Raw genomic sequence first — 57,671 nt, 5'->3', positions numbered from 1 at the left:
CCGTCTCGCCCTGATAATCAAAATCGTTGATCAGCCATTCGATAAAATGGCAGGATTCTTTGATCGGCAGCTTGGCCATAAAGTAAAAGGCGCCCCGGGGTTCTTTGCAGATGACACCGGGAATTTCCTGGAGAGCCGCATAAACAATCTCCCGGCGACAAGTATACTCCTTTAATATCCCATCAAAAAAATGGTTATCCAGCCGCAGCAAGGAAACCGCCCCGATCTGATCCACGGTGGAAACCGACAGCCGCATCTGGACCAGCTTTTTGAGCTGATTCATCAAGGTTTTATTTTTGGACACAATAAAACCGATCCGGGCCCCGCAGGCGCTGTAACGTTTGGAAATACTGTCGATCAGGATAAAATGCTGAGCCAGTTCCCGATACTGAGCCGGACTTAAGTAATCCTGACTGTCGTAGACAAACTCCCGGTAGACTTCATCCGAAATCAGATAGAGATTATGTTTGATGGCCAGTTTCACCATCACCTCAATTTCTTCCCTGGAAAAGACCTTGCCGGTGGGATTCCCGGGATTGGTCATTAACAGGGCTCGGGTCCGCGGGGTAATGGCGGCTTCAATCACCGCCGCATCCGGCAGGGCAAAGCCATCTTCGGCATAGGTTTTAAAACCAACCAGATTCACATCAGTGGCTGCCGCCATTTCTTTGTAAATGCTATAAAGCGGTTCGGCCGTGAGGATTTCATCCCCGGCATTGCAGATCCCGATAAAGGTAAACAGCAGCGCTTCACTGCCGCCGTTGGTGACAAAGAGGTCGCTGATGTCATAATCCAGACCCAGCCGCCGGTAATAATCACAGGCTGCTTCGCGAAGTTCAACGATACCCTCCGGCGCCTGATAGGATAAAACTTCCTGGTCAATACAATTGACACTTTCTAAAAAACCGGGCGGGGTTTTGATATCCGGCTGGCCGATGTTTAAAAAATAAACCCTTTTCCCCTTTTTCTGAGCCTCGCTCACCAGAGGATAATATTTTAAAAGGGCGGGTTCCCCCATTTTTTGAATGCGCTGAGATGTTTCCATTTTTTCTCCTGTTTTTTTGTATTTCCCGTCATTGAGTTCGCTGGAATCGATTGTCAACTAGCTGGTTTGACTCACATTTTGGTTCTGTGAAAATTATAAACTTTATTGTCGTAAAATGCAAACCTTGCCCCCTTCAGGAAATAAAACAAAATAAAAACAGCAGGATCGATTCTGCTGTTTCCATTAAGCTATTTTTGTTCGCTATTTTTTTAGAACTCCATCGAGAAAAGCGAACACCTTGTCCAGATTATCGGCGGCTTCAAAGGCTGCGCCACCATGTCCGGCACCCTCCAAAATAGTCAGGGTCACCTTTTCGCTCCCCAGCACCACAGTCAGCTTTTCCGCCAGATTAATGCTTTGCTGAGTTGGCACATTTTGATCGGCGCTGCCATGCTGGATGAAAAAAGCCGGGTCGCCAGCCGTAATATAGTTTTCTGGATTGGCCTTCTCGGTCTGCTCAACATTTTGGGTAATATTGCCGCCGATGTACTGGCTTTCCGGCGAATTATCCGAACTGGTACTGCCCATTATCGGAGTAATCCCAGCCGCCGCAAACTGTTCATCCATCAATAGAAAATCAATCGGTCCAAACCAATCCACCACCGCATTAACGGCCGAACTGACATTTAAATTTTCGCTGTTATCGCCGTTTAAGCTGGCATCGTCGCCACTGGTGCCCGCCAGCGCTGCCAGGTTGCCCCCGGCACTGTCGCCCCAGGTGGCTATTTTATCGGGGTTCAGATTGTATTGTTGGGCATTCGCTTTAATAAAACGGATGGCCGCCTTGACATCACTGATGGCCGCTGGAAAAATCGCTTCATCGCTGAGCCGGTAATCCACGGTAACCACGGCATAACCATGGTTAACCCCCTCAAGCATGGGGGCCAGATCGCCGCCGGTTTTGCTGCCCATTTTAAAGGCACCGCCGTGGATGGCGATAATTACCGGATAGGGCTCGCTGCTGGCTTCGTTGGGATAGTAAATATCCAGCTTCTGGGTATCGCTGATAGTACCGTAGGGGATATCCAGCTCTTTTTGAGTAATAGCAGAAGTGTCCAGGGTTCCCCCATCCATGCCGCCCCCCATATCCCCTTTTGGGGGCTTTTGGTTACTGGTCGTTTCAGTTGGCGCCGCCGGTTCCGGTGCCGTCGCTTCTTTGGGAGCACAAGCAGTGACCGTTAAAAGCACCGCCACAATCAGCAGACCCGCCATCCCCCGGAATAACTTTAAATCGCTCCATTGTTTTTTCATCATTTCCTCCATCATTATTGATTGTAAAGATTATTTTCAAATCTATTCTAAGCATCAATTGTGGATCAAATGTGGCGTAAATTAGAAAAAAACCGATCATCTGCTTTTTTAACGGTGAAGGCGAACCGGGTGCCCTGGCTTGATTCGGAGGTAACCCAGATTCTTTCTTCCAGATTTTTGACCAGTTCCTGGGCGATGGCCAGGCCCAGACCACTGCCCTTTTTGTCCCAAACGGTCTCGCTACGGTAAAAACGGTCAAACACAAAAGGAATTTCTTCCGCTTGGATCACTGCCCCGCTGTTTTCAATAGCGATGGCAATCCACTTATCTTTAACTTGGGCATCGAGCTTAACATAACCTTCCTCGCCGCAGAATTTAAAAGCATTGTCCAGCAAGATATTGATGACCTGGCTGATCCGAGCCTCATTGGAATACAGATCTGGGAGGTTTCTGGCTGCTGGGGTCACTTCAAAGTTTATCCCCATATCCTCTGCCAGGGCAGTAAATTTATTTTCCAGCTCGTTAATCATCACAGCACCGCAAAACATTTTTCGTTCAAAGACGGTTTTTCCGCTTTGCAGTCCTGACAACTCCAGCATATCAGCAATCAGCGTCCCCAAGCGCCGACTTTCCCGGTAGATGGTGTGATAATATTGGCGCTTTTTATCGGCATCGTTAACCATTTCATCACAAAGGGTTTCTGACAATCCACTGATGGTGGTGATGGGGTTTCGCAATTCATGGCTGATATTGGCAATATAGTCTTTCCGGGTTTGCTCCAGGACTCTGGCTTCCCGGATATACAAGACCATTACCAGCAGAATAATCAGACTGCCCACCAGACTGGAAAGCAAATAAACCAGATAAAAGCCATCCTGCGCCGAGGCAAAATCGCTGGCCGGTTTCATCAAAAACAAACTGCCGATCACCTGGCCATCTTGGACTAGGGGCCGACCGACAATTATGGATTTAGAAGGTACTCCGGAAATTTTTCGAATTTCGGCCACCTCACCCCCGGCCAGCACCGGGGCAAAAAAGGGTTCCAAACCCCTTTTGATATCGACATCCGAAAAATTCATCAATAAATCGCAATTCTTTTCGATCGAGTCAATTTCATTGTCATTCAAATCATAAGCTTTAATAATAAAACTTTTCCTCTGGATGGGCTTATCACTACCGCTTTCCAGATCGCTGGCAATATGACTGAGCTGGGGGGCTAATTCAGCCATCTGCTCCTGCAGAAAAAAATATTCCAGCGCATGAGCACCTAAATACTGCCCTAGACCATAAATAAACAACAAAATCAGACTGATGGTCAAAAACGGATGACGAAACACTATCTTTTTCATGACTGCAACTCAAATTTATAACCCACCCCATAAACTGATTTGATCTCAAAAAGATGATCCCCCTGGCTCAGCTTTTTCCGCAGCCGTTTGATCTGGGTATCTACTGCCCGGGTGTCCCCAAAATAGTCATATCCCCAAATCTTGTCTAAAAGCTGCTCCCGGGAAAAAACCTGACCCTGATTTTCCACTAGAAAATATAATATTTCCAGCTCTTTGGGGGTAAGTTCAATTTTGTCACCGGCAATTTTTACCTCATAGCGGTCAAGGTCAATACTGAGGTTGTCCAAAACAATTTTTTTTGCTGTTGTCACCTTTTGGACTTCCAGCCGTTTGATGATTCGCTTAATGCGTACGACTACTTCTCGGGGCGAAAAGGGTTTCAATACATAATCGTCCGCCCCCAGCTCCAGGCCCAAAATTCGGTCGATTTCTTCGCCCTTGCCAGTGAGCATGATAATCGGCACCTCGGAAAATTTCCGGATTTCCCGGCACACCTCGGTGCCCGTCAGACCCGGCATCATCACATCCAAAACGATCAGATCGTAATTTTCACTCTCGGCTTTTTTCAAAGCGGTCTGGCCGTTAAACACCGAATAATGACGCATCCCTTCAGCTTCAAGATAAACTGATAAGATCTGGTGGGTTGCTTCATTGTCATCACATATCAATACTCTAGGTTTTTTCATGTTTTTCACCATTCCACGCCTTTAATTAATTTTGCCAATTCGACCTTTGATATGTTCCTTTTGGCAGTCATTTATTTTTTTGAAAATTGTCTGTCTTTTGACCATTTTTCGCCATAATTTCGAACATTTTTTTTGTTATAATGAACAATAATTCTATGTTCTTGATTCTTTATGACTCTACATTTAAGAAGGTTTCAAAAGAATCATTGTCTTAATCATAATTTTTTATTCTGATGGTCCCCGGCATCATCAACCTGTGAGGTTTATATATGAACGCGCTTTTTTTTAAAGATATTCTATCCCGACTGCCATCCTCCGATGCCCTTTTTAAACGCGCATCGGAGGATGATCAGCCCACCGGCTATACCTTTGTGGATGTCAACCCGGCCTTCGAAACCTTCACCGGCCTTTCCCGGTCCGACCTCCTGGGACGAAAAATCAGCCAGATCAGCCCCCAAGCCCTGACCTCCATCTTCAGCTGGCGCGACTTTTACGAAACCCTGGTTAATGGGTCTGGTCAAAAGGCTAAACAGATCTCGGATCTCAATTGTTTCTTTCTGGATGACTGCTATTTTGTCACCCTGTTTAATGCGACCAATCCCAGTGCCTCGGCTTTTGATCAGCGAAAACTGAAAAAATCTCTGGAACGCCACCAGATTCTGGTTGACTCTCTGCTTAAAACCTTCAAAGACCGCCAGGAACAGCTGGATCATAGCTTTCATGAAGCGCTGAAACTGACTGACAGCCAATACGGGTATATCTATCTATATGATGAAGCCCAGGAAGAGTTTACCCTCAATTCCTGGACCAACGGTGTCATGGCTAACTGCCAGATTGTCGAAAAACAGACTCGCTATCGCCTGAAAGAAACCGGTATCTGGGGGGAAGTTGTCCGCCAGCGGCAGCCCCTGATTGTCAATCATTTTGAGGATTACCATCCCCTGAAAAAGGGTTATCCCACAGGTCATGTTCATTTAAAAAACTTTATGTCAATCCCCATTTTCAGCGATGACCAGCTGGTCGCTGTGGTGGGGCTGGGGAACAAAAACACCGATTACGATGATATTGATGTTTATGAGCTGACCATGTTGATGAACGGGATCTGGGTTTCGATGGAAAAACGGGAAATCCAGACCCGCATCAACGAGCTGCTAGCCCGGAACCAAAGCATGTTTAACTAACACGAGGCGATTATGATGCTGATTGAACCCGAAAACGGCAGAATCGTCGATGCTAACCCGGCGGCGGTAAACTTTTATGGCTATACCAAAGCCGAACTGTTGGCCATGACGGTTTTTGACATAAATGCGGTTGACCCCAAAATGATTGAAGCCTTCCTTTTAGGAATCCTAGAGAAAAAGCAACAGTATTATACCGTGCCCAATCGGCTGAAGTCCGGGGCGACCCGAATCGTCGATGTTTATTCCTGTCCCATCTGCTATGAGGAAGGAACCCTGTTTTATTCGATTATTTTTGATGTCAGCGAAAGGGAACAGGCCCTTAACGAAATCAAATATTCAAGCTACCATGATCACTTGACCGATCTCTACAACCGCCGCTATTTTGATCAGGCCCTGATTCAATTAAACACCCCTGATCAGATGCCCCTAGCGGTGATTATGGCCGACATCAACGGCTTAAAACTGATCAATGATTCTCTGGGCCATCAGGCCGGTGATCAGGAAATCATCACGGTTGCACAAATCATCAAAAACGTCTGCACTGACAAAGCCATGGTGGCCCGAATCGGCGGCGACGAATTTGCCGTGGTGCTGCCCCAGGCCGATCATCCCGAAGCTCAGAAATTGATTAAGGAAATGCGACAGGCCGCCCGTACCGAGCAGCGGGACAAATTCACGGCCTCTGTAGCCTTTGGCTATGCTATTAAAAGCGATCCCAAAATCAGTTTTAACGAAGTTATTGCTGAAGCCGAAAACCAGATGTATCGCCGTAAAATGTATGAAGGCACCAGCAGCCGTAACCACTCAGTGAATATTATCATGAATGCCCTCTTTGAAAAAAGCGCCCGGGAAATGGATCATTCCCGACGGGTGGGTTCTATTTCCACCTTGATTGCCAAAACCATGAATGCCGATGCTGCCATTATCCAGCAGATTGAAACCGCCGGATTGTTGCACGATATCGGCAAAATCGGCATTGACGAACGCATCCTCAACAAACCGGGCAAACTTGACACCCTAGAACGCCAGGAAATCCAACGTCATCCGGAAATCGGCTGGCGTATTCTCGGCAATACCAGTGACTTCTCAGAATTGTCCAACATTATTTTAAACCACCATGAGCGTTGGGATGGTAGCGGCTATCCCCGGGGCATTGCCGGAGCGGCGATTCCCCTGCAATCCCGGATCATTGCCCTGGCTGATGCCTATGATGCCATGACCAATAACCGCACCTACCGCAAAGCCCTGTCTGAAAGTCAGGCCCTAGAGGAAATTAGACGTCATGCTGGGAGGCAGTTTGATCCCGATCTGGTAGCTATTTTTCTCAAAAATAACATTGCCAGCTACTGTGCTGAATAAACTGGCAAACACAAATTTTTTAATAAGCCCATCGAACTGACTGACATAAGTCAGTTCGATAATTATATTCATAAAAATTATAATTGTCCATCGATACTTTTCTTTCTTTTTCTGCCACCCATTTTTTTAACTACATTCAAATTTGGTGCCCACTGTTATTTCCTCTTTTAAGAGTCATTATTCACATGCCAATAATTTAATAAGCTAATGCTACAAAAAAAGAGCCTTAAGACTCTTTAAGCATATGAGCAAGCAGCCCAATTATTTAGTTGTTCAAGTCAAGAATATTTTTACTCCTTAGAGTCTTGATTGATGATACATTTCACCCCGGTCCAGAACATAAACCAGACATTTTCGGTATATATTTCCGTATCAAAAACATCCTGATATAACAGGATTCCGTCCAAGGTGCCGTGAAGCACTGTCATAAACGACTGGATAATCGGGATCGCGTATTCTTCCACCTTTTTTTCATCCTGCAGAAGATTGGCCACACAGCTTTGCAGCTCTTTTGAAATCTCGCTTTCATAATAATGAATACTGGCTTGAGTCCGTTCAAATAAATCTTTTGAATCAATCAAAAGCAGCCAGCGCCAGAACTTCAGTTTGGAAATATCACTGTAGTAATCAATAATCGAAAAGAAAATAGTTTTAAGCTGTTCTTCTGGGTCTCCGTCTTTTAATATGCGTATTTCGTCGAGCCGTTCATGAAAATAAACATCAACCTCCAGTTTTATCATTTCAAAAAAAAGCGCATCCTTGTTTTCAAAATAATTATAGATTGACTGTTTTTTAATTCCCGCTGCCACAGCAATTTCCGATAAGGGCGTGTTATAGCCTTTGATACTGAACTTTTCATAAGCAATTCGCAGTATTTTTTCTCTTCGCATTTAGCTTCTCCTTAAAACTGACATATGTAAGTTTTTTTACTACTAAAGTATAAATGCTAATGCTCAGGATGTCTACAGTAAATCTTTTTCTGATTTACTAATCATCTCAGAATAGTCCCAAAAGTAAAGAAAAATCTAATTACCTAAATTCCACGTCATTTTTCGAAATGCACTTAAATTTGAAATACTGCTTCATTTGCCCAAAATGATTTTAGCAGAAGGTGACCAACTGCGGCTGGACCACTTGGTACTCGAGTGAATCTCAGAGAACATAGCGGACTTTATCACCTTTTAATTTGCATTATAAACATCCCTATCTATTTGATTATTTTCGCCTGGCCAGACAGCTGTATTGTTATGATTTGCCATCACCTGGTTCACAAACACGGCGACGATTTCAGGGTCAAAGTGGGTGCCCGAACAGCGCTTCAGTTCATTAATTGCGTCCACTCTACTAAAAGCCTTTTTATACGATCTTTCGCTGGTCATCGCATCATAGGCGTCAGCGATGGCAATAATTCGCCCTTCTATCGGTATTTCTGCCCCTGTAAGTCCCTGGGGATAACCGCTACCATCCCATCGTTCATGATGCCGCAGCACGAATTCGGCAATTTTTGAAAACTCGTTGGAGGTACTAAGTATCCGCCAGCCGGCTTCGGGGTGTTTTTTTATTGCCGTCCATTCATTATTATCCAGACTGCCAGCCTTATTAAGAATTTGTTCGTTAATGCCGATTTTCCCGATATCATGAACTAGACCCGCGACTCTAATTTGATTGATTTCATCATTACTAAAATTCATTTTAGCCGCAATCGCTTCGCAAATGGCGCTGACTCGCTTTGAGTGTTGTGATTCCCGGTCACTTTTTTCAAATAACGTATTCATAATAAAATCGATCGTTTTACTTCGCATGCTTGTATGTTCATATATTTTCTGGGTGTACATATAATTTTCGGCGCTAACCACCGTTTCCAAAACCGATTGCTGTTCACTTGCTTTCGTCGCCAATCCAAATGAAACCGAAAGATCGATAGCCGCGAATTTTTTTTCTGTGATCATCGCCTTGATCTGTTCAATGATTTTGAGCGCTTCGGCAGCATCCACATTCGTTAATATCACCGCAAACTCACCCCCGCCCAGTCGGGCCACGATATCATCGGTGCGACAGGCTTTTTTGATAATCTCCGCCGTACTTTTAAGATATTCGTCCCCGATTGTATGACCAAACGAATCGTTGATTATTTTTAAGCCGTTGATATCGCCCATGATAACCGTTAACGGCAGGTTCGCTGTTGTATCCCGGCGATTGAGCTCTTCTTCAAAAAAGCGACGGTTATAAAGACCCGTTAACTGGTCATGATAACTCATATAAAGCAGTTTTTCCTGGTATTTCTTATGCTCGGTAATATCTGAGACCAATACTGCAAACTGACCCTTTTTCGGTGAATACGTGTAGGTCCCATAATATTTTCCGGTTGCTTCCAAATAATTTTCATAATAGATTGGCTCTCCGGTCAGCGCAACCTCACCAAAGTTGTCAATCCAGTATTTTTCAACCGTAGGCATCACTTCTGTGATCCGCTTGCCGATACACATTTCCCTGGTTACTCCTACTAATTTAGTATAGCTATCATTAATCTCCAGGAATACATAATCAACCGGTTGGCCGTCGGCATCTGTGATAATTTCATGCACAGCAAGCCCCTGGGTCATCTGCGTCATCAGCAACCGGTACTTCTCTTCACTCTGCTGCAACGATTTTTGTGCCATCATTCGATCGGTGATATCAATGATCGAAGTAATAAAGTATAACGGTTTTCCATCCGGATCCCTGCGTAATGATGTTTGCAAATCAGCCCATAAAATAGCGCCATCCTTTTTAATATACCGTTTGGTTAGTTGCAATGAATCGATCTTGCCGGAAATAATTTCGGCCGTTTGCTTTTCACTCAATTCAATATCATCGGGGTGCGTGATTTCCTGCCATTTTTTGTTTTTAAGTTCATTTTCGCTATAGCCAAGCATGGCACACATCGCCTTGTTTACTTGTAGCTCGCCTGAAGGCAGCGTCAGTGATTTCCCGATTAGCGAATTGTCAAAAATATATTTGAATTTTTCCTCACTTTCTTGCCGGGCTTGGTTTTCGATCGTCAGCTCTTGGGTTTTCTCTAAAACCAGTTCGGCCAGTCGTTTATTTTCGTCACGTCGGTATTTACTGGCATTGCGGATTTTAACCATTGCCTGGATCTGCGCCGTCAGTTCATAGCGATCAATCGGCTTGGCCAGAAAAGCCTCCGCACCGGATTCCAGGGCGCGAATGCGACTCTCTTTATCACCTTTTAAAGCGGTTACAAATACAACCGGTATTTCTCCTAAATCGTGGTCTTTTTTAAGCTTCTGGCAAACCTCAAAGCCGTCCATGCCGGGCATAACGATATCCAGAAAAATGACATCCGGACCTTCTTTTTGGGCCATTTCAAGACCTTGTAACCCATTAAGCGCAGGAAATATGGAAGTCTCTGGAAAAGCTTCCTCAATCAGTGCTTGTAAGGTAATTATATTATCCAAAATATCATCGATGATCAGAATTTTGATGTTTTTATTTTCCATACAGCACCTCATTTATTACATCCAGAAATTCTTTAATTATGATTGGTTTTGCGATAAACGCGTCAAATCCATGGGCTAATACGGCTTCACGATCATGATCCATGGCGCTGGCGGTCAGGGCGATAATTGGCACATACTCGAGCTTTGGCATCTTCCTGATCTCATGATAGGCCTCAATGCCGCTGATACCCGGCAAAGCAATATCCATCAGAATCAGATTGGGGATATGCGCCTTTGCCTTTTCGATGCCTTCGTAGCCATCAATTGCTTCAATCACGGTATAATGGTCAGAAAGCAGCGCCTTGATGGTAATCATGTTGTCAACGTTATCCTCAATAACCATGATCACCGGTTTGCCTTCAATTGATTGTGGGTGGTTTTGTGGCTTCTCTTTTTTAGGGGTTTCGGGGGACAACATGCCAGAAATTGCGTTTTGAAGTCGCTTGCGATCAACGTCACCTTTTTGGATAAGCTCATGGACATTATTTCTTTTTAAAAATTTCAATTCATCTTTGGTAACATGCTTTGCCGTCAGGATCAGAACCGGTATGTGGGCGGTGACTTGGGCATTACGCAGCAACTCCAGCACTCTGAACCCATCGATTCCGGGCATCATCAGATCGAGAATCATGGCATCAGGGATCTGCTTGTCAATAATCGCAAAGGCTTCACCGGCATCTTGGGCAACCACGATGCGATGCCCCATCTCTTCCACAAGGTTCCCAATCTGGATGACCGCCGATTCGTTATCTTCGACCTGCAATATGTTTTTATCAATTAATACGTCTGAAAATTCCGAAAACGGCTGTATAATTTCATAGTCGATTTTGCTGATGTTTTCTTCGCTGACTATTTTATTTTCGACAGCATAGCGCATCGGTAAACTAAGTGTAAATTCCGAACCTTCGTCCAGCGCACTCTTAACTTCAATGGTGCCGCCAAGCAGGTTGGCATATTTTTTTGCAATGGCTAATCCGAGACCAGTTCCGCCGAATCTTCTGGAAGTGCTTCCATCTGCTTGCCTGAACTCGTCAAAAACGTGCGGCAGTTGTTCTGCTGCAATACCAATGCCGGTATCAGCAACTCTTATTTCGATGTTGTTTTCCTTTTGCTGCGCTGAAACTGTAACGCTACCTTTTTCAGTGAACTTAACCGCATTTCCGATGAGATTTTGGATAATATGATGACATTTATATGCATCACTAATAATCTCTATCTTGTTATCACTTAAGTTATGGATAAGCTTTATACTCTTTTGTTTGGCTTGTAATTGTATCATCGATACAACTTCGGAAATAATATTGTTGGCATTAAATTTCGTAATTTCAATTTCTTCCCGCCCTGATTCGATCCGGGAAATGTCGAGGACATCATTAATCAGCATCAGCAGGTTTTTACCGTTGCGCTCAATGATTTCTAAATAGCTGTACTCCGTATCCGGAATCTTATTGGCAAGTTTACGATTCAGAAGGCCGGACAGCGCAATCACCGAATTGAGCGGCGTGCGTAATTCATGGCTCATGTTCGATAAGAAATTAGTTTTTAATTTGCTGGCTTCGTTCAGCTGATTCTTTTGCATTTCGAGTTCGGTATTTTGCTGGGCTAACTCCGCTGCTTGTGCCGATAGTTCATTTTTTTGGGTCACTAATTCCTGGTTTTGTTTCGCTATCGCATCCCCGTATTCTCTGATTTTTCGATAAGCTAATATTCCTTCGATACGCGTACTCATCATCGTGTTCATTTTATTAATCAGTTCAATCGCCTGCGGTGTGAACCGGTTCACCGTCGCCAGTGATATGATCGCGATAACATGTTTGTTCGTGGCAACTGGTATTGTGATGATCTCTCTGGGGACATACTTGCCGCTTACTGTTTGAAACTCAAAGCTGGTACCCGCAGGAATGTTTTTAATGTGCTGTAGCTTTTGGGATAAAATAGCTGCGCCAAATTCTCCTTCAAAAAGATCTGCCGCAAAAGACTGCCTGGCCTTCTCGTTCGTTCCGATCGATTCAAAATGTTCAAATGTTTTTTTGTTCTCGTTCAGCAAATATACCGCTGCTATTTGCGCTCCGGTGTGTTCAGCAAGCTCCGCCAAAATCGACTGAAAGAAAATTCTGTCATTATCTTCGCTCAGCATCACTTTTGAAAGGCGCGTCATTTTGTCATTTAAATCGGTATTCACTTGAACCTGCTCCGCCAGTTTGTTAAGTGAAGATGACAAAACACCAAACTCGTTTTTAGATTCGTATGGGCTTCGGGCGGTCATATCGCCGTTATGGAAATGCATAATCGCCGTGTTCATTTCATCTAATGGTTTGCTCACACTACGTATCAAAGCAAATACTATAAGGATTGAAAGCAATAGTATCGCAGCCGTTATTATTACGATCTGCGTGTTAAGCGTTTTTTTTAACACCACCGCAGCTTGATATAAGCTGTCCGATTTGTTTTGGGCAAACTTATCGATATTGTCGATACTCGCCAATAACTTATTTCGATCCGAACCGATGACTTCGTTATCAAGGATATTGTTCTTTGCTTCTTCTCTTTCTCCCGAAAGCACCAAATTGACATTTTTATCGTGGGCAATTTTCCATTTTGTGTAGTTCTGATAGAGCTCGTCAAAATCAGCTTGTGACCCTAAATATTGTTTTTTGATAATTTCAAACTGTTTCTCGGCATCCAATGATGCTAATTCTATTGCTTGAATAGCGTTCATTTCTTCTTGATCATTTTCTGATAGTAATAAATCTCTCATGCCTATTCGCATGTCTGAAACATCAAGTTTACGGGAATCTATCGCTCTTCTCACTTGCAGCGGATGATTGTACATTGTCACTGTTTGTTGATTGAGCAGCTCTGTTTGAACGTAAGCTACAACACCAATTATTAAAACAAAAACAAGTATAATGGCAAAGCCAAGGCTTAATTTTATGGATATTTTCATGTTTCTAAACCACATATCTTTATCTCCTTGTATCGTTCTTGAAAATTGGTGTTTGCACTACAATACCAAACACATTTTTAATGCTATCCTCCTAGTATTATTATAATGGCATCCCAACGCTGTTAAACGCTGTTAAACGCTGTCTATCAGAATTCTTTTGCTAAATTTACTGCATCCAAACTCGGTCATCGTTATTTAGACTTCTTTTCGGTTTTTTGCGCATACATCCGTTGATCAGCCTGATGAAAGAGCGCCTCCCAGGTCCAGGGCTGATCTTTTTGCGGGTTCGCTTCGTCAACATGGCAATAACCCACCGACAGACTCAACCTGAGAACAGCATCACCGACGCTTTCATTATGACTTGAAATGCTGCTGAAAATGCGCTGTTGCAGGTTTGCGGCGACAGTCAGGTCACAGTCATAGCCGATGATATAAAACTCATCACCTCCCACCCGGGCCACCAGATCGGTTTCCCGGAAGGCTTTTTTGAGCACCCGGCCAGCCGCGGTGATCAGCTCATCACCCCAGGCATGGCCATAGTCGTCGTTGACCCGTTTGAGACCGTCAATATCGCAAACAAAGGCGCAAGCCTGGGCCGGTATTGGATGCTGGCTGGTCTCCTGATTAAAATAATTGCGATTATACAAACCGGTCAGTGAATCGTGATAACTGATGTAGGCAACCTCATCCCGGGATCGTTCCAACAGTTCATACTGCACCGAATTGGAAATCGCCAGGGCACTGACCCGGGCAATACTCAGGGCAAAATTGGCATAGTCATTGATTTTTTCGGGCTGTTGAAATGCTCCGATTTCCAGAGCGCCAAAAGTTTCACCATACCGGCGCAATTTCACCACCAAATAATGATCATCCTCATCGATTTTAAATTCGTCATCCGGGTTAATGAATTCGTCCCGGATATAGGTGCCAAAATAATCATCATCCCCGGCCTCCAGAAACCGGACCCGGCCAGCCCCAAAAATATGACACGGGGACGTTTTGACTGTCATATCACCCTGTTTCTGCCTGCGATATGACAAACAAAAACGTCCCCCTGGCTGAGGGAAAGATTATATCGACGTTTGGGCAAAAAAATAAACTCACAGGATTGGCTCTTGTGAGTTTATCAAATCGTTGATCAAGCGGGAATCTTATTCTTTAGGCTGCTCTTCCTCCTCCCCCAATTCCCGAATCACCGCCGCCAGCCGCTTGGGCAAGGGCACCCCCAGCCGTCCGAGGTTTTCCAGAATGCTCAGGCCTTCGTTGGAAAGATAGAAGCCGATCATTGCCACCCGCAGCGGTGCACCAGCGCCGCCGAGGAGGGTTAAATCCAGCAGATGGCCCATCCCCACGACCATAAAGATCAGGATTTTTTTGAGGATGCCCCGGAAACCCCGGGTGCTGGAAAGTTTCTTGTTCTGAAGGGCACAGAGCACCCCGGTGAAATAGTCCATCACGACAAAGGCGATCAGACATTGTAAAAAGCCATCAAAGCCGCCCAGCATTTGGCCGACCACCCCACCTGCCAGGGCAAAGACAAGAGAGATTTCACTACATTTCATGGGTTCACCTCCTTGCTTTTAAAACTCCGGGCCCGACGCCACTAACCTCGATAAAGGCACAGACACCCGGTAATCCGATTGCTCGGCATCGGAGCGGACCGGGCCTGAGCCCTGTCCGAGTCCGCAGCCGACAATGGATTCGCCCGGTGTCTGCGCCGGCGACACGACCTTTGTACAGGGCCCCACCCCGCCGGCTACACCTCGCAGTGAACAAAGCCTTGCTCCAGATAGAGGATGGTGGTAAGGCCCAGACTTTCGGCGATACTGGCCACTCTTTCAATATCAATCCCCGGGGCGTACAGATCAGCGGCCTGGCCGATCCGGTGTTTTGATCTGGGAATGCCACCGACCTCGGCGTTGCGGATTTCACAACGGAGCCCGGAGGTAATGATCACCGGGGCATCCAGGGCATTACGCAGGGCCTCCAGCTTGAGCATCAGCCACAGATCCATCACACCCGGATAGCCGTCACAATAAGTGCCTTGGCAGTCGCAGGCGAATTCGGCCCTGGTAAAGTGGGGGGTAGAGCCATCGCCATCGAGTGAGATGACGGAAAGCTGTTCCCGAAACAGCCGGTTTTCGGTGAGGGGCCCCACCACTCCATCGGCTTCCAGACCGGCATCTTTCTGAAAGGCAGCGACGGCTTTTTGGGTTTTGGGACCGTCTTTGCCATCAATTTTTAAGGGACCATAGCCCCGGTCGTTTAAGGCAATCTGGTATTTTTTGATAAAGTTGTTCATTTTACTTTCCTTTCTTAATTGACATTGGCTTGCCCCTGAAGGGGCGTACGATACGGATACCCAAAGGGCAGGCCCTCGCCCTGACAATGCGTTTGGCCCTGTACTATAACCCAATTTCGGGCCCGGCACACCAGCCTGATTCAGGGACAAACACCCGGCAATCCGATTGTTCGGCATCAGGGCGGACATGGCGTTAGCCTGTCCGAGCCTGCAGCCGACTATGGATTTGCCTGGTGTCTGGCCCGGCGTCACGAACCCCCTTCGGGCCCGGCGCCGTAATCCCCGCCTTAGCTCATTGAAAAGGCGGATTTGTCGGTGATGACCAGTTCGGCTCTAACCTTGGCGGTCAAGGCCTGGCCATCGGGAGCGAAGATCGCTTTTTCAATCATCCCGGCCATGGCGGTATTGACTTCCTCAACGGTGAGCCCGACTTTGGGATCGGTGATCGACATCGTGGTGGTTTTCAAGTCGGCCCGTTTAAAGGTCAGTTGCAGTACGGTGTTTGCTGCCATTTGTGTCCCTCCTTTCTAAGTTTTGCGGGTTGGTAGCAATGATGCTGCCAACCCCGTTGTTGTTCCCCCTGGGGACAACAACGGGCGGTTGATAATCGCCCCGAAAAATTTGAATTTAACCGACATAAACATCCTGGGAGCCTCCCCCTAGATCATGCTCAGCAGTGCCAGTTCGTGTTTGATGACTTCTTCCAGTACCGGTTCCTGCAGCCCGTCAATGATCAGAGCGGTGTCATAAATTGCCTGATCAGTGGCGGTGTCAACGATGTCCCCATAGGTTCGGGCCGTGATTTTTTCCTTGCCATCGACAATGCCATGGTTGGATCGGATCTGAACTTTTTTGGTTAAAAAATCGCTCGTCAGTGCCATTGGTAATCCTCCTTTCCTTTATTTGAGACCATTTTATCACCCCCGGTGACTGGCTTTTAATGGCCAGGCGACGGGAAGGGATAAAATTTTTCGCATAAAAAAAGCCGGTTTAATTTTAAATTAAACACGGCTTTTTTATTCCATATTATAGCTGACACCGAGGACTAAACATCGGTAAAGGTTTATTACTTACTGTTCCATCAACTTTTTTATCTTAAACGGTGGCAGTACCAGACATTCCAATATGTGGTATTTGCACAAAAGAACCGTCCCCTTGATACCCACCCTTGATACCCAGTCCCCTTGATACCCTTGATACTCGTCCCCTTGATACTCCAGCCGCTATTTTTGTTGCCATACCGGCGGTTGTCATGACAAGGGCCCTGTGTCAACATCTTTTTATTTTTCACAAATTACAATAATTAAATATGCTAAATATAATTATATTTAGCATATTCGTATATATTTCTCAAATTTAAAGGATTAATTCTTTATTTTGTTGTATAATTATGATACTTCTATTTATCGTATGCTGGATAAGAATTTATTTTATTAAAAGGATTCTCAGTCATGCGAAGTTTGGCGTTTTACAAACGCCCCAAATATATTTTCAAACGAGGTATCCTTATGTTATTGGAATTTTCATGCAGCAACTTCAGATCGATTAAAAATCCAATTACCCTATCCATGATCGCAACCAATGATTCTACTTATGAAAATGAGCTGATCCACACGGATAAATATCGAATTTCCAGAATCGCTTCGATTTATGGTGGTAATGGTTCCGGGAAAACCAGTATCATTAGAGCCATTGGCTATCTTCAATTTCTCGTTGTCAGTAGTCTGAATTATCAGCTTGGTGATAGAATTCCAGCAACGCCCCATAAATTATCACTTGACGAACCAACTATTCTTAACGTCCAGTTTATTAAAAACAATGTGCGTTTTGCTTATGGCCTTTCCGTGACTAAAACCCACGTTATTGAGGAATACCTGTACCATTTTCCCAAAGGAAGGCAGGCTCTGATTTTCGACCGTAAAGGTGACGAGATAAGTATCGGCGACCTTTATATCAAAGACAGCGAAATTGCAAAAGGAATTTTAAAGCCAAATAAGTTGTTTTTATCCTGTGCTGCTAACTATAGTAAAATAAAAGAATATGAGACGGCTTTTATGTTTTTTAAGGAAGACCTCGTTGTTTACCCTGTCGAACACAATAACTGGTTGGATTATTCTGTGGATACTTTGAGTAAAGATCCATCAATCAAACATGATTTTATTGACTTTATGCAATCGATCGGTACTGGTTTAGTTGATGTCCGGACGAAAATCGAACAGAAAAGATTTAATGCCGAAGACTTACCTACTGAGATTCCCGATCTTTTAAAAGACCTGATCACCTCTCAGGATGCAAACATCATTGACGTTAAGCTGCTTTATGATCGCTTTACCCTTGATTTACAGGAAGAATCCAGTGGTATCAGAAAGCTTTTTGAGATTCTCTGCCCATTAATCGATATTATCAAAAATGACAAGACCCTGATTTGGGACGAATTTGAAACGAGTTTTCATCCCTGTATTATTACGGATTTACTTACTTATTTTCAGAAAAAACAATCCAATTCACATTCACAACTGATTTTTTCAACCCATGACATTAACCTTTTGGATCTGAAACGTTTCCGAAGAGATCAAATTTGGTTTACAGAGCTAACTGCAAAAGACCGCTCAACCGATTTATATTCTCTGGCCGAGTTAAAAAATGTTCGAAAAGACGAAAACATTCAAAAAGGTTACATCAGTGGAAAATATGGTGCCATTCCATGCTTGAGAGATGAGTTTTCACAACTTATCAATTTGAGGTAGCGTTATGCCTGAATCGCGTAATCTCAACTTAACGCCACGCCCTGAAGAATCCCGGGAAAGACGAACGATTCACATTGTCTCATTTGAATTAGATGAAATCATGTTGCATTTTGAAGAAAACATTGAAAATATCACCCATCATTTCACCGTAGCTGATCAATTGTGGGCCGAAAATCATAGTGAAGCCGCAAAAGATATCTGGCGATCACAAATATTATTTCTTGAAAGTGCTCTAGATTTTTACATCCATGAAATCACAAAATACGGGATGCCTAAAATTCTTAATGGTGAATGGATGTCAACACAAAAATTTGAGAACTTTCGCATTAACCTCGCTGTAGTCATCGAGGCGATTCGAAATCCCGAAGATCCGTCATGGTTTTTAGAAAGTATCAATCAAACCTATGCAACCGTATCATTTATGAGCTTTACTGCGATTAAAGACCAATTGAATCTGATCGGAATCGACCCCAAATCCGTCGCTGATGACGCTTTCTTTCATCACGGCAGCGCGGAAAAAACAGTTGATCAATTAAAAAAAGCATTGGATGAGCTCTATAACCGCCGCAATGCAATTGCCCATCAATCGGATCGCAGTCACCACGATGCGTGTCGACGAGAAATCGATAAAGCTTATGTGGTTCAAGCTATTACAACTGTACAAAAAATCGTCGCAGCAATTAACAAAAATCTTGAAGATAAAAATGCCAATGAATAAAAGCGCGTCTGACCACCTGTCAAATGGGTGGTCTTTTTTTTAACCGTTTAATATGGGGCTTGCGGTTCAGCCCCGCCTACTCCCCGCAAAGATCCTGATAGCGCCGCATCAGTTCGGCGACGCACTGGGATTCGAGAATATTGCTGGCGAAGCCGTAGGCGGCCAGGACGGCCTTGTCGTTGGCCTGGTGAGCCCGGCGCAGCTCCTTGGGCATGGTGATCTCGTCGTAGAGGTCGGCCAGGCTGCAATCGGGGTAAAGGGCCCGAGCGGACAGGATCGCCTGAGCGGTTTTTTCGATCAAGGCCTGCTGAGCGGCGGTGGGGCTGGGCCAGGGGAAGTTGTTATAGACAATGTTGATGGAGTAGCGGTAATCACTTTTTAAGCGTCCGGCGATGGTGCGCATCCAGGCCATATGGACATTGGAGGTCAGGATGCCGAAATGGTAAAGTGTGGCGTCGGGAATAAAAGATGCCGCATTGCTTGCAATAACTTCTTTTTTCAAAAAACCCATTGGTATATATCGTCTATTTTCAGAAGATGTCGCCGGTATTATCAAATAATCTTCAGCCGGTTGTTTTATTTCCATAAATTGAGCGGGATAAGTTGCATAATCACGAGTTGCTTTCTTTTGACTATTTAAGCGGAATTCTCTAACCGCATTTATTCGTTTTAAAACACTTGGCATCTTTTTTAATTCATTTGGTGGTGCATCAATTAACCAGAGGCACCATCTGCTTTGTCCACTGATATAGTCATCAGAGCTAACAAATTCACGGAAATATTTTTCAGAAAGCGGTTCTTTTTTAATCAATTCATCCTTCTCGGCTCGAGTGAAAATCAGGTTCCCCCCCTCCACTGGTTTACCACCACTACTCATTTTAGGCACATTACAAATCGGTGTTCTTCGGCTTTCAATTATCACCACCGGCGCTTCCACCAGATAGGGATTAATCAGCGCCACCTTAGTGCTGATCGCTTCGCCGCTATAAATCCGTTTTTCGCCGAGGTTCTGGCCCTGGCTGAAACCGATGATAACGCAGTGGACGGCGGCCTGATCACTGGCTTCGCTGGCCCACTTAAAGGTGCGGTAGGCAAAATCGAGGTCAATCCCAAAGCGCTCATACAGCGGTTTAAAAACCCCGGCCACCTGTTCCCCCTGGGTAATCGAATTGGTGGACACAAAGGCCGTGCGGATGCCGGTGCCGGCCATCAGCTGGGCGGCCTTGAAATACCAGCCAGCGACAAAATCAATTTTGCCGGCGCTTTTATAAGGCTTGCCGGTTTCATCGACATACACCGCCAGCAGATCATTTTTCTGTTCTTTGGATTGCAGCGAATAGCCGACAAAGGGCGGGTTACCCATCACAAAATCCAGTTCCGCTTTGGGCACCACCCCTTCCCAATCCAGCCGCAGGGCGTTGCCCTCGATAATATTGGCGTAGGACTTCAGGGGCAGAAAATCGAGGTGGCTGTGAATGATGTCCTCGGTTCTTCGCATCATCTGGGCTTCGGCAATCCACAGGGCGGTCTTGCCGACAGCGACGGCAAAATCATTGATCTCGATGCCGTAAAACTGGTGGATCGAGACCTTAATCGGCGTATCCAGATCGCTGCCAAAGCGGATCTGCTCGCCCAGCAGTACCTTTAACAGCTCGTTTTCCAGGCGCCTCAGGGCCAGGTAGGATTCGGTTAAAAAATTCCCCGAGCCACAAGCGGGATCGAGAAAGGAGAGCCCCGCCAGTTTGTCCTGAAAGGCCGAGAGATTGCGGTTTCGGGTCTTCTCGACGGGGTCACTTTTGAGCCGGTCAAATTCTTCCTGCAAATTATCAAGAAACAAGGGGTCGATGACCTTGTGGATGTTTTCAATCGAGGTGTAGTGCATCCCGCCACTACGGCGGGTTGCGGGGTTTAGGGTGCTTTCAAAGACGGCCCCGAAAATGGTCGGGCTGATTGCCTGCCAGTCAAAATCCTCAGAGGCATCGTGAATCAGGAGATTGACAATTTCCGGGGAAAAGCCGGGAATTTCGATCTGGGCGGCTTCAAAAAGACCGCCATTAACATAGGGAAAGGCTGCCAGCGCCGGTTCCATATACTGATCCCGCTCGGCGGTGGTTTGATTGAGCACCGCAAAGAGCTCAATCAGAGATTTTCGGACATCGGCGGGGTTGGGGTGGCGCTTGAGATAATCCTTAAAAATGCCGTGTTTGCCAAAAATCCCGGCGTCTTCGGCATAGAGACAAAAGACCAGCCGGACGCAGAGCATGTTCAGGCTTTTTAAGGAGTCGGGATTGGTCGGGTCACGATACTGGGCAAGCAGGGCATCATAGAGCTTGCCGACGATTTCGCCGGCCTTGATGGAGATTTCCATTTCCCGGATGACGTCCTGATTCTGGGCATCGACCAGAAATTCCAGCCGGTAGGTCTGCTCAGGCAGGTTGGCCAGGAGGATTTCCTCGGGCTCGCCATTGGGGTTTTCCATGTCGTAGACGAGAAACTCCTTAAAATTGCAGGTGACAATCCAGCGCGGCCGCAGCGAATAAGGCAGATTGGCGGAGTAGCGCTTGGCCTGCTGGAAGGGTGTCAGATAGCTGCCGTCGGACTGGCGGATGGCCTTGCGGAGATCGCGGTCTTTCCCTTTCTGTTCAATTAAGACATGGGTTTCGGAGATATAACCGTCGATAAAGCTGGTATGATCCAGCATCACCTGATCCTCAAAGCGGATCTGCTGCTCGGGTTTAGCCACCCCATAGACGTCCCGCAATAGCGCCAGCCAGAAGGGCTGACTGTGTCCTTTTTCATAGCCTTGATCCTGCCAGTCGGCCACAAAGGCCCGGGCCGCCTCTCTTTTTTGTATCTCTGTCATGTTGTTATCCTCTCACATCTAAACTGGTTTTATTATAACGCTTTAACGGGCGAATTGCAAAAGGATGGGGGTTTTTGTGCCTGTCGCGAGGGCCTTTCGCCTTTGTTCTCCCCCGTCTGTGCCTTATTTTTCGGGAGCAAGATTTTTTCGGGCTTTCTGAACTTTGATGAGCAGCTTCAATTTTGATTGAGTAACTGTAAAATATGCGTTATAATCAAGATAACATACAGGAGGTGCTAAATGCCAGAGTTATGCCGATTTTATAATATTGTTATCCGGATGCTATACAGTGATAATTCCCAGCATCACAAACCACATTTTCATGTTTATTATAACGAATTTGAAGCCTCAGTTGGAATCGACGGTGATTTGTTAGCCGGGAATCTCCCGGTAAAACAATTAAAATTAGTACAGGCCTGGGCAGTAATCCATGAGGACGAATTATATGATACCTGGAATAAGGCCATCCGAAATATTCCGTTTGAAAAGATTGAACCATTAAAATAGGAGGTGTACCATGTACATCATTAACGACATTGCCTATGCTGGGGAACCGGAACCGATCTTAAAAATTAGAGCGATCAGACCCCTTGATGACTACCGCTTATGGGTGCGCTTTAGTACCGATGAAATCAAAATCTTTGATTTTAAGCCATTATTGCATGAACCGGCGTTTCTTCCCCTCCAGGATAAAACGGTTTTTGATGGTGTCTACATCGATTATGGCGTACCGGTATGGTGTGATGGCGAGGTCGACATCGCCCCGGAAAAACTTTATACCGGCGGCGTGGCGATGGATTACGTCCACACTACCTGAGCACACAAAACCCTGTTCGCGATTATGCCACGAACAGGGTTTTTGTGCGCCGTACGAGCCGTTTATTCTGGATCGCTTTGCTTAATTTTAATGTGCAATTCTTTCCCCATACTTTTGGCCACCTTTACCAGAAAATCGAGGGTTGGATTATCGATCCCACTTTCAAATCGGGAAATGCTTGATTTTTGGGTTCCCACCCGCAAGGCCAGTTCTTCCTGAGTTATATGCAGAATACAAATGTTAAGGATCGGTGGCCGTCAATAAAATTATTCAAGCGCTCTTGCATTAAAATTTATATACGCTTTCAAATCCCCATATTCACAATAATCAGCCCCCAGCGCTTTTAATCGACTTAAGGTAATGGTCTTCTGGTTGGGCATTTTTTCGTTTAAGACTTTTGTCGCTAACACATAAAAGTCCCATTGTAGCAAATCGAGGGGATTTATGGTTTCCTGATCTTTATGTTTGTGAATACAGAAAACGTAAAAATCAGCCTGTCGTCTTTTTATCGTTTCATAGGTGTTGCTTACATTATCCCAGGCAAATGTCGGCTGTATTCCAAACGAAATTTTTGAATATTCTTTTTGGCCGCAAGTCTGTATGTAAGCCGAAGATTTCACCTCTAATTTAATGCCCTCAGCAGTTAGGATATCATAGCTATCCCATTCGGTTCTTGTTTTGCAGTTGGCCTCCAGGGCCATGCCAACGATGTATTCCGCCAGAATTCCCCGTTGGGCATTTCCAATCAAATCTGAATGGGCCCACATCCAGAAATCAAGCAGGGTGTTTTTGGCTTCAGGATTGTGCTGATTGAGGAAAACTTCGCTTCCATCGCATTTTTTGATATTAATTTTTTTTAGCATTAAGAAACTCACCCTAAGATTATTTAGCTGGAATCAACCAAACAAAAACCTTTTTATAATTAATATTCTTCATTTTTACAACGACAATGTGGACAAATCACGTATCCATACTCATTATTACCATCTTCCCAAGGTAATGTATAACTACCACCCTGCAGCGAGTATCCACAATTAATGCATTCGCCTGCATTAGCATTAGATGAATGCCCAAATATCTCACTTTGCCATGTCAAGCTACCATCATCGTTCATTCTTACCATATTACCGCATGAAGGGCAAGTGTACCAAAACACTCCGTCAAATTCTGACATCTTATCCCCACAGCCGCAAGTCGGATAAACATTACCATCTTGAGGCGGCTCGAATGAATCTGTATCATCTTCCTCCTTGATTTCGTATTCATCCAAATTGTTAAAATATGTACCGCTTTTTTCTATTATGACGGTAGTTTCTTTTGGAGCTATTGCATCCGCCAAATTTTTAAGTGCATCCGCAGTTATTTCAAGCGCTACTTGTGCTCGTTCAAGTCGTTTTATCTTACACTCCTCGCATAAACTTTTATTCACATCAGGCAGCAATATCCCGCAATCTATGCAAAACCCGACTATATTGTCATCCGTAAGATTATTATCAAAACCACACTTCTCGCAGACCCAGTGCTGTAAGTGTCTATCGTAGCCTTCTTGATTATTTAAATATGTGTTGCATTCGTCACAAAACCAAAAAACATAATCATCCTCAAACTCACTTGCAGCTAACGCATAGCCACATTTATTGCATTTCCATTGCGTTGAGTTTTTAGTAATGACCATCCGTCCATCACAAGCTGGACAAAACATCCACTTCTTTATTTTCTTGAAGTAAAAATGCGTCAACTGTTCACCTATGCTCTTATTTTTCTTGACACTCATATCTCATTAGCCTCCTAATAGTTAATGATGCACACACCTGGCATTAATAGTCAGCACCTCTGGAAAACATCATCCTATTGTGCACATGTGTTGTTCAGACCAAGAAGCACTATCCTTTTGAAATAATTTTAACAGCAATTGAAGGGTTTTATTAGGCCATCGACACCGCTTTTCTTTAAAAAAACTGCGGCAGAACCAAGTACACCTGCAGCTGCTATTCCCATTTTAAGAACATCTGCTGTACGCTCAATAGTTTTATAGTCTTTACTGTTAAGCTTTTTATTCTGGAAATTTTTTTCCATTTTCAAGCACTACCTCATGCACTAAGTTTTATCTGGTCTCTTGATTGAGTCATAATTATTGCGACGTAATGAATGGAACTATTGTATCATTTAATAGCGCAAGAGGAAAGTTTTAACCACTTTCTGGACAAACAAACCAACCCACTCGATTACTACCAGTGAGTTTGTCTAAACGATGATCTGGGTGAAATTGCTGTTCCTGATGATTATCCTCCTCCCCCAGCTCATTGATGACCTGCTCCAACCAACTTGGGCAAGAGCACCCCCAGCCAGCGTTTCAAATATCGATGCCGGCCAGCACGATCCACAGCGCCAGGGCCGCCACATAGGCTGTGGCGAAATAATACAGCCAGGGCATTTTCCTAAGATAAAACGTCCCGCACAAGGCGCCCACAATCACCGCCCCGATCCCGATCGGGACCGCTTGCGGTTGCTGATACAGGGCCACGCCAAGCACGATCAGCACTGACATCAGCGGCATGGTCAGAAAGGTCGCTTTGATCAGGTCATCCCATTGGGCGCGGAACACAAAATAGGACGCCAGCAGCAACAGTACAATAAAAATCAGCAGGCCGTAAATGGTCGGCGGTTGGGCGTTACTACCCAGCCGCAACAGCAGATTGAGGCCAAGCACCAGCGACGCCGCCAGCATAAAGGCCAGATTAAACAGCACGAAGCCGCCGACCATGATGATCGCGGCGCAGATCAGCTTTTTAATTACCTGATTTTCGATTTTATCAAACATCGCGTACCTCCTTTAGGCCGGCCCGCCGAAGCTGACGCGCTGGTATCCCTTGCATCCGTTTGTGGATCTACTCTCTGTATACCCCGATTGGCGGCAGCTATCTCACGAGGTCTTTATTTTCCCTCATGGCTTCGACATGGGGTGATTTGAAGTTGGCCAGCACGCCAAAAAGGCAAAGGCCAGAGAGATTTCACTGATCAGCATCCCGGGATACTGGCTTTAAATAGCTATGCGGCGAGGTTTAACAAAATATCACCAAGGGGATTGGTCAGCTCCAACCCCTGCTGATGGAGCCGGTAAATCCAGCGGAGATCATAATTCATGGCCTCGGCGATGGCTTCAAATGATTCATGATTGACATAACGGCGGGTCAGAATTTCCTGAATCCGCCAGTCGTCCAGGGCTTCGATAGTTGCGATCATTTGGGCATTGAGTTTTTCAACCATCCGGCTATCAGCTTCGATCTGCATTTTCAAGCCGTCAATCCGCTCCCGGGTACGTTTGACGGTTTCCGGGGTGGAACTGTAAATGAGCGCCAGCTGGTGCTCATACTGCTTAAGATACTGGGTGTTGCGAAATATCTGACCGGCTAATCGGATCAGTTCGTTTTTTAAGGTTTTCATGGTTTCCTCCTTTTATTTGGGGTTTGCTATTTCTCTGCCCCATTAGCAGAACTGTTTAGTTGAATGGGTTGGCCGGGGGGCGGGCGATTACAAATCGCTGGATGCGCCGTAACCATCCGTATCGGTTGTTCAGGGAATTCCGTCGTATTACGCATTATTTCAGACTGAAATGCAATTTCTCTTCTCAGCCGGGCGGATCATTTCGGAAGGGGTGGAAGGGGTTGAAGCCCTTATTTTTTCAGCTAATGATTATTGAATTTCTTAAATAATTTTCGCCATAATAGGAAAAACCCCTTCCACCCCTTCCAATGGCTCTAATATCACAAACAACCCCTTCCTATTTTTTCGTAAATTAATCCATATTCATGAATAAATCGCCGTTTCTTCAGTAAATAACCTGTTTTAAGCTGCTGCCTCAAAATCCTCCAGCTCAATCCCGCTGTACATGGCTCGCCGGGTCACTGATTCTTTAACCTTTTCCAGCTCCGGAAAAGCTTCTTTTAACTCCATCCAAAAGCGTTTCTGGCTAACCGGCCTCAGTCCTGAATCCTGGCAATAATGATGATAGGCCTGATAAAGCTCGGTGGCCGATATCAGGCGATGGCTGTCAATGATGCAAAGTTCCTCGACAAAGGACAAGACCGAGCTGCCCGCAATCCGGTAGGCATCTAGGGCCGCTTCCGCCTGGGCCGATGGACTAAAACAATAATGGTTGGCTTGTAACCGGGCCAGTCCCGTCAGCGCCCAGTTTAAGATGCCGGCCGCTTCCCCCTTCAGCTTATCCTTGAGATGGAGATCCCGTTGCTCCGGGGGTTTGGGTGGCAAAAAGGGAACGATGATCAAGCGCCGGTAAAAGGCCTCGGAGCGATCGCCCAAATTTTTAGGCAGGCTGTTGCAGGAAAACACCAGTCGGGCAGTGGCTTTAAAGGAAAAGGGATCTTTGTTTTTACGCTCGGCGGTAATGAAATCCTCGCCGGTGATGCTTTTAAAGAGGCCGTTATCCTCAATCGATTTGGACGGCAAATCGGCAAAGATATTGGCCAGCCGCCCGAACAGCTCCGCCGTCTTAAAGCGGTCGCCCAGATTCTGCCAGGGAATATTGGAGACGTTGTCGATCCCCAGCAAAACATCCTGAGCCACTGACAGCAGGGTCGATTTCCCGGCACCGCCCTCGCCCACAAACACAAAGGCCTTTTGGGCACAGGTTTCCGGGATCAGCAGATAACCAAAAATCTCCTGGATCAGCAACTGCGTCTGTTGATCCAGACAGTCCGAGAGAAAGGCCATAAAAATCGGGGCGACGGCTTTTTCATCGTAGCCGGCTTGTAACTGAATGGTCGATAAGATGGCGGGGTCATGGGGCAAAAGCTGCCGACTGGCCCGATCGTAACGGCCGTTTTTGAGATTGATGATCTGCTTCTCGCGATTCAGTCCCTCGGCGCTGCGGCTGATTTCCACCGTCCACTGGCTCAGGACATCGTTGATCTGAGCCATCTGCACATGATCCGGGCGTAGATATTTGCGGACAATTTTCTGACAGTGACGGTCGTCCACCATCTTATAAACCCCACCCAAATATTGGTAATAGGCTTCCCCGGCATAAAAAATATGCTTGTGTTTGGCCAGTTCATTGGCCAGAATCCCCGGCATCAACCGATAACCGTTGGGCTTTTTGAGATACCAGATTGGCAGCGGCACCTTGCCCCGCTCCCAGGGGGCCTTGGCCGGACAGCTACCCAGCCGGGGACATTGATAGCCCCAGCCCCTGAGCGTTTCACAGGTCATGGGACTCGCCCCGGTGCTGTTAAACTGGGTGATTTTTTTCTCGGTAGCAGCTGGTGAATAGCCGGGATAATCACGGGACAAGTCATGAATCACAGCTTGGCCACCGGCAAAACCGGCCAGTTGGGTGATCATGGCATACCACAGCGGTTCACTCAAGGTTTCTGCGCTGGCCTGGGCGTGGATCAGAAAATCACAGGACTTGATCATCCGCCGGGGATCGACTTCGTCTGCGGAAGCAAAAAAACCGGGAATGCTGGCAGCCCTTGGGCTATTGTCGGATTTTGGCGGTGTGACCGGGTCAGCTGGTAAGGAAGAAGACTCCACTACCGCTGCGGTAACGCTCTCAATGGCCTGTAAAATGTCTGTCTGGGTGTAGCGGAGCTGGGGATCGAATTTGAGACAGGTCACCAGCACCGGCTCTTTCTTGTTATGGAAAAATCCTGGCAGCCGCATGACCCGGCTGCGATTGCAAATCACCGGGTCGCCTTTAAAAACAGCGGCCAGGGCTTTCTGGATCGGGCTGAATTGACTGAGGGCTGGGGCTTGATCCGTTGCTGCTGTCGCCGGTGGCTGCAACAACCAATAACCGTGTAAAGATTTTCGGGTTTGGACAATAATCGAGGGTTCCAGGGGGAAGGTCTGGAAATTGGCGTACTGGTCGGCCAGCGGCAGATCGTCGGCTTCGACAAAATGCGCCGCCACCCCACCAATGGCATCGTCGCGGTGACCACCGGGATTGACGACAAAGAAGACCCCCTGGCGATCACGCTGGTTGACCAAATGCAAGGCCGCCTGAAAATCGGCCCCCGCCAGCTCGGCAGCACAGACCTGATAATTCCGCCCGCCCCCTTTACCCGCATCAGAAAAGGTCCGTAAATAATAGGGACCCGGATGAAAAGCCGCCAAAAATGTGGCTGGTTCGACTTTGATTGGTTTGACCTCAGCCAGTGTTTTATTTGATTTCATGATAAGCTCCTTGTTTGAATTTTTTAAATGTTTCTTTGTTTTACCGACCCGCAAACACCAACCGACAGCACGCAACAGCCCCATTTCCCAACAAAAAAACCGGATGCACTTTAAAATTCACAGGCTGGCTGTGATTTAAAGCAACATCCGGTAGTTTAGTGGCGCAGGTGGCCCAGTTTAACTCAGTATACATGCTGATATATTAAATTGATGTTGTGATCTCAATGTGATTTTCATAATCTTAACACGGTATGCCTCACGTTAGGCTCTGATATATGCTGCTGCTTTGGCTTTATTTACCTCTTTCCTGGCAGTCACGCCATTGTCTTTAAGTGCAATAAAATCGTTTGACTGTCGTTTTCACTTGTATTTATATTTTATCATAAATCTAAATTATCGGACAGGCAAAATCTTGTCATTAGTGTACCTAACTAAATTTATCCGTTAAATTTGAATTGTTCTAAACCTACTTATACCATTTTGAATGATTTTTGAGTAATCAGAATCAGAAATATTCTTTTTTATTGCTGATCGATTCCAGTAATCCCACTAAATCGCGATTTTGTTTTCAACTAATCACTGCTGCTTTTTATTGACGCGCGCTGCTTTGTAACTTAACACTTTCTTAAACTAAAAATAACCGCCCCTTTACCCATGGCTGAATATTTCTAATCAAGCCCTAAAATAGCGCTAAATTTTATCCTATTTTATTGTTTTAATTTGTTTTGGTTGTTTTACCGGTGCTCCAGCAGGTTTTTTTGCGTCGCGGCCTTTCTCTATCAATCAAATTTTACAGACCATTTATCGCTCTCGCACCGGTTGCCTGGTGTCACCGTCAAAAGAACCCGATCTTCTGACGAAAACCGGGTTCTTTTTTAATGAGCAACCGGAAAAATCCAGCTGCGTATGGTAAGCGTAAAGATTGATGCGTGATTTATTCGTTGGGTACCTGATAAACGGTTCCCATATAGGTCCCACCATCAAGGTCATCGATGGCCGTGACATAGGCGATGGCTTCGTCTGGACTGAAATTTAAGTTTGGTGCCGCTGGTGAGGGCACATCAATGGTTCTTAGTAAGGCTTTATCCGGTCCAACCACTAAAATCCGTCCCATACTGTATTGGCCGATATACAGGTTACCCTTAGAATCAACCTTTAAGCCATCCGGGTAGGCCAGTTCTCCGGAATCCGGATCGAGGGTGTTAATCACCGCAAATACCTGTCGATTGAATAAGCTCCCCTCGCCAATATCAAACTGAATCACCCGGTGAGCTTCCGATTCGGAAACATACAAGGTTTTACCGTCTGGCGATACTGCCACTCCGTTGGCATAGTGCAGATCATTGGCGACCTCGGTAATCGTCCCGTCACTGCCCATGTAGTAGACTTTGCCAACAATCGGACCCGATTCCCAGGGACCAGAGGTGGTAAAGTAAACCCCGCCTTTGCTATCCTTAGAAAAATCATTGGGACCCACAAAAGCATTTCCGTTCTTGTCTTTGTCGTAGGTTTGAATTGTTTTTCCCTCAGCCGATATTCGGATAATGGTGTTTGAATCATAGCCGGTCACTAAGAATTCACCATTGGCCACTGGCATCACGGCTGACGGACCGGTGCCATCCTGTTGCCAGAAAACCGTATTATTTTCGCCGTCCCAGGTCATCACAGTATTGCCAGCATACTCCACATAATAGAGCTTATCATCGACCCAGGCCGGTCCTTCGGGAAAGGCCGCCTGGTCATTAATAACTTCTAATCCCGGCGTCGCCTGGTTGAGCGCGATCTGTTTTTCATCGGTAGGATTTCTGTCTAAATAGGCAGTACATCCGGACAGAAAAACTGTCCCCATACAGGTCAAAACAACAGCTACTTTGGTCATCCAATTCTTATTCATGATTACCTCCTTGGTTTAAAGAACTATGAATTAAATTTCAAGCAATTTTTATGCCAAGTGTAACTATTGTTTTGTTTTTCCCATAATTGCCGATTGTCAGCCATTCTGGCGCTGATTAATGAATTAATTGTCGCTGGAATGCGCAAGTTATTTTGCAGATTTTCCTCTGTATGTTGGCATCCCTTGATGCAATACAGATGATTAAAGCCATATGCCGTGTTTTTTTTATTTTTTTGCATGATATCTATTTTTGCGGTTAAAACACTGATTTTGTAACTCAACATAGGGTAAAATTAAAATGACTTAGCTAATATAAATTGCCCTCAGTTGCGGCTGGAAGATTCTTGATTAACCTCAACTGACTTATATGATATAATGTAAAAAAATTTTTAAATATTAACAAGCCCTTCTTGTCAAATATATGACCCGGCGCTTTTGCCTCTCCGGGCCGACGTCGCTGGGCTTAACTTAGCACTAGAGTAAATCTGTCAACTTAATGGAAAGATACAAAAAAAAAAAAAACAAAACAATGCTTGGAAAGGATCGCAATCGATGAATAAAAATAAACTAAAGCCGATTAAAATAACAACTCCTGATTTGTCTGCTCACCTTGAGCCGGTCGCTGATCTCGCCGCCCTGCTGGCCTGGGCCCGGGAAGAAGAACTGGATATCGAAGGCCGGCATTTTAAAGATTTGACATTCAATGAAGCGGATTTTTCTCATCTTTCATTCCGGGAATCACTATTTGAGAACTGTGATTTTTCTGACTGTGACTTTGAAAAAGTCGACTGCCGGGATCTGCGCTTTCAATCCTGCAGCCTATCCAATAGCAACTTTTCCGAGGGCTACTTCAATCGCTGTGAGTTTTTTGCCAGCAAGCTGGTGGGGGCTGATTTTCATCAGGCCCAGCTGGAGAATGTCCTGACCACTGACTGCAGTTTCCAATATGCCAGTTTCAGCAAGTCCAAACTTAAAGCACTGGCAATCTCCCAAAGCGATTTCAGCGAAGCCACGATCAGCGAGTGCAAACTCACCCAGATCAAACTGGATGATGTCAATTTCAGCCAAACCAGTTTTTTCAAAACCCCTCTCAAAGGGCTGGACTTGACCAGCTGCCAGCTCGACGGCCTGATTGTCTCTATCGACGCCTTAAGCGGTGCCCTTGTCTCCACCTATCAGGCCGCCGAGCTGGCCAAGTTAATGGGTCTGATTGTCCGCTGAGGGCTTGCTAAAGAAAGGGGCCTTATGAAAACCATCCCTGCTAAAAATATGCTGACCCGGACAAAAAATAATGTCTGGTTCGGTACTGACTACAATATGAATATCTACCGGGGCTGTTCCCATGGCTGCATTTATTGCGACAGCCGCAGCGACTGCTACGGGATTGAAGACTTTGATCAGGTTCGCGCCAAAGAAAACGCCCTGATCATTCTTGAGGATAATCTGCGCCGCAAAAACTTAAAGGGAGTGGTCGGAACCGGTGCCATGAGTGATCCCTATAATCCCCTGGAGAAGAAATATCAGCTCACCCGCCAGGCGCTGGAACTGTTTAAAAAGCATGGTTACGGGGTTGCCCTCGCCACCAAAAGCCCCCTAGTGACCCGGGATAAAGAGCTGCTTGCCGCGATTCAGAAGCGGTCGCCGGTACTGGTCAAAATCACCATTACCTGTGCCGAAGATCCGCTGGCAAAAATCATCGAACCCCGGGTAGCCGCCAGTTCAGCGCGCTTTGCCGCGATCAAAGAGCTGGCTGACTGCAGCATCTTTGCCGGGGTTCTGCTGATGCCGATTCTCCCCTTTATCAATGACACCCCGGCAAACATCACGGCCATTGTAACCGCTGCGGCCGAACATGGCGCCCGGTTTATTTATCCCGCCTTCGGGGTTACCCTCCGGGACTCTCAACGCCTTTATTTCTATGACCAACTGGAAGCCCATTTTCCCGGCATCAAAAAAGAATATCTGCGTAGCTTCGGCAACGCCTATAGTTGCGCCAGCCCCCAGGCCAAGATCCTCTGGACCACCTTCACCCGGGAATGCCAGCGCCAGGGCCTGCTCTACAAAATGGAAGACATCGTCGCCCGCTACAAACTGGAAAACGGCAGCCAGCAATTGTCATTTTTGTTTTAGCCTTACTTTTAGCAATTGCCGTACACAACGATAATCCCCCCCGACAAAAGAAAGAAACGCTTAGAACCCTTAATCTTTGTTCGGCAGGCTTAATTTCGGCTTTGAAAAATCCTTTACTTAATCAGCAGACAAACGCAGCATAATTATTATATTGGTCTTTATGCAATATATACTTGACATTTAATACTATATATTATACTATATGCAATGTGAGGTAAGCTGATGAAAAATATAAAATTAAAGGTGGCTCGGGTCGAGCACGATATTTCTCAGGAAGAACTGGCCAAGCGGGTCGGCGTTACCCGCCAGACTGTTGGCATGATTGAAGCCGGAAAATTCAACCCTTCTTTACAATTGTGCGTTGCCATCTGTAAAGCGCTGGGAAAAACGTTAAACGATTTATTTTGGGAGGAAAACGACAATGAAAAAAATTAAAAAAGTAGTTGATGAGCGCCAGGAACTGGAGCTGTATAAGATAGAGCATGTCTGTTTTTGGATTGTTTTCTGGCTGCTGCTGGGCAGCATCATTGTGCAGTCGATGTTTCTCAATGCTCCCTTTAGTCAGTGGGGTTTTGAATGGTCGATCTTTATGATCAGCTGCGGCGGGGTTATGGTGGGCTGTTATAAAAAGGGACAATGGGATTTTTACAGCAAACCGACCACTAAAAACTACCTGATTTACAGCCTGGTCGGTGCTGGTGCCTTTGCCATCATTTACGCCATTACAATGTACCTGAACCACCCTTATTTAAAAGACAATCTGCTGGCGCTCGCCTCGCTGACTGCCCTTATCTTTGGCCTGCTCTTTGCCCTGATCTTCGTCGCCCTGTTTGTCAGTGGCACCCTGGTAAAAAAACGCCAGCAAAAACTGGAAAACCAATTTAGTGATGATGACCCGCAATAGCTTTATCGCTTTCAAATAAGGCATCCCCCTGATTTTTCAGGGTTTTTTTTTTTATCAAATTTGACCGCCTTTGACAAGAGCAAGGGCCTGTATCCCCAAACTGTAAAATTTCTGCAATCGTTTTATTACCGATTTAGTGTTAATTCCGCACCACTTTTTTATTTCTATGCTATACTACAACTAATTTTAAGCAATTCTGTTTTTTATCAACATTCCGTACTGATTCAATTCGATGAGGTGAACAAATGAAAGAAAAACTAAATTTAATGGCTGTTTTTTGTGATGACAATGACCAACTTTCGCGGTTTGATGACATGACCAATTTTGTCTTCTACACCAAAGAAGAAGCCGGATGGCACAAATCGGATAAGGTTCCCTTGAGTCCTGATCTTTCCGGGGGGCTGGACGCCATTCGCGAAAATATTAGTCAGATGCTTAGCGCCTTTAATGAATGCCGGATCATCATTACTAAATCCATCTCCGGAATTCCCTATCAGATTTTTGACCGTTCGGGTTTTATTATCTGCGAATCCGATGCTTTTGATCTGGACTTGCTAAATGCCATTAGAGCCGATTTAATCAATCAAGACGAAGAGGCTCGAGCCTATGCCCGTCTGCTGGCCAAGACTCCCGAAGAAACCGATGTCCCCGGTTATTACCGCTTTGATTTAAGCCAGGTGCAAAAAAAACACCCGGAACTGAGTTCGAAAATGGCGCTGCTGCCGTTTTTAAAAGAAACTCCCTTTTACAGCCTAGAAGTGGTCTGCGACCATATCCCACCATGGTTTGAACAGCAATTACCAGAAATGCAATTACAATACCATATCGAAAATAAAAATGATTCCACTAAGCATGTGGTCATCACCCATGTGGTGTGTGAATAAAAGGAGTGCGTCATGTCAATCTGCCAAACGCAAAACTATGGCTCCCTCACCGGGATTACCTCTCTAGAAACCTATACCGATGGTTCGTTAAAAGGCTGTGCCTTTGACGAACCCAACACCATCAATACCCCTGTCGGCATTCTGGTTCCCAACTACGGCTCCGCAAACCTACGAAATCGGGAAGGATTAGCGCTGGAGTTTTTTAAAAGCGGCCAGATCAAAAGCATCGATCTGGAAAACGCTACCGCGGTGATCACCTCGCTGGGGAGCCTGTCTGCCGAACGGATCAGCTTTTATGAAAACGGCCGGATCCACCGTTTGTTTCCACTAAACGGCCGCATCAACGGCTACTGGACCGAGGCTGATGAATATACCCTGGCTAAAGCAATTGACTTTGATCTGGCGGTGGGTGCCTTTTCAGCCAAGGTGGTAAGCCTTTGTTTTTATGAAAGTGGCGCCCTGAAAAGTCTGACCATGTGGCCCCAGGAAACCATCGAAATCAATAGCCCGGACGGACTGGTCAAGGTACGCTACGGCTTCTCTCTATACGAAAATGGTAAACTGAAAAGCTTTGAACCGGCGCTACCGGAACCGATTGTCACCCCCATTGGGATTGTGATTGCCTATGACAGCCTGGCTCACGGCATCAATTGCGACCAAAACTCGGTCAACTATTCCGCTGCCGGGATGATCCGTTCTCTGATCACCGGTAATAACGGTCTGCTGATCACTGAACCGGAAGGCAAGAAATTCATTCAGCCGCTGATGAAACCAGGCACGCTAGACCCGGACGTATTGGTTCCCGAACCGATGACGATTGTCTTTACCGATGGCAAGATCGAGATTATCCAGGATGATATCGTGACGGTCGATTTAAAAACGGCCACTGTCCGGACGATTCTAGTCCATGATCCGATGAAAAAGTCTTGTGGCGACTGTTCTTCCTGCTCCAGCTGCGGCTGATCCCCGGCCAATCAGCCATCGTTTTTAAAGCATCACTTAAGTTTTTCTTAAGAGAGAAAAACCCAAGCCAAGCCAAAAACATTGTGTCACTGTGAAAATGATTTCAGCCCATCTATCAGCTGAAAAACATGTCCGCCAATACCAGTACAATCGCAGTTTCTGACTGATAAAAAGCTGCCGCTAGACCTTCCAATTCTTAAACCCATTTCACTTTGAAAAGGGTTTACAAGCAAAGCAGCTTGACTTATCCCGCGAATCCGTGGATAATAAGCCCATAGAAAACAATGCAATACGGATTTGACAAAGACAATGTGGTCTTGGCTCCTTACAATTGGGTAAGGGCTGAGACCTTTTTTGTTCTAACCGATCCACCCAATTTAGACAAAGAGGTCTTAATTGGCTGCTATAAGAGGCTGCCAATTAAGATCTTTTCGTTTATGCAAAAACAATAAGTTTCTTAGACAAGGAAGTCTGACCTTTTACACTGTTGTGAAGGGAAAAGGCTTCTTTTCTTTTTGCAAAAAAACTTGCATTGGATCTTAAAATTTTCACACTCAGGAGGAAAGATAATGAGACAAATCGCGATTTATGGTAAAGGTGGTATTGGTAAATCTACCACAACACAAAACCTCACCGCCGGACTAGGACTCATGGACAAAAACATCATGGTCGTCGGATGTGATCCCAAGGCCGATTCAACCCGGTTGCTACTTGGTGGGATGGCACAAAAAACGGTATTGGATACCCTTCGTGAAGAAGGTGAAGAAATTGAACTGGATGCGATCTTAAAGCCTGGCTTTCGGGGCATCCAATGTGTCGAATCCGGTGGACCAGAACCGGGGGTCGGATGTGCCGGTCGAGGAATTATTACTTCCATCGGGATGTTAGAGCAACTCGGTGCCTACACCGAAGATCTGGACTATGTTTTTTATGATGTCCTCGGTGACGTTGTTTGTGGCGGTTTTGCAATGCCAATCCGTGAAGGCAAGGCTCAGGAAATCTACATTGTCGCATCGGGCGAAATGATGGCCTTATATGCTGCCAACAACATTGCCAAAGGGGTTCAGAAATACGCATCAAGCGGCGGCGTTCGTTTAGGCGGCATCATCTGCAACAGCCGTAATGTTGATGGTGAAAAAGAACTAGTTGAAGCCTTTGCCAAAGAACTGGGCAGCCAGATGATCTACTTTGTACCGCGGGACAACATGGTTCAGCGCGCCGAAATCAACAAAAAAACTGTTCTCGAATTTGATGATACCGCCGTTCAGGCTCAGGAATACCGTAATCTGGCCGCCGCGGTTGATGGCAATCAGATGTTTGTGGTTCCGACTCCAATGCACCAGGATCGTTTGGAAGAGCTGTTGATGGAACATGGCTTAATGGATATTTAGTTTAAAAATAATTTTGATTTGAATCACGAAAGGTAGGTTGACACGATGTTAATGGTACGCGCAATTATCAGACCTGAAAAAACAGGAGTAGTTTTATCCGAAATGTTATCGGCTGGATTCTCAGCGGTAACCAAGCTGGATGTATATGGACGTGGGAAACAAAAAGGCATCAAGGTTGGCGACGTCTATTATGACGAAATCCCCAAAGTAATGCTGCTTTGTATTGTAAAAGATGAAGACAAAGATGATGTTGTTAAAATAATTATGAAAAACGCAAAAACTGGCAAGGAAGGTACTTTTGGAGATGGTCGTATTTTCATTTCTCCGGTAGAAGAAGCATATACAATCAGTACTGGAACAGCTGGCCTGTAAAAGGAGGAATTGATATGAAAGAAGTTATGGCAATTATTCGGCAGAATAAAGTGAACCAGACCAAAGAAGCCCTGGTCAATCAAGGCTATCCTGCTTTTACCTGTTTAAAGGTGCTTGGTCGCGGCAAGAAAAGTATTGATTTATCGATTATTCAGGATATTGTTGACGCCGGGGAAATGCCTGTTTCACCAATGGGTGAAGCATTAACTGAGTCCTCCCGTTTAATTCCGAAACGGTTTTTCACGGTCATTTGTGACGATGCCGATGTCAGTAAGGTTGTTTCTATTATCATCGATAACAATCAGACTGGAAACCCTGGTGATGGTAAAATTTTCGTCATCCCGATTGAAGAGTCCATTCGTGTGCGAAGTGGCGAAAAAAATGCCGATGCATTTTAGAAAGAGGTGATTTGAATGGATTCAAGAGATAAGGTACTTGATAAATATAGCTCTAAGATATACAAAAACAGAAAAGAACATGTTATCGAAATTGAAGCTGGCGAACCACAGGTTATTGCCGCTGACACCCGGGCGATTCCCGGCATCATGACCAACCGCGGCTGCTGCTACGCTGGTTGTAAAGGGGTTGTTACCGGCCCCTTAAAAGATGTTGTCAACATCGTTCACGGACCGATCGGCTGTGCCTACTACACCTGGGGGACGCGGCGAAACAAAGCCAAGGGAGATGAGCACACCAAAGACTTTACCCAATACAGTTTTTGCACCGATATGCAGGAAACCGACATCGTTTTTGGCGGTGAAAAGAAATTACGCCAAGCTATTAAAGAAGCCATGGAAATCTTCAACCCCGAATGTATCATGATCAGCTCAACCTGTCCGGTTGGACTAATCGGTGATGATATCCACGCGATTGCTGCTGAATCAGAAAGACTCTACGGCATCAAGGTTTTAGCCTTCAGCTGCGAAGGTTATAAGGGCGTCAGCCAATCCGGCGGTCACCATATTGCCAACAACGGTCTGATGAAATACATCATCGGTACCGGTGATGCCGAACCACAAAAATATTCGATCAACCTTTTAGGTGAATACAACATCGGTGGCGACGGCTGGGAAGTTGAGCGGATCTTAAAGCGGATCGGTTATCACGTTGTTTCGGTGATGACTGGCGACGGCAGCTATGCTGATCTTAAAAATGCCCACACCGCCGACCTTAATCTGGTTCAATGTCACCGATCAATTAATTATATTGCCGAAATGATGAAAACCAAATATGGGATGGACTGGATCAAGGTCAATTTTATTGGTCTGGAAAGTATCAAAAAATCTTTAATGGATATTGCCTCCTACTTCGGTGACCCGGAATTGTTAGCCCGAACGGAAGCCGTTATCGCTGAAGAACTCGACGAAATTGAAGAAGGCATGGCTTACTACAAGTCAAAACTAGATGGTAAAAAAGCCGCTGTCTATGTTGGTGGATCGCGTACCCATCATTACATCAACCTACTAAAATACCTGGGTGTCGATGTGATCCTGGCCGGCTATGAATTTGGCCATCGTGATGATTATGAAGGCCGGGATGTTATCCCCAGTATTAAAATCGATGCCGATTCTAAAAATATCGAAAGCATCACCGTCACCAAAGACGAAGGCAACTACAAAACCTTCCATACGCCAGAAAAAATTGAAGCCTTAAAAGCCGCTGGTGTTCCGCTGGAAAAATACGATGGCCTCTGGTCTGACATTGCCGAAGGAGCTATCATAACCGATGACTTCAACCATTTTGAAACCGAAGAATTTTTAAAACTGTTAAAGCCTGATATTTTCTTCTCGGGGATTAAAGACAAGTTTATTGTGCAAAAATCAGGTGTTCCCTCACGACAATTACATTCCTATGATTACAGCGGTCCCTATGCTGGCTTCAGAGGAGCATTAAATTTCGCCAAAGACATGACAATGGCCACTTACACCCCGGTCTGGAATATGGTTCAGGCACCCTGGAAAAGTGAGCCCACGTTAGTTGGCAGCTTAGGAGGTATCGAATAATGTTAGAATTAACCCCCAAAAAATTATCGGACCGATCCACTCTACGAATCAATCCGATAAAAACATGTCAACCGGTTGGGGCCATGTATGCCGCCCTGGGTGTTCACCAATGTATGCCCCACAGCCATGGCTCTCAAGGATGCTGTTCATTTCATCGGATGTTCTTAACTCGGCATTTTAAAGACCCGGCCATTGCATCGTCGAGTTCATTTACCGAAGGCGCATCGGTATTCGGCGGCGGCGCTAACCTGAAAACTGCCATTAAAAACATTTTTGATATTTACGACCCTGAAATTATCGCGGTTCACACCACCTGTTTAAGCGAAACCATTGGTGATGACCTAAATGGTTACATCCAGGACGCCAAGATTCCCGAAGGCAAATTGGTCGTTCACACCAATACGCCCAGTTATGTTGGTTCACATGTTACCGGTTATTATAACATGATTTCCGGATTTATTAAATATCTATCGACGGCAACCGGCGAAAAAAATGGTAAACTGGCCCTCTTCCCGGGATTTGTGAATCCCGGCGACATGCGCGAGATGAAACGGCTAATGAAGCTGATGGCTACCGAGTTCATTATGCTTCCCGATACCAGCGGTGTTTTAGATGCTCCGATGACCGGAACTTATACCATGTATCCCAAGGGCGGAACCACCATTCCCGAGATCCGCGATCTGGGCAACTGTGAGATGACCTTAGCCTTAGGTGAATTGACCTCTGAATTCCCGGCCGATTTTTTAGAAAAAAAATGCAAGGTGCCCTATAAAGCCTTACCGCTACCAATTGGCGTAGAAAATACCGATGCTTTCATCATGGCGCTAAACCAGTTTTCTAAGAATGAAGTCCCTTATGAAATTGAAGAAGAACGCGGCCAGCTGATGGATATCCTCTTGGATTCACATCAGTACACCCACAACAAGACCGTCGCAATTTTCGGCGATCCCGACACCGTTTTAGGGATGGCTCAAATCACCCTGGAAATGGGGATGATCCCTAAATACATGGTAACCGGTACCCCCGGAGCAGCTTTTGAGCGAAAAGCCGCGGCCTTACTGGAAAAATTCGGCGTCGAAGGTTGTACCGCCAAACAAAGCGGTGACTTATTCGAACTTCACCAATGGATTATAAATGATCCGGTTGACTTATTAATCGGCGGCACCCACGGCAAGCAAGTAGCCCGAGCCGAAGACATCCCCCTGGTTCGCGTCGGCTTCCCGATCATCGACCGATATGTTCACTCTTACATGCCGATCGTTGGCTACAAAGGTGCCATCCGACTGGCCGAACTGATCCTCAACGCCCTGATGGACCGTCAGGACCGCGACTGCGAAGACGAAGATCTAGAAATGGTAATGTAGCCTGGGGAGGTTCCTTTCTCTTAGGTTAGTGCCGACTACCGTACCGACCAATTGTTAATCTGTTGTATGCGCGCAATTCGTACAGTTGCGAAATAAAGAATATCAACTTATAAAGTTTCAGCTGCGCAACTGTTCGCCTTGAGGCACAGGGTCTGACCCCTAGGTCACAACATGATGTAACAATTGTCGGTACTGGGTTATCTCATTATATATAATCGGGGTTAATCTCCAACCTACCCCCAGATAGAAAACAGAAGTAAGTCCGGAGACAATCACAAATCAGGTGTCTGCATCAAGGCGAACAGGCGATAGCCTGTCCGATCTTGCAGCAGACAACGATTTGATGATTGTCTCCAGGACGATTCTCAAGACTAAACACCAGGGGAGGTTTTCCTCCCCTTTATTTGAAAGGAGGCTGTAAATGAAAAATGATGCGGCAATTTTACCAGAAAGAGCACAGTCGATCCGTTTTTCGGAATGCAGCGGCGACGGAATCAAGTGTGAGTCAGCCAGTGTCTCAGGGGCTGTCAGTCAGCGGGCCTGTGTTTACTGCGGTGCCCGGGTTGTCTTAAACCCGATTACCGATGCCTTCCATATTGTTCATGGCCCGATTGGATGTGCCAGTTATACCTGGGATATCCGTGGTAGTTTATCCAGCGGCGAAGAAGGATACCGAAACTCTTATTCCACCGATCTGCGGGAAACTGACGTCATTTTCGGCGGCGAAAAGAAACTGGCGACAGCCGTTGATGAAGTGGTCGCCATGCATGCGCCAAAGGTCATTTTTATTTACGCCACCTGCATTGTCGGCGTCATCGGTGACGATATCGACGCAGTCTGTCGCAAGGCCGAAGCAAAATACGGCATCCGGGTCATCGCCGTTAAATCCCCGGGCTTTTCAGGAACCAAGAAAACCGGTTATAAAATGGCTTGCAACGCCATTATGAGCCTGGTTACCCCCGAATTCTTACCGGCCAAAACTGCCGGCGTCAACATTCTCGGTGATTTTAACCTGGCCGGGGAAATGTGGATCATCAAAAACTATTTAAGACAAATCGGTGTCGAAGTGGTTGCTAGTATTACCGGTGATGCCAAAGTCGAAGACCTTAAAAAAGCCCCAACAGCCCAACTTAACCTGGTTCAATGTGCCGGCTCGATGACCTTTCTGGCCAAACAGATGGAAGAGGTTTTCGATATTCCCTTTATCAAGGTCAGTTTTTTCGGCATTACCGACACCTCGGATTCGCTGATGCGGATTGCCTATGCCGTCGGTGATAAAGCAGTCATTGCACGAGCCAAAGTCTTTATTGAAGAAGAAAAAAATAGAGTTATCCCTCTTTTAAATAAGTATCGCAAAAATCTTGAAGGAAAAAAAGCGGCCATCTATGTCGGCGGCGGCTTTAAAGCAATCTCCCTGATCCGTCAGTTTCATGAATTCGGTATGAACACCGTGATGGTGGGCACCCAAACCGGGAGCAAGGATGATTATGAAGTCATCCAGCATCTGGTCGATGACGACGCCGTCATTCTAGACGATGCCAACCCGGCTGAACTGGAAGCTTTTATGAAGGAAATGGGCGCTGATATCTTAGTGGGCGGCGTCAAGGAACGGCCGCTGGCCTATAAACTGGGGGTAGCCTTCTGTGATCACAACCATGAGCGCAAGCACCCTCTGGCGGGCTACGAAGGCACCCTGAATTTTGCCTCGGAAATTAATCTATCGATGAACAGTCCTGTCTGGGAAATCATAGGAGGTCTCAAAAATGTCTAAAAATTTAGTCAACTTAAATGTTAATCCCTGTAAAATGTGCATGCCCATGGGAACCGCTAATGCCTTCTACGGCATTCAAAAATGCATGAACATCCTCCATGGTTCCCAGGGTTGTAGCACCTATATCCGCCGCCATATGGCCACCCATTACAATGAACCGGTGGACATCGCCTCCTCTTCCCTGACGGAAGAAGGGACTGTTTACGGCGGCGAGAAAAACCTGATCATCGGCCTGGAAAATCTGATTAAATTATATCAACCCGAAGTCATCGGTGTTTCGACTACCTGTCTGGCTGAAACCATTGGCGAAGATATTGAGTACATCATCAAGAATTTTTACGCTTCACATCCTGATGAAACAGTCAAAATCATTCCGGTAAAATCGGCTGGTTACGGCGGCACCCAATTTGAAGGATTTACCCGGGCACTGCGAGCGATCGTCTCCCATGTTGAGATGGACACCACCAAACACGATAAAATCAATATCGTCACCACGATGATTTCCCCGGCCGATACCCGTTATCTAAAAGATCTGCTGGATCAGTTTGGACTGGAATATATCCTTTTGCCAGACCTGTCCGAAAACTTGGACGGCGTCCACCAGAGCTCTTATTATCGGTTGCCAATGCATGGCACCCCCATTTCTGAAATCCAGAAAATGGCTGGAGCTCGGGCCACCATCGAAATATCCGACACCATCAAGCCCGACGAATCCCCGGGGGTTTACCTCTACGAAAACTTCGGGGTTCCCTACAAACGGCTGAACCTGCCAATGGGGCTTCGGGATACCGATGCCTTAATCGATCTCTTAGCCGAATTGTCAAAAAAAGCCATTCCAGTAAAAATCACTAAAGAAAGAGGGCGTTATCTTGATGGCATGGTCGACTCCCATAAATATAATGCCTTGGGTCGCATTGCCATCTTCGGCGAACCGGATTTTGTCGTTTCGGCAGTCCGACTCTGTTGTGAAAATGGCGTGATGCCGGTGATCGCGGCTACTGGTTCCAATTGTCCCCAACTCAAAGAAAAAATCGCCGCCGAGCTTTCCAAACTGGCCGATGTTCTTTTTGTTGACAATTACGCGATCTTAAATGATGTCGACTTTGAAACCATCGAGGAAGAAGCCCTGCGACTCGGAGCTAACCTGATGCTGGGAAATTCCGACGGCCGTCGAATTGAAGAAAAACACGGGATTCCCTTGATCCGCTGCGCTTTCCCCATCCATGACCGCATCGGCGGTCAGCGGGTTCGAACCTTGGGCTACGAAGGCTCTCAGGTGCTCCTTGATCAGATCACCAACACCATTCTTAAAGCGGTCGAGGGGGGATTCCGGGAAACCCTCTATAACACCTACTATAATGAAGGACCCAAATCCAAATACGGATTGGAGCCGGAAACGGACACAACCATGAAAGTGCTGGAAAATCCCAAATCAACGACACATACAACCATCATGACGATCGAAGAAAAAACCGCCAATCATCCCTGTTACAGCTGCGGCAGCGCTCAGAAAAACGCCCGGATGCACCTCCCCATTGCGCCACAATGCAATATCCAGTGTAATTACTGTGTCCGCAAATTTGATTGCCCCAATGAGAGCCGTCCCGGCGTGACTACTGAGATTCTTTCTCCGGAGGCAGCTTTTGAAAAATACAAACTGGTCAAAGAAAAGGTTCCCAACCTGACCGTCGTTGGGATTGCCGGCCCCGGAGATGCCCTGGCAAACTTTGAAGAAACGAAAAAGGCCCTGACCCTGATCCATGAAGATGACCCCAATGTTACCTTCTGCGTTTCTACCAATGGCTTAATGCTGCCCTACTATGCCAAAGAACTGGTTAAACTGGGGGTTTCTCACATTACCGTCACCGTCAATGCGGTTGACCCAGTCATCGGCACAAAAATCTACAAACATATCGATTTCATGGGCAACCGTTACCATGGCGAAGCTGGTGCCTCAATTTTGTTGGCCAACCAGCTTGCTGGGATCAAGCTTCTCATCGATGAGGGGGTGATTGTCAAAATCAATACCGTAACCCTGATGGGAATCAATGACGCGCACATTGAAGAAGTGGTCAAGACGGTCAAAGCGTTGGGCTGTTTTATCTCCAATGTGATGCCGCTGATTCCAGTCAAAGGCTCCGCCTTTGAGGGCTTGCCAATAGCCACTAACCATGAAATCAATGCGATTCGGGATAAATGCGGGGTTCACTTAAAACAAATGTATCACTGCAAACAATGCCGTGCCGACGCCATCGGCAAACTGGACAGTGACATCTCCCTCGATTTTCGGGAAACGGAAGCCAAAAGCGAAGCGCTGGTTCTGGCCGCGCCAAAGGGATTGCGCTTTGCGATCACCTCTAAAGGCGGGATGCTGGTGGATCAGCATTTCGGCCAGGCTTCTGAGCTTTATATTTATGATTACCTTGACGACGCGGTCCAGTTTAAGGAAAAACGGGTGATTGGTAAGTATTGCACCGGTGAAGAAGAATGCGACGAAAAGGAAGATAAGATCGGCACCATTCTAAAAGCGCTAAATGACTGCGATGCTGCCATCACCATGCGCATCGGCGACCTGCCCACCAAACGACTGGAAAGCAAGGGCATCAAGGTCATCTCAACCTACGACCGCATCGAAGACGCCGTTAAAACGGCCGCCCAGGAAATCTTAAGATCCGAACTGCGGACTGCCGGTAATTTCTAACATTACTAACTACCGTACCGACCAATTATTAATCATCATTCAAAAACTATTTATAAGCGATCAGGAGGAATTTAAAAATGGTTAGTCCTAAACATCATCTTTTTATCTGCACCAGCTGCCGGATCAACGGCACCCAACAGGGGTATTGTTTTCAACAGGATTCAGTAAAAATCCTGCAGACCTTTCTTGAAGAAATCGACGAACGGGAATTATCCGGCGACATCATGTTAAACAACACCGGCTGTTTCGGGATCTGTGACAAGGGGCCGATCGTGGTCGTTTATCCCGAAGGCGTCTGGTATGGCAAGGTCACCGTCGACGATGTCGAACGGATTATGGAGGAACACATCGAAGGCGGCAAGGTTGTCGAGGACCTGGTTATTTAGCCCTCTTGGGCTAGTGCCAAACGACCGTACCGACCAATTGTTAATCTGTTGAATGCGCACAATTCGTACAGTTGCGAATTTAGGAATACCAATTTATTATGTTATTGCTCCGCAACTGTTCACCTTGAGGCACAGGGTCTGACCCCTAGGTCACAACATGATATAACAATTGTCGGTACTGGGCTAATCTTTTATTTTAATACTTCACCGATTGATGCTGCCCTTACATCGGCAGCATCATTTTAAAATTAAAACAAACGAAAGCGGGGTACACAAATGGTTACTATTATTGATCGGACACTGACAAGCTTTGATACGGCCGGGATGAGCGCCCGGGATCTTAACCATTTCTGTGACCTGCTTTTTAGCTGTGGGGTCACAAAAATCGAATTGACCCCGGATCTGCTTGCCCGGCTCGGTTTTCCGTCAAGTGCCGCCAGTTTAAGAAAGTGGCTGGGCGGCCGCAGTTTTTTTCTGACTCGAATTTTTCCGATCTCTTTAGATAGCTCTGGGATGACAAAACCCCAGCCCCTCTGGAAGCTGGAGCCCAATGATCTGGTGGAAAAAAATATTCCCGTCAGCAAATTAAAATCAGCTCTCTCTCCACATCAAAAGATCCGCATCACCGGGTTAGAAGACCTGATGAACCGGGACTATCCGACAGTTTTCAAAGCCCTGCTAGGCAGCGGTGCCCAAACCCTGGATCTATGTCCCAGCAACCACCACCACTGTGCTGCCGCCATCGCCCTGGAATGGCTATTGGCCGGCGGAACGAGCATCAGCTGCGCTTTTGCCAACCACCATAATTTCGCACCTCTGGAAGAAGTCCTGATGGGTCTAAAGCTCCATCAGCCCGATGCCTTTAGCGGCGACTTATCAGTTTTAAGTGAACTGTGCGGCCTTTATGAAAAGTGCTCCGGCCAGCCGGTAGCAAAAATGAAGGCCATCATCGGCGCCGATATTTTCAAGGTGGAATCTGGCATTCATGTCGATGGGGTGTTAAAAAACCCCCATACCTATGAGCCCTTTAATCCCCAAACCGTCGGCAACCAGCGAGAAATTGTGCTGGGAAAACATTCTGGTCGCAAAAGCCTATTGTATAAACTAAACGACCCCGGTTTATCCGAATCGACAGCTCACTCGATTTTAAAACAAATCAAATCCCGTTGCACCCAGTTAGGCCGAAACCTGTCTGATCTGGAACTGCAAACCCTTGCCAGCGAGGTGCAAAATGATAAAAAAATATATTGTTGACACCACCCTAAGAGACGGTGAACAAAGCCCCGGCATTGCTTTCACCGTCCGTGAAAAAGTCACCATCGCCAAATCGCTGGATGCTCTGGGGGTTACCCGGATCGAAGCCGGCACCCCCGCCATCGGTAAGGAAGAATGCCGCGCCTTTGAAAAAATCAAACTGGCCTGCCAAAATGCTCAGATTATTGGCTGGAACCGGATGAATCGCTCTGATATCAGCCAATCGATCGCTTGTGGTGCCGACATTATCCATGTTTGTGTCCCCGCTTCGGATCTGCTGATTCGCGAAAAACTGCGCCAAAGCCGCTCCCAGGTGCTGGAAACCCTGAGCACCTGCGCCGCGGCCATCCACACCGCAAAAAGAGAACTGACCATCGGCCTGGAGGACGCCTCCCGGGCTGACTGGGATTTCGTCATCCAGCTGATTGAAACCGCCCGGGATCTGGGCGCCACCACCCTGCGTTTTTCGGACACGGTGGGAATCATGTCGCCGAGCCTCTGCAAGGCCACGATCAGCCAAATCCCTGCTAACATCGACATTGAGGTGCACATGCACAACGATCTCGGGATGGCCGTAGCCAATTCCATCCAAGGGCTCCGTTCCGGCGCCAAATATGCCGATTCCACCCTCTTTGGGATTGGCGAACGGGCTGGCAACTGCAACCTTGAGCATCTCCTAATCGCCACCCAGGGTCAACTGGACTTCGGCATCAGTCTGGATGAACTGCAGTGGCGGCAGGCCGATTTAAAATCGATCATTTATAAAAACGAACTGCTTTATGCCTGATCACACCAAATAGGTAAGTAAATATAAAGTCACCCACTAAAAAAACACCTGTCGGTGTTTTTTTGCCTTGCCTTAATTTTTCTTTTCGCCAAATCCGCCGCCGATCAATGCCACCAGGGTTTCCACTGCCAGCATCTCATCCTCACCCTCGGCAAAAATTTCAACCACATCACCTAGGCCAATCCCGGTTGTCATAATGCTTAGCAACGATTTTGCATCGCCCTCTTTGGGATCGTCCCCCAACTTCCTGATTCGGATATCAGCTCTAAATTCTCCGGCCCTCTGACAAAACTCCGCTGCCGGTCGTGCGTGTAAACCGGTGGGATTAATAATAGTAACTGTTTTCGCATGCATATTCCTACCTATTAATGAATCTTTCATTCCTTTCGGTTTATTCTCTTAACTTTTCGGTCATCTAGATTATGATCCATGTTCTTATTATCTTCCCTGTTTTTGATAAATTAAACAGTTTTATAAATAGTTGATCATTTCTTTAAGCGAGTCAAAGACACAGTCCGGAACCACCTGCGAGTTTTTTAAGTCCTCCATTTTGGTCTCCCCGGTCAGTACCAGAAAACCCTTGCCACCGTTATTGACGCCGGTGGCCACATCGGTGTAGATCCGGTCTCCGACAAAGGCCACATCTTCTTTTTTATGGCCGGTAATAGACACGACCATCGCCATTGTTTCGGGAAAGGGTTTGCCTAAATATTTGGGTTCTACCCCGGTGGATTTGCTAATCAGGGCACAGATGGAACCACAGTCGGGAATAAAACCGCTTTCCGTAGGGCAAACTAAATCCAAATGAGTCGATAAAAAAACCGCACCACTTAAAATAAAGGTACAGATTTTCTCTAGTTTTTCGTAGGTCAGGGTGGTGTCAAAACTGGCTACCGCGACATCCGGCTGGTCTTCGACCAGTTTGATACCGTGTTGTCTAAAACTCTCTTCTAATAAAGGGGTGCCCATCAGATAAACCGATTGTCCGGGATGATAGGTTTTTAGATATTCAATGGTCACATCTCCAGAGGTAATGATCCGGTCTGCTTCGACAAAGCAGCCCATTTTCTTTAGCTTTTCCTGATAAAAGCTGGATCCCCGCGATGAATTGTTGGTGATGAAAATGAAATCTCTTTGGCGCACTCGCAATTCATCGATAAAGTCCAGGGCTCCGTCGATTAAACCATTGCCCAGATAAACCGTGCCATCCATATCCAGGGCAAATAGTTTAATATCTTTGAGGGCTTCTGTTTTTGGCATGATCATTTTTTGACATTCCTCTCGGATTCTGGATTGATCATTTCATTTTTTGTCACCATTTCAGAGGCCTGATCAAGTTCCAGCATTTTTTTCCCACATTCCACATCGGTAACCAGGACATTAATGAATCCGCCAGTGATGGCTCCCTGAATGGCCCGGGCTTTTTCGGAACCGCTAGCAACACCAATTGAATGCGGAACCCGTCGCAACTTTTTAATATCGACCCCAATCACGCAGTTGTCGCCCTCAAAGGCTTCAGTGCTGCCATTGATATCGAAAAACTGCATACAAACATCACCCACGACATTTTTTTTGCGCATCGTTTCCATATCCTTTTCATCATAATAGCCGGTCGACATAATCGCCGAGCCTCGATTAGGAACCCCGATCCCAACTACCGCCACATCCAAACCATCGCCCATTTTGATGATCCGCCGGATATCTGCTTCCTTCATCAATTCTTCTTTGATCTTGATCCCAGAAACCCGCGCCGGCGCATGGAGCAGAAAGGAATCCCCGCCAAAAGCCTTGGCTAATGCTTCGACAATGGTATTCGAATGCAGTTCCATCCCCAGATGGCCGATCCCGCCGATCAGCGGGATAAAGGTCACCCGCTTAGAGGTTCCCTTAGATACAAAACGATAGATCTGACCAATCGAAGAACCCATTGAAACCCCGATAATACTGTCATCTTTAATCAGTCGCTCCAGATAATTGGCCGTCGCCTTGGCCAGCTCATCCTTCTGATCGCGGCTATCCTGTTTGGTATCGACGATAAAAACTTCTTTTAAACCATAACGGCTCTCCAATTTTTTTTCCAGATCGACATAATTGTTGCCAAAAATAGGATCGATAATAATTTTGACAATCCCCCGCTCCCTGGCATTCTGAAGAATCCGGGATACGGTTGGCCGCGACAGACCCAATTCTCTTGCAACCAGCTTTTGATTGATATCCTGGTTATAATACATCTCACAGATTTTCACCATCAGTCGCTCATCATCCACTACCTTCTTCATCCGTTCACCCACTTCTTGCTTTATTTTGCCATTATGATACTTGATAACACTTTTTGCAATTATTGTTATAATTATATGTTTTTTTGTGAAAATGTCAATCTTTTCGTTTCATTTTGTAAAAAAGACCAGTTAAAAGAGCCTTATATATTTACAAGTGTAAATATATAAGGCTCTTTGCAATTCAACGAACATCATTTATTGTCCTGAAGTCACTACCACATCAATGGTCTGCATTTGACCATTCCGTTCAAAGGTAACCGCTACCTTATCACCAGCACTAACGCCATAGAGAATTTCTTTCATCTTAAGCATGGTGTTTGTCTTAACCCCGTTGATTTCTTTGATAATATCTCCGGTTGTTAGACCAGCATTGGCGGCGCCACCGCCCTGTTGCACTGATGCAATATAGATCCCCTCATTAAAGTTTACCTTGCTGTCGGTGATGTAATAATCGGCAATCGCCCGATCATAAGCTGTGATCCCCATCACTGTCGGCTCAAACTTACCAGTAGCGACAATCTCATTAAGTATTGGTTTTAATATATTAATCGGAATAGCAAAGCCCATTCCTTCACCGGTAGTCAATTTATAGGTATTGATACCGATCACCTTGCCGTGTTTATTGACTAGCGGTCCACCGCTGTTTCCCGAATTGATCGACGCATCGGTTTGAATCAAATCTTCCGCCAAGCCGGTATCCAGAGGAATACTACGGTTGATCGCCGAGACGATTCCGGCCGTCACCGTTCGCTCAAAGTTAAGACCCAGGGGGTTCCCCACTGCAACCGCCAGTTCGCCGACGACGACATCGTCTGAGTCGCCCAATTCAAGCACTGGCAAATCAGTCGCATCGATCTTAATGATCGCCATATCCAAGCTTACATCCGACCAGACCAGTTTCGCATCGTAGCGATTCCCGTCAGCAAGCGATACCGTCATGCCGGAGATGCCATCCGATGCGACATGTTGATTGGTGGCAATATAACCATCACTGGTCAAAATAAAACCGGAACCAACGCCTGATGCTTCCTGGGATCCGTAGACCGTCATCGCCACGCCGGTTGTTTCAATCCCCACCACCGATGGCGGCACGGTTTGAGCAATCGCCTCGATGACAGTATCTGCCGTCCCCTGGCTGACGACTATTTCATTTTTAGCGCCCTGAATTACGGTGCTGTTGTCGAAAAAAAAGTTGACGCCAAGAAATAAGGCACCGACAATCACGCCGCCAATAATTGCACCAAGCATTCCAATAAACAGAGAACTTAGGGTTTTTCCATTTTTCAGATCGTCATTCATTGTTACTCCTCAATCTTAGTTGAAGATCTCACAGATTAATTATCTCACTGGTACTATTTCTTTTTGCCACACAAAGTTTAACATCCTTATCCAGAACCATCCCCGCTTCGCTTAAGATCCGGGCGGTGGTTTGATAAGCCAATTGCGGATAATTGTTTTCCTGGCTGAGATGTGCTAACACCAGTTGCCGGGTGCCTTTTTCTACCAGCGCCTGCGCTAAATCCCCAGCGGTCTCATTGGACAAGTGACCAAAGTCGCTTTTTATCCGTTGTTTGAGGTAAAAGGGATAGGCTCCAGCTTCCAGCATCGACACGTCATGGTTGGATTCTAGTACCACCAAATCACAGCCACACAGGTCGCTACGCATTTCCGGGGTGATAATCCCCGAATCGGTAGCGATTCCGAGTCGATTTTTGCCATCAGAAATGACAAAGCCCGCTGAATCCGCTGCATCATGGGATGTTTTAAAGGCTTTGATTTGAAGATCCTGAATACAAAACGGCTTCTCAAAATCAAAGATTTTAATATTTTCTTCGGCGATTTTACCCAGACCCTTGATCATCGCATCCCAGGTTTTCTGATTGGCATAAATTGGCAAATTAAAACGGCGGGATAATACCCCCACCCCATGAATATGATCACTGTGCTCATGGGTTACCATGATACCATTGATTTCGCGGGGATCCTCGGCGATGATATCCAGGGCACTTTGAATTCGTTTCCCGCTGAGACCAGCGTCAATGAGTATTTTTGTGTTGTTATTTGAGACAAATAAACTGTTTCCTGAACTTCCACTATATAAGCTACAAAATTTCAATCTTTGCTCCCTTGTTCATTTTAACACCTGATAAAACATCCATTTAAATGCGCCAAGGCCAGCTCAATTGTTACGCTTATCCTAGCGAATCTTACTTAAACCTGACTTAACCTAACTTTATGAGAATTAAGGTACTGTTTCCTAGCTTAATTCATATCAGTCAGCAGCTAACTAAAGATAAGTAGGGTCTTTCTCAGAAATCCGACGAATATCGGCTCCCAGGTTTCGCAGGTTTTCCTGTAAATTTGCATATCCCCGATCAATATGGATAATTTCGGTGATCTTTGTTTCACCATCAGCAATTAATCCGGCAATAACCATGGCTGCTCCGGCTCTTAAATCGGTGGTCTTGATCTTGGTGGCCGATAAGGACTTGACCCCATTAATCGTTGCCGTCCGGCTATTAATCGAAATATTGGCTCCCATCCGGCGAAGCTCGTCCACATATTTAAAGCGGCTTTCAAAGATACTTTCAGTGATGGTGCTAGTCCCCTCGGCAACGGTCATTAAAACCGCCATCGGTTGTTGCAGATCGGTGGGAAAACCCGGGTACGGCATGGTCTTAACATTCACCGCTTTTAAGGGATGCTTGCCAATAACCCGAATCCCGTCGTCCTCTTCGCGGACAATCACACCCATTTCGCTGAGCTTGGCGGTAACCGCCTCCATATGCTTGGGAATCACGTTTTTAATTAAAATATCCCCTTCGGTGGCGGCAGCGGCCATCATATAAGTACCGGTGGTAATCTGATCGGGGATCACCGAATACTCACAGCCATGCATTTCATCAACCCCAACGATCTTGATAACATCTGTTCCCGCACCCTTAATATTTGCTCCCATCAAGTTCAAAAAGTTAGCCACATCAACGATGTGGGGTTCTTTAGCGGCATTTTCAATGATCGTTTTACCATCAGCCCGAACTGCAGCCAGCATAATGTTGATTGTGGCGCCAACGCTGACCACATCAAGGAATATATGGGCACCTTTTAGTTGGGGCGCCTCCATTTTCACCTGACCATGTTCAATTACTACGGTTGCTCCCAGCGCCTGAAAGCCTTTAATGTGCTGGTCTATCGGCCGATCGCCGATGTTACAGCCACCAGGCAATGGCACAATCGCCTTGCGGTAGCGTCCCAGCAATGCTCCCAGCAGGTAATAAGAGGCGCGCATCTGGCCGGTTTCCTCTTCATACTCCGACACATCAAATGAAATCGGTTTTTCGGTATTAATAATTAAGGTATCATTTTCTCTATATATTTCAGCTCCCAATTTTTCAAGAATAACAATCATCTTGTTAACATCTTTAATATCCGGAACATTTTCTATCTTACTTGAGCAGGCACAAAGTACTGCAGCCGGAATAATTCCTAGTACGGCATTTTTTGCCCCGGAGATTGTAACCTCACCTTGTAGGGGGTTACCTCCTTCTATAATAAAAGCATCCATATTTATTCCTTTCAGTGCAAGTGTATATGTAATATCCAATTGGTAATTATATCATAAGTTTGACTTTTATCAAGAAATCTTGAGTTTTTATGCCGTTTTTCTTGCACTCTTTAAGAAATCTTTCGACTACTTAAAGAAAACAGGAATTCCTCACAAATTAAAAATGATGTGATATAATAACAGCATTGCACTTGTCCAAACTAAATTTTTTTAGCAAAAAAAATATATCAATCCATAACTAGAGGTAGAACATGAATCGTTTTGAATTAGTTTCCAGCCATGATGATCTGGGTGTGACACCCATTGAGAATATTTTTATCAATCACTATATGCCCATGGCTCGGGGCGACTACGTAAAGGTTTATCTTTACGGCTTAAAGCGATGCTTTAATATGGGTCTGACCCCGATCAGTAATGAGGATATCGCCAAAGATTTGAATTTATTAGAAACCGACGTCAAAAAAGCCTGGGATTACTGGGCTTCTGAAAAAATCATCGCCATTGAGTATACCGGCACCCGCGATGCACTGGTTCGTTTTTACAACATCACCGGGACAATCCTCTATAAAAATGAGGCCATCCCGGAAACAACTGTTCCTAAGAACTCGCAGTCTTCTAACAGCATGGAAGACCGGATCCAACGCATGTACACCACCATTCAGGATATGTATGAAAGCCGAACCATCACGAAGAAAGAAACCCTGGTCTTTAAACGCTGGCTGGATGACTACAATTTCACCCCGGAAGCGGTGATTCTGATTGTTGAGTATTCAATTAATATGATCAATAAAAAAGACCGCACCTTTACCCCAGCCCAGGTGGTCTCCTATCTGGAAACCGTAGCCAAAGCCTTTCATGGTGCCGCGGTGCGCGATCACATTGAAGCTGAAGCCTATATCAAAGACTCGGCGCATAAACGAACTGGCTATTATCAAATCTTTAAATACCTGGGAATTCAGCGAAACCCGATGGTTTCTGAGCGACAGATGATCGATACCTGGTTTAACGATTACGGCTTTTCAATGGAAATCATTGTACAGGCCTTATCTCGCACCAACAAACCGAATATGAAGTATATTGACGGGATTCTGAAAAATTGGCACGAACAGGGCTTCAAAACCCTGGAAGACATTAAAAATGACAAACCAAAAGCCAAATTTGATCAGAAGGAATCGCTTGAACCAATGAGTGATGCCCGTAAACAGGCTTACCTGGACATGGAAGTTGACTATGCCGAAGATCTATGGCCGGAACTGGAGATAAATAATGAAGACCTATAATGCCGCCTTTGCCCTGCTACAGGAAAAACAGCATGCTTACCAATTCAAACAACGCAAAAAAAAGGAAGCCCTTTATCGTCAGATACCCGAGCTTTCTGATCTTGACAATCAAATCAATCGTCTGGGTGTTGCCCTGACCCGTGCCACCATCGCTAATGAGCAGGAAAAAACCGCTGCCATCCGCCAACAGATGAGCGCGCTTGAAACCCGTAAAGCAGTTTTAGCTGGAGAAAAAGCCGCCCTGCTGAGTCATAGCTTTTATTGTTCGCTTTGTCAGGACGCGGGGATTCTCCCCGAAGGGATCTGCGCTTGTCTGAACCAGTGTCTGGCTGAAATCAGTTTTTCCAGCTATGACTTAAAAACTAGAGCCCAGCGCGAAACCTTTGAAGCCTTTAATCCTGACTATTATTCTGAACAGCCAATTGGTTCGGGAACTGCCAGCCATCGCTCCAATGCCCTGAGTATTAAACAGAATATGCTGAAATATTGTCAGAATTTTGAAAACATCGAAGACCAGCTCCTGTTTACCGGCCCGCCTGGAGTAGGTAAAACCTTTATGTCGAATTGTATCGTCAACAAGCTGACCGAAAAAGGCTATGGGATTGTCTACGTCACCGCTGCCCACCTGGTCGCCAGTATTCAGGATCAGCTTTTCCGGGAAAAGAAAACCTCCACCGAAATCTATGAACCGCTGCTCCTTTGCGACCTTCTGATCATCGATGATTTAGGGGCTGAATTTTCTTCCGAATACAGTCAGAAACAGCTCTACGAGGTGATCGACAGCCGCCTCAATGCCGAAAAAAAGATGATCATTTCCAGTAACCTGACGGTGCTCAAAATCAAAGCCCTTTATGATGAACGGCTTTCCTCACGGATCTCCGGATACTTCAAAACCATTCCCTTTTTGGGTGAAGATATTCGGATTCTTAAAGCTCGACGAGCAAAATAGTTCGCTGTGCTTTTCCTGATGTTCTCGCATTTTCTTCTTTAAAAAATTAAGGGGCGTAAAATCGCCCCTTAGTTTGTAACCTTGTCTTAGTATTTATCAACCTTTATTTCACCATACTCCATATCATTTAAGATGATCTTTGGTTCTACTAGTTCATTCGCTGTTGACATTCTTGACTTAGATCCGCCGGTTTCCTGATTAAGTTTGTTCGGATTTTCCTTAAGTTTGAATGCTCCTACCATTTGCATCAGCATTTCTGACTGACTTGAAAGTTCTTCGCTGGCTGCGGCACTTTCTTCTGCGGTGGCCGAATTTGTTTGAACTACCTGGGAAACCTGATTGATTGCCTGGGTTATCTGAGCAATTTCTGATGCCTGTTCATTGGATGCATGAGCGATATCGCCGACCAGGTCGGCGACCCGTTCGATTTCACTTAAAATTTCTTTTAAGCTGATCGCTGTCTGATCGGCAATTTTTGTCCCCATTTCTACCTTGTTGATCGATCCTTCGATGAGACCAGTGGTTTCCTTAGCCGCTTCGGCACTTCTGGCTGCCAGGGTTCGCACCTCTTCAGCAACTACTGCAAAGCCTTTTCCATGTTGCCCCGCTCGGGCTGCCTCCACGGCCGCATTAAGCGCCAAAATATTGGTCTGGAAAGCAATATCATCAATAACTTTAATAATTTTTGAAATATTTTGGGATGATTCGTTGATTTCAATCATCGCACTCACCATTTTATCCATTTGACCATTACCGACTTCGGCATTGGTTCGAACCTCAACCGCTAACTCATTGGCTTCATTGGCATTGATGGCGTTCTTTTTGGTTTCTTCAGCAACTTCTGAAATTGAAGCATTGATCTGTTGGATAGAACTGGCTTGTTCAGTGGTTCCTTGGGACAGGGCTTGTCCGCCATCGGATATTTGTCTGGCTCCTGCTTCAACTTGGCCGGCCGCCTCATCAATGTCCGCCATGGTGGCACTTAGCGTGCTGGTGATTCCATTTAGTGCCAACTTAATGTTAAGGAAGTCGCCCATATATGCTGACTTTATTTCCAGATCGAGGTTTCCTTGTCCCATTTCTTCAAGGGTGCTAGTTATTTCATTGACATAACGTTTTAACGAATTAACCGTCTGATTCATGTCTTCTTTGATTAATGCATGGTCACCCTTATACTGTCCCGTCATAGACGTACTTAAATTGCCATTGGCCAACTCTTTTAAGGTTGTCGAAGCCTCTTTGATCGGTTCAATCACTGCATCTAGGGTATTATTGACACCATCGACGATCTTGGCAAAGTCGCCATGATGTTTGCTGGCATCTGCCCGGGTATCCAGTCGGCCTTCGATACCAGCCTGAGCCAGATGCGCCGCATCATCGACTAAGGCGGTGATGGCATCGATACAGGTATTGAGGGTATTCTTGATTTCATGAAAGTCACCGGTATAGCTGTCGGTGATCTTTGGCGGAATATCGCCCTTGCTGATCCGGTCGACATACTCGGCCGCGACGTTCAGTGGTCCGATGACGGCGTCCAGGGTGTTGTTGACGCCATCGACGTTCTTGGCAAAGTCACCGCGTTAGTCGCTGATGCGGCGCATCTGGCCGAAGCCGGGATTGCCGGACAGCTGGATACCCGGGCAGATGCCAGCAAACATGGCGGCGACTTTGCCAAGATCGTCGATGGCGTCGATACAGGTGTTGAGGTTATTCTTGATTTCATTGAAATCGCCATTGTAATTGTCGGTGATCTTTGGTGGAATATCGCCCTTGAAGAAATGGGACAAGGAAACCTCGATCTGGAAATAAAGTCAGCATATATGGGCGACTTCCT

52 protein-coding genes and 1 pseudogene (1 of these 53 running past the window's edge) are annotated in these 57,671 nt (G+C 46.0%); 24 read left to right on the top strand and 29 right to left on the bottom strand.

Features of this window, described 5'->3' with window-relative positions; genetic code table 11:
• From QZ998_RS05195 to QZ998_RS05180, 4 genes are all read right to left on the bottom strand, one after another.
• Positions 1–1,045, bottom strand: partial view of a pyridoxal phosphate-dependent aminotransferase gene (locus tag QZ998_RS05195; protein WP_296558615.1) — the 5' portion only. The gene continues 164 nt to the left of window position 1, outside the view; the window shows 1,045 of its 1,209 coding nt (coding positions 1–1,045); the start codon lies at positions 1,043–1,045; the stop codon falls past the left edge of the window.
• A gap of 201 nt (positions 1,046–1,246) precedes the next feature.
• Positions 1,247–2,296, bottom strand: a complete 1,050-nt coding sequence (locus QZ998_RS05190; RefSeq protein WP_296558613.1) for an alpha/beta hydrolase — start codon at positions 2,294–2,296, stop codon at positions 1,247–1,249.
• 65 nt (positions 2,297–2,361) lie between these two features.
• On the bottom strand, positions 2,362–3,645 hold the full coding sequence (locus QZ998_RS05185; protein WP_296558611.1) for a HAMP domain-containing sensor histidine kinase: 1,284 nt from the start codon (positions 3,643–3,645) through the stop codon (positions 2,362–2,364).
• On the bottom strand, positions 3,642–4,331 hold the full coding sequence (locus QZ998_RS05180; protein ID WP_296558610.1) for a response regulator transcription factor: 690 nt from the start codon (positions 4,329–4,331) through the stop codon (positions 3,642–3,644). Before QZ998_RS05180 ends, QZ998_RS05185 begins: the two co-directional genes overlap by 4 nt.
• Before the next feature lie 269 nt (positions 4,332–4,600).
• Between QZ998_RS05180 and QZ998_RS05175 the strand changes: the two genes are divergently transcribed.
• Together QZ998_RS05175 and QZ998_RS05170 are read left to right on the top strand one after the other, a co-directional pair.
• Positions 4,601–5,512 (top strand): GAF domain-containing protein, encoded by a 912-nt coding sequence (locus tag QZ998_RS05175; protein ID WP_296558608.1) that lies wholly within the window; start codon positions 4,601–4,603, stop codon positions 5,510–5,512.
• A 12-nt stretch (positions 5,513–5,524) separates the two neighbouring features.
• Positions 5,525–6,871 (top strand): HD domain-containing phosphohydrolase, encoded by a 1,347-nt coding sequence (locus QZ998_RS05170; protein WP_296558606.1) that lies wholly within the window; start codon positions 5,525–5,527, stop codon positions 6,869–6,871.
• A 290-nt stretch (positions 6,872–7,161) separates the two neighbouring features.
• On the opposite strand, the gene QZ998_RS05165 is transcribed toward QZ998_RS05170, so the two are convergent.
• The 9 genes from QZ998_RS05165 to QZ998_RS05125 form a co-directional block, all read right to left on the bottom strand.
• Complete coding sequence (locus QZ998_RS05165) at positions 7,162–7,761, bottom strand: TetR/AcrR family transcriptional regulator (RefSeq protein WP_296558605.1); 600 nt, start codon at positions 7,759–7,761, stop codon at positions 7,162–7,164.
• Between the two features lie 291 nt (positions 7,762–8,052).
• Positions 8,053–10,371 carry an HD domain-containing phosphohydrolase gene (locus tag QZ998_RS05160; RefSeq protein WP_296558603.1) on the bottom strand — a complete coding sequence of 773 codons (2,319 nt, stop codon included), beginning with the start codon at positions 10,369–10,371 and terminating at the stop codon, positions 8,053–8,055.
• Positions 10,361–13,333 carry a response regulator gene (locus QZ998_RS05155; protein WP_296558602.1) on the bottom strand — a complete coding sequence of 991 codons (2,973 nt, stop codon included), beginning with the start codon at positions 13,331–13,333 and terminating at the stop codon, positions 10,361–10,363. Before QZ998_RS05155 ends, QZ998_RS05160 begins: the two co-directional genes overlap by 11 nt.
• Before the next feature lie 176 nt (positions 13,334–13,509).
• Positions 13,510–14,358, bottom strand: a complete 849-nt coding sequence (locus tag QZ998_RS05150) for a GGDEF domain-containing protein (RefSeq protein ID WP_296558601.1) — start codon at positions 14,356–14,358, stop codon at positions 13,510–13,512.
• A gap of 111 nt (positions 14,359–14,469) precedes the next feature.
• The gene (locus QZ998_RS05145; RefSeq protein ID WP_296558599.1) at positions 14,470–14,880 is read right to left on the bottom strand and encodes a phage holin family protein; all 411 of its coding nucleotides are present in this window, start codon (positions 14,878–14,880) and stop codon (positions 14,470–14,472) included.
• Between the two features lie 194 nt (positions 14,881–15,074).
• Positions 15,075–15,620, bottom strand: a complete 546-nt coding sequence (locus QZ998_RS05140; RefSeq protein WP_296558597.1) for a D-Ala-D-Ala carboxypeptidase family metallohydrolase — start codon at positions 15,618–15,620, stop codon at positions 15,075–15,077.
• A gap of 287 nt (positions 15,621–15,907) precedes the next feature.
• Positions 15,908–16,132, bottom strand: a complete 225-nt coding sequence (locus QZ998_RS05135) for a DUF2922 domain-containing protein (RefSeq protein WP_296558591.1) — start codon at positions 16,130–16,132, stop codon at positions 15,908–15,910.
• Between the two features lie 147 nt (positions 16,133–16,279).
• Positions 16,280–16,501, bottom strand: a complete 222-nt coding sequence (locus QZ998_RS05130; protein ID WP_296558589.1) for a DUF1659 domain-containing protein — start codon at positions 16,499–16,501, stop codon at positions 16,280–16,282.
• A 214-nt stretch (positions 16,502–16,715) separates the two neighbouring features.
• Complete coding sequence (locus QZ998_RS05125; RefSeq protein ID WP_296558587.1) at positions 16,716–16,859, bottom strand: hypothetical protein; 144 nt, start codon at positions 16,857–16,859, stop codon at positions 16,716–16,718.
• Positions 16,860–17,128: 269 nt separating this feature from the next.
• Here QZ998_RS05125 and QZ998_RS05120 point away from each other — a divergent pair, with 269 nt between their 5' ends.
• Both QZ998_RS05120 and QZ998_RS05115 read left to right on the top strand, forming a co-directional pair.
• Positions 17,129–18,367, top strand: coding sequence for an ATP-binding protein (locus QZ998_RS05120; RefSeq protein ID WP_296558586.1), 1,239 nt, complete (start codon positions 17,129–17,131; stop codon positions 18,365–18,367).
• Between the two features lie 4 nt (positions 18,368–18,371).
• Positions 18,372–19,085: a HEPN domain-containing protein gene (locus QZ998_RS05115; RefSeq protein WP_296558584.1), complete on the top strand. Its 714-nt coding sequence runs from the start codon at positions 18,372–18,374 to the stop codon at positions 19,083–19,085.
• 76 nt (positions 19,086–19,161) lie between these two features.
• On the opposite strand, the gene QZ998_RS05110 is transcribed toward QZ998_RS05115, so the two are convergent.
• A complete protein-coding gene (locus tag QZ998_RS05110) occupies positions 19,162–21,948 on the bottom strand; it encodes a DNA methyltransferase (protein WP_296558583.1) in 2,787 nt (928 codons plus the stop codon).
• Between the two features lie 240 nt (positions 21,949–22,188).
• Between QZ998_RS05110 and QZ998_RS05105 the strand changes: the two genes are divergently transcribed.
• On the top strand, positions 22,189–22,455 hold the full coding sequence (locus QZ998_RS05105) for a DUF4160 domain-containing protein (RefSeq protein ID WP_296558582.1): 267 nt from the start codon (positions 22,189–22,191) through the stop codon (positions 22,453–22,455).
• Positions 22,456–22,465: 10 nt separating this feature from the next.
• Complete coding sequence (locus tag QZ998_RS05100) at positions 22,466–22,765, top strand: DUF2442 domain-containing protein (protein WP_296558581.1); 300 nt, start codon at positions 22,466–22,468, stop codon at positions 22,763–22,765.
• Between the two features lie 62 nt (positions 22,766–22,827).
• Here the strand turns inward: QZ998_RS05100 and QZ998_RS05095 are convergent, their stop codons facing one another.
• From QZ998_RS05095 to QZ998_RS05060, 8 genes are all read right to left on the bottom strand, one after another.
• Positions 22,828–22,989 carry a helix-turn-helix transcriptional regulator gene (locus QZ998_RS05095; protein WP_366512398.1) on the bottom strand — a complete coding sequence of 54 codons (162 nt, stop codon included), beginning with the start codon at positions 22,987–22,989 and terminating at the stop codon, positions 22,828–22,830.
• A gap of 42 nt (positions 22,990–23,031) precedes the next feature.
• The gene (locus QZ998_RS05090) at positions 23,032–23,628 is read right to left on the bottom strand and encodes a hypothetical protein (RefSeq protein ID WP_296558579.1); all 597 of its coding nucleotides are present in this window, start codon (positions 23,626–23,628) and stop codon (positions 23,032–23,034) included.
• Between the two features lie 59 nt (positions 23,629–23,687).
• Positions 23,688–24,539 (bottom strand): hypothetical protein, encoded by an 852-nt coding sequence (locus QZ998_RS05085; RefSeq protein ID WP_296558578.1) that lies wholly within the window; start codon positions 24,537–24,539, stop codon positions 23,688–23,690.
• 128 nt (positions 24,540–24,667) lie between these two features.
• A complete protein-coding gene (locus QZ998_RS05080) occupies positions 24,668–24,847 on the bottom strand; it encodes a hypothetical protein (RefSeq protein ID WP_296558577.1) in 180 nt (59 codons plus the stop codon).
• Positions 24,848–25,118: 271 nt separating this feature from the next.
• Positions 25,119–25,586, bottom strand: coding sequence for a hypothetical protein (locus QZ998_RS05075; protein WP_296558576.1), 468 nt, complete (start codon positions 25,584–25,586; stop codon positions 25,119–25,121).
• A 227-nt stretch (positions 25,587–25,813) separates the two neighbouring features.
• Entirely contained in the window at positions 25,814–26,209 is a 396-nt protein-coding gene (locus QZ998_RS05070) for a hypothetical protein (protein ID WP_296558575.1), read from the bottom strand.
• 402 nt (positions 26,210–26,611) lie between these two features.
• Complete coding sequence (locus tag QZ998_RS05065; RefSeq protein ID WP_296558573.1) at positions 26,612–28,960, bottom strand: phage/plasmid primase, P4 family; 2,349 nt, start codon at positions 28,958–28,960, stop codon at positions 26,612–26,614.
• Positions 28,961–29,894: 934 nt separating this feature from the next.
• Complete coding sequence (locus tag QZ998_RS05060) at positions 29,895–30,854, bottom strand: SMP-30/gluconolactonase/LRE family protein (protein ID WP_296558571.1); 960 nt, start codon at positions 30,852–30,854, stop codon at positions 29,895–29,897.
• Positions 30,855–31,406: 552 nt separating this feature from the next.
• Here QZ998_RS05060 and QZ998_RS05055 point away from each other — a divergent pair.
• The 16 genes from QZ998_RS05055 (at position 31,407) to QZ998_RS04980 (ending at position 47,764) form a co-directional block, all read left to right on the top strand.
• On the top strand, positions 31,407–32,075 hold the full coding sequence (locus tag QZ998_RS05055) for a pentapeptide repeat-containing protein (RefSeq protein ID WP_296558569.1): 669 nt from the start codon (positions 31,407–31,409) through the stop codon (positions 32,073–32,075).
• 24 nt (positions 32,076–32,099) lie between these two features.
• Positions 32,100–32,984: a radical SAM protein gene (locus QZ998_RS05050; protein ID WP_296558567.1), complete on the top strand. Its 885-nt coding sequence runs from the start codon at positions 32,100–32,102 to the stop codon at positions 32,982–32,984.
• Positions 32,985–33,206: 222 nt separating this feature from the next.
• Positions 33,207–33,419 carry a helix-turn-helix transcriptional regulator gene (locus tag QZ998_RS05045; RefSeq protein WP_296558565.1) on the top strand — a complete coding sequence of 71 codons (213 nt, stop codon included), beginning with the start codon at positions 33,207–33,209 and terminating at the stop codon, positions 33,417–33,419.
• On the top strand, positions 33,406–33,888 hold the full coding sequence (locus QZ998_RS05040; RefSeq protein WP_296558564.1) for a DUF6773 family protein: 483 nt from the start codon (positions 33,406–33,408) through the stop codon (positions 33,886–33,888). The genes QZ998_RS05045 and QZ998_RS05040 overlap by 14 nt, the downstream gene beginning before the upstream one ends.
• A 245-nt stretch (positions 33,889–34,133) precedes the next feature.
• On the top strand, positions 34,134–34,772 hold the full coding sequence (locus QZ998_RS05035; RefSeq protein WP_296558562.1) for a Fe-only nitrogenase accessory AnfO family protein: 639 nt from the start codon (positions 34,134–34,136) through the stop codon (positions 34,770–34,772).
• Between the two features lie 12 nt (positions 34,773–34,784).
• The gene (locus QZ998_RS05030) at positions 34,785–35,735 is read left to right on the top strand and encodes a hypothetical protein (protein ID WP_296558560.1); all 951 of its coding nucleotides are present in this window, start codon (positions 34,785–34,787) and stop codon (positions 35,733–35,735) included.
• A gap of 569 nt (positions 35,736–36,304) precedes the next feature.
• Positions 36,305–37,126, top strand: coding sequence for a nitrogenase iron protein (gene nifH / locus QZ998_RS05025; RefSeq protein WP_296558558.1), 822 nt, complete (start codon positions 36,305–36,307; stop codon positions 37,124–37,126).
• A 45-nt stretch (positions 37,127–37,171) separates the two neighbouring features.
• Positions 37,172–37,498: a P-II family nitrogen regulator gene (locus tag QZ998_RS05020; RefSeq protein WP_070370205.1), complete on the top strand. Its 327-nt coding sequence runs from the start codon at positions 37,172–37,174 to the stop codon at positions 37,496–37,498.
• 14 nt (positions 37,499–37,512) lie between these two features.
• Positions 37,513–37,896 carry a P-II family nitrogen regulator gene (locus QZ998_RS05015; protein ID WP_296558557.1) on the top strand — a complete coding sequence of 128 codons (384 nt, stop codon included), beginning with the start codon at positions 37,513–37,515 and terminating at the stop codon, positions 37,894–37,896.
• Between the two features lie 15 nt (positions 37,897–37,911).
• Positions 37,912–39,501 (top strand): nitrogenase molybdenum-iron protein alpha chain, encoded by a 1,590-nt coding sequence (gene nifD, locus QZ998_RS05010; RefSeq protein ID WP_296558555.1) that lies wholly within the window; start codon positions 37,912–37,914, stop codon positions 39,499–39,501.
• Positions 39,501–40,865: a nitrogenase molybdenum-iron protein subunit beta gene (gene nifK, locus QZ998_RS05005; protein WP_296558553.1), complete on the top strand. Its 1,365-nt coding sequence runs from the start codon at positions 39,501–39,503 to the stop codon at positions 40,863–40,865. Before nifD ends, nifK begins: the two co-directional genes overlap by 1 nt.
• 421 nt (positions 40,866–41,286) lie before the next feature.
• Positions 41,287–42,636, top strand: a complete 1,350-nt coding sequence (gene nifE, locus QZ998_RS05000; protein ID WP_296558551.1) for a nitrogenase iron-molybdenum cofactor biosynthesis protein NifE — start codon at positions 41,287–41,289, stop codon at positions 42,634–42,636.
• Complete coding sequence (gene nifB / locus QZ998_RS04995) at positions 42,629–45,337, top strand: nitrogenase cofactor biosynthesis protein NifB (protein WP_296558550.1); 2,709 nt, start codon at positions 42,629–42,631, stop codon at positions 45,335–45,337. Before nifE ends, nifB begins: the two co-directional genes overlap by 8 nt.
• Positions 45,338–45,414: 77 nt before the next feature.
• Entirely contained in the window at positions 45,415–45,723 is a 309-nt protein-coding gene (locus tag QZ998_RS04990; RefSeq protein WP_296558548.1) for a 2Fe-2S ferredoxin, read from the top strand.
• A 276-nt stretch (positions 45,724–45,999) separates the two neighbouring features.
• Entirely contained in the window at positions 46,000–46,977 is a 978-nt protein-coding gene (locus QZ998_RS04985; protein ID WP_296558547.1) for a hypothetical protein, read from the top strand.
• Complete coding sequence (locus QZ998_RS04980) at positions 46,955–47,764, top strand: homocitrate synthase (RefSeq protein WP_296558545.1); 810 nt, start codon at positions 46,955–46,957, stop codon at positions 47,762–47,764. Before QZ998_RS04985 ends, QZ998_RS04980 begins: the two co-directional genes overlap by 23 nt.
• Positions 47,765–47,836: 72 nt before the next feature.
• Here QZ998_RS04980 and QZ998_RS04975 read toward each other — a convergent pair whose 3' ends face one another.
• The 6 genes from QZ998_RS04975 to QZ998_RS04950 form a co-directional block, all read right to left on the bottom strand.
• Positions 47,837–48,118, bottom strand: coding sequence for an HPr family phosphocarrier protein (locus tag QZ998_RS04975; RefSeq protein ID WP_296558543.1), 282 nt, complete (start codon positions 48,116–48,118; stop codon positions 47,837–47,839).
• Between the two features lie 117 nt (positions 48,119–48,235).
• On the bottom strand, positions 48,236–49,030 hold the full coding sequence (locus tag QZ998_RS04970; protein WP_296558542.1) for an HAD-IIA family hydrolase: 795 nt from the start codon (positions 49,028–49,030) through the stop codon (positions 48,236–48,238).
• Complete coding sequence (locus QZ998_RS04965) at positions 49,027–50,043, bottom strand: sugar-binding transcriptional regulator (RefSeq protein ID WP_296558541.1); 1,017 nt, start codon at positions 50,041–50,043, stop codon at positions 49,027–49,029. The genes QZ998_RS04970 and QZ998_RS04965 overlap by 4 nt, the downstream gene beginning before the upstream one ends.
• 195 nt (positions 50,044–50,238) lie before the next feature.
• Positions 50,239–51,342 (bottom strand): trypsin-like peptidase domain-containing protein, encoded by a 1,104-nt coding sequence (locus QZ998_RS04960; RefSeq protein ID WP_296558540.1) that lies wholly within the window; start codon positions 51,340–51,342, stop codon positions 50,239–50,241.
• Positions 51,343–51,370: 28 nt separating this feature from the next.
• Positions 51,371–52,159, bottom strand: coding sequence for an MBL fold metallo-hydrolase (locus QZ998_RS04955; RefSeq protein WP_296558538.1), 789 nt, complete (start codon positions 52,157–52,159; stop codon positions 51,371–51,373).
• 171 nt (positions 52,160–52,330) lie between these two features.
• The gene (locus QZ998_RS04950; protein ID WP_296558537.1) at positions 52,331–53,608 is read right to left on the bottom strand and encodes a UDP-N-acetylglucosamine 1-carboxyvinyltransferase; all 1,278 of its coding nucleotides are present in this window, start codon (positions 53,606–53,608) and stop codon (positions 52,331–52,333) included.
• Between the two features lie 251 nt (positions 53,609–53,859).
• Between QZ998_RS04950 and QZ998_RS04945 the strand changes: the two genes are divergently transcribed.
• Both QZ998_RS04945 and QZ998_RS04940 read left to right on the top strand, forming a co-directional pair.
• Positions 53,860–54,888 carry a DnaD domain protein gene (locus QZ998_RS04945; protein WP_296558536.1) on the top strand — a complete coding sequence of 343 codons (1,029 nt, stop codon included), beginning with the start codon at positions 53,860–53,862 and terminating at the stop codon, positions 54,886–54,888.
• Complete coding sequence (locus QZ998_RS04940; RefSeq protein ID WP_296558534.1) at positions 54,875–55,837, top strand: ATP-binding protein; 963 nt, start codon at positions 54,875–54,877, stop codon at positions 55,835–55,837. The genes QZ998_RS04945 and QZ998_RS04940 overlap by 14 nt, the downstream gene beginning before the upstream one ends.
• Positions 55,838–56,055: 218 nt before the next feature.
• Here the strand turns inward: QZ998_RS04940 and QZ998_RS04935 are convergent.
• A pseudogene (locus QZ998_RS04935) lies at positions 56,056–57,579 on the bottom strand (methyl-accepting chemotaxis protein); the annotation flags it as partial.
• Positions 57,580–57,671: the final 92 nt, after the last annotated feature.

The sequence above is a fragment of the uncultured Acetobacterium sp. genome, assembly GCF_927416815.1.
Classification (GTDB): domain Bacteria; phylum Bacillota; class Clostridia; order Eubacteriales; family Eubacteriaceae; genus Acetobacterium.
The sequence above is the reverse complement of the archived record's forward strand: the minus strand, read 5'-3'. Positions and strand labels throughout refer to the sequence as shown.

What these genes read in the sequence shown, in the direction of transcription:
- QZ998_RS05190 (WP_296558613.1), bottom strand. Translation starts at nt 2,296, where the DNA reads ATGAAAAAACAATGGAGCGATTTAAAGTTATTCCGGGGGATGGCGGGT.
- QZ998_RS05185 (WP_296558611.1), bottom strand. Translation starts at nt 3,645, where the DNA reads ATGAAAAAGATAGTGTTTCGTCATCCGTTTTTGACCATCAGTCTGATT.
- QZ998_RS05180 (WP_296558610.1), bottom strand. Translation starts at nt 4,331, where the DNA reads ATGAAAAAACCTAGAGTATTGATATGTGATGACAATGAAGCAACCCAC.
- QZ998_RS05175 (WP_296558608.1), top strand. Translation starts at nt 4,601, where the DNA reads ATGAACGCGCTTTTTTTTAAAGATATTCTATCCCGACTGCCATCCTCC.
- QZ998_RS05170 (WP_296558606.1), top strand. Translation starts at nt 5,525, where the DNA reads ATGATGCTGATTGAACCCGAAAACGGCAGAATCGTCGATGCTAACCCG.
- QZ998_RS05165 (WP_296558605.1), bottom strand. Translation starts at nt 7,761, where the DNA reads ATGCGAAGAGAAAAAATACTGCGAATTGCTTATGAAAAGTTCAGTATC.
- QZ998_RS05160 (WP_296558603.1), bottom strand. Translation starts at nt 10,371, where the DNA reads ATGGAAAATAAAAACATCAAAATTCTGATCATCGATGATATTTTGGAT.
- QZ998_RS05155 (WP_296558602.1), bottom strand. Translation starts at nt 13,333, where the DNA reads ATGTGGTTTAGAAACATGAAAATATCCATAAAATTAAGCCTTGGCTTT.
- QZ998_RS05145 (WP_296558599.1), bottom strand. Translation starts at nt 14,880, where the DNA reads ATGAAATGTAGTGAAATCTCTCTTGTCTTTGCCCTGGCAGGTGGGGTG.
- QZ998_RS05140 (WP_296558597.1), bottom strand. Translation starts at nt 15,620, where the DNA reads ATGAACAACTTTATCAAAAAATACCAGATTGCCTTAAACGACCGGGGC.
- QZ998_RS05135 (WP_296558591.1), bottom strand. Translation starts at nt 16,132, where the DNA reads ATGGCAGCAAACACCGTACTGCAACTGACCTTTAAACGGGCCGACTTG.
- QZ998_RS05130 (WP_296558589.1), bottom strand. Translation starts at nt 16,501, where the DNA reads ATGGCACTGACGAGCGATTTTTTAACCAAAAAAGTTCAGATCCGATCC.
- QZ998_RS05125 (WP_296558587.1), bottom strand. Translation starts at nt 16,859, where the DNA reads ATGGCAACAAAAATAGCGGCTGGAGTATCAAGGGGACGAGTATCAAGG.
- QZ998_RS05120 (WP_296558586.1), top strand. Translation starts at nt 17,129, where the DNA reads ATGTTATTGGAATTTTCATGCAGCAACTTCAGATCGATTAAAAATCCA.
- QZ998_RS05115 (WP_296558584.1), top strand. Translation starts at nt 18,372, where the DNA reads ATGCCTGAATCGCGTAATCTCAACTTAACGCCACGCCCTGAAGAATCC.
- QZ998_RS05110 (WP_296558583.1), bottom strand. Translation starts at nt 21,948, where the DNA reads ATGACAGAGATACAAAAAAGAGAGGCGGCCCGGGCCTTTGTGGCCGAC.
- QZ998_RS05105 (WP_296558582.1), top strand. Translation starts at nt 22,189, where the DNA reads ATGCCAGAGTTATGCCGATTTTATAATATTGTTATCCGGATGCTATAC.
- QZ998_RS05100 (WP_296558581.1), top strand. Translation starts at nt 22,466, where the DNA reads ATGTACATCATTAACGACATTGCCTATGCTGGGGAACCGGAACCGATC.
- QZ998_RS05090 (WP_296558579.1), bottom strand. Translation starts at nt 23,628, where the DNA reads ATGCTAAAAAAAATTAATATCAAAAAATGCGATGGAAGCGAAGTTTTC.
- QZ998_RS05085 (WP_296558578.1), bottom strand. Translation starts at nt 24,539, where the DNA reads ATGAGTGTCAAGAAAAATAAGAGCATAGGTGAACAGTTGACGCATTTT.
- QZ998_RS05075 (WP_296558576.1), bottom strand. Translation starts at nt 25,586, where the DNA reads ATGTTTGATAAAATCGAAAATCAGGTAATTAAAAAGCTGATCTGCGCC.
- QZ998_RS05070 (WP_296558575.1), bottom strand. Translation starts at nt 26,209, where the DNA reads ATGAAAACCTTAAAAAACGAACTGATCCGATTAGCCGGTCAGATATTT.
- QZ998_RS05065 (WP_296558573.1), bottom strand. Translation starts at nt 28,960, where the DNA reads ATGAAATCAAATAAAACACTGGCTGAGGTCAAACCAATCAAAGTCGAA.
- QZ998_RS05060 (WP_296558571.1), bottom strand. Translation starts at nt 30,854, where the DNA reads ATGAATAAGAATTGGATGACCAAAGTAGCTGTTGTTTTGACCTGTATG.
- QZ998_RS05055 (WP_296558569.1), top strand. Translation starts at nt 31,407, where the DNA reads ATGAATAAAAATAAACTAAAGCCGATTAAAATAACAACTCCTGATTTG.
- QZ998_RS05050 (WP_296558567.1), top strand. Translation starts at nt 32,100, where the DNA reads ATGAAAACCATCCCTGCTAAAAATATGCTGACCCGGACAAAAAATAAT.
- QZ998_RS05045 (WP_296558565.1), top strand. Translation starts at nt 33,207, where the DNA reads ATGAAAAATATAAAATTAAAGGTGGCTCGGGTCGAGCACGATATTTCT.
- QZ998_RS05040 (WP_296558564.1), top strand. Translation starts at nt 33,406, where the DNA reads ATGAAAAAAATTAAAAAAGTAGTTGATGAGCGCCAGGAACTGGAGCTG.
- QZ998_RS05035 (WP_296558562.1), top strand. Translation starts at nt 34,134, where the DNA reads ATGAAAGAAAAACTAAATTTAATGGCTGTTTTTTGTGATGACAATGAC.
- QZ998_RS05030 (WP_296558560.1), top strand. Translation starts at nt 34,785, where the DNA reads ATGTCAATCTGCCAAACGCAAAACTATGGCTCCCTCACCGGGATTACC.
- nifH (WP_296558558.1), top strand. Translation starts at nt 36,305, where the DNA reads ATGAGACAAATCGCGATTTATGGTAAAGGTGGTATTGGTAAATCTACC.
- QZ998_RS05020 (WP_070370205.1), top strand. Translation starts at nt 37,172, where the DNA reads ATGTTAATGGTACGCGCAATTATCAGACCTGAAAAAACAGGAGTAGTT.
- QZ998_RS05015 (WP_296558557.1), top strand. Translation starts at nt 37,513, where the DNA reads ATGAAAGAAGTTATGGCAATTATTCGGCAGAATAAAGTGAACCAGACC.
- nifD (WP_296558555.1), top strand. Translation starts at nt 37,912, where the DNA reads ATGGATTCAAGAGATAAGGTACTTGATAAATATAGCTCTAAGATATAC.
- nifK (WP_296558553.1), top strand. Translation starts at nt 39,501, where the DNA reads ATGTTAGAATTAACCCCCAAAAAATTATCGGACCGATCCACTCTACGA.
- nifE (WP_296558551.1), top strand. Translation starts at nt 41,287, where the DNA reads ATGAAAAATGATGCGGCAATTTTACCAGAAAGAGCACAGTCGATCCGT.
- nifB (WP_296558550.1), top strand. Translation starts at nt 42,629, where the DNA reads ATGTCTAAAAATTTAGTCAACTTAAATGTTAATCCCTGTAAAATGTGC.
- QZ998_RS04990 (WP_296558548.1), top strand. Translation starts at nt 45,415, where the DNA reads ATGGTTAGTCCTAAACATCATCTTTTTATCTGCACCAGCTGCCGGATC.
- QZ998_RS04985 (WP_296558547.1), top strand. Translation starts at nt 46,000, where the DNA reads ATGGTTACTATTATTGATCGGACACTGACAAGCTTTGATACGGCCGGG.
- QZ998_RS04980 (WP_296558545.1), top strand. Translation starts at nt 46,955, where the DNA reads ATGATAAAAAAATATATTGTTGACACCACCCTAAGAGACGGTGAACAA.
- QZ998_RS04975 (WP_296558543.1), bottom strand. Translation starts at nt 48,118, where the DNA reads ATGCATGCGAAAACAGTTACTATTATTAATCCCACCGGTTTACACGCA.
- QZ998_RS04970 (WP_296558542.1), bottom strand. Translation starts at nt 49,030, where the DNA reads ATGATCATGCCAAAAACAGAAGCCCTCAAAGATATTAAACTATTTGCC.
- QZ998_RS04965 (WP_296558541.1), bottom strand. Translation starts at nt 50,043, where the DNA reads ATGAAGAAGGTAGTGGATGATGAGCGACTGATGGTGAAAATCTGTGAG.
- QZ998_RS04960 (WP_296558540.1), bottom strand. Translation starts at nt 51,342, where the DNA reads ATGAATGACGATCTGAAAAATGGAAAAACCCTAAGTTCTCTGTTTATT.
- QZ998_RS04950 (WP_296558537.1), bottom strand. Translation starts at nt 53,608, where the DNA reads ATGGATGCTTTTATTATAGAAGGAGGTAACCCCCTACAAGGTGAGGTT.
- QZ998_RS04945 (WP_296558536.1), top strand. Translation starts at nt 53,860, where the DNA reads ATGAATCGTTTTGAATTAGTTTCCAGCCATGATGATCTGGGTGTGACA.
- QZ998_RS04940 (WP_296558534.1), top strand. Translation starts at nt 54,875, where the DNA reads ATGAAGACCTATAATGCCGCCTTTGCCCTGCTACAGGAAAAACAGCAT.